Source organism: Streptomyces sp. NPDC002513 (genome assembly GCF_053595355.1).
Genome location: NZ_JBSFXK010000040.1, coordinates 1 through 55236 on the forward strand (window position 1 = coordinate 1; position 55236 = coordinate 55236).

Annotated in this window: 51 protein-coding genes, 3 pseudogenes and 1 riboswitch (1 of these 55 only partly in view); of the genes and pseudogenes, 31 read left to right on the forward strand and 23 right to left on the reverse strand. The window is 71.4% G+C overall.

Features of this window, described 5'->3' with window-relative positions; translation table 11 throughout:
* The first annotated feature begins 236 nt into the window (after positions 1-236).
* From ACWD5Q_RS23890 to ACWD5Q_RS23915, 6 genes are all read left to right on the forward strand, one after another.
* On the forward strand, positions 237-1694 hold the full coding sequence (locus ACWD5Q_RS23890; RefSeq protein ID WP_451429062.1) for an HD-GYP domain-containing protein: 1458 nt from the start codon (positions 237-239) through the stop codon (positions 1692-1694).
* Positions 1691-2935 (forward strand): HD-GYP domain-containing protein, encoded by a 1245-nt coding sequence (locus ACWD5Q_RS23895; RefSeq protein ID WP_451429063.1) that lies wholly within the window; start codon positions 1691-1693, stop codon positions 2933-2935. The genes ACWD5Q_RS23890 and ACWD5Q_RS23895 overlap by 4 nt, the downstream gene beginning before the upstream one ends.
* Positions 2936-3074: 139 nt before the next feature.
* Positions 3075-4055, forward strand: coding sequence for a tetratricopeptide repeat protein (locus ACWD5Q_RS23900; RefSeq protein WP_451429064.1), 981 nt, complete (start codon positions 3075-3077; stop codon positions 4053-4055).
* Between the two features lie 99 nt (positions 4056-4154).
* The gene (gene def, locus ACWD5Q_RS23905; protein WP_451429114.1) at positions 4155-4805 is read left to right on the forward strand and encodes a peptide deformylase; all 651 of its coding nucleotides are present in this window, start codon (positions 4155-4157) and stop codon (positions 4803-4805) included.
* Between the two features lie 272 nt (positions 4806-5077).
* Positions 5078-6163, forward strand: a complete 1086-nt coding sequence (gene cyc1, locus ACWD5Q_RS23910) for an epi-isozizaene synthase (RefSeq protein ID WP_451429065.1) — start codon at positions 5078-5080, stop codon at positions 6161-6163.
* Positions 6160-7533 (forward strand): bifunctional albaflavenone monooxygenase/terpene synthase, encoded by a 1374-nt coding sequence (locus ACWD5Q_RS23915; RefSeq protein ID WP_451429066.1) that lies wholly within the window; start codon positions 6160-6162, stop codon positions 7531-7533. Before cyc1 ends, ACWD5Q_RS23915 begins: the two co-directional genes overlap by 4 nt.
* Before the next feature lie 231 nt (positions 7534-7764).
* Here the strand turns inward: ACWD5Q_RS23915 and ACWD5Q_RS23920 are convergent, their stop codons facing one another.
* The 6 genes from ACWD5Q_RS23920 to ACWD5Q_RS23945 form a co-directional block, all read right to left on the reverse strand.
* Positions 7765-8775: a ribonucleotide-diphosphate reductase subunit beta gene (locus ACWD5Q_RS23920; protein ID WP_451429067.1), complete on the reverse strand. Its 1011-nt coding sequence runs from the start codon at positions 8773-8775 to the stop codon at positions 7765-7767.
* Between the two features lie 56 nt (positions 8776-8831).
* On the reverse strand, positions 8832-11213 hold the full coding sequence (locus tag ACWD5Q_RS23925; protein ID WP_451429068.1) for a ribonucleoside-diphosphate reductase subunit alpha: 2382 nt from the start codon (positions 11211-11213) through the stop codon (positions 8832-8834).
* A 119-nt stretch (positions 11214-11332) separates the two neighbouring features.
* Positions 11333-11456: riboswitch (cobalamin riboswitch) on the reverse strand.
* A 62-nt stretch (positions 11457-11518) separates the two neighbouring features.
* On the reverse strand, positions 11519-12022 hold the full coding sequence (locus ACWD5Q_RS23930; RefSeq protein ID WP_451429069.1) for a GNAT family N-acetyltransferase: 504 nt from the start codon (positions 12020-12022) through the stop codon (positions 11519-11521).
* Between the two features lie 72 nt (positions 12023-12094).
* Positions 12095-13723: a monocarboxylate uptake permease MctP gene (gene mctP / locus ACWD5Q_RS23935; protein ID WP_451429070.1), complete on the reverse strand. Its 1629-nt coding sequence runs from the start codon at positions 13721-13723 to the stop codon at positions 12095-12097.
* The gene (locus tag ACWD5Q_RS23940; protein WP_451429071.1) at positions 13720-13986 is read right to left on the reverse strand and encodes a DUF3311 domain-containing protein; all 267 of its coding nucleotides are present in this window, start codon (positions 13984-13986) and stop codon (positions 13720-13722) included. The genes mctP and ACWD5Q_RS23940 overlap by 4 nt, the downstream gene beginning before the upstream one ends.
* A gap of 125 nt (positions 13987-14111) precedes the next feature.
* Positions 14112-14876 (reverse strand): GntR family transcriptional regulator, encoded by a 765-nt coding sequence (locus tag ACWD5Q_RS23945; protein WP_451429072.1) that lies wholly within the window; start codon positions 14874-14876, stop codon positions 14112-14114.
* 426 nt (positions 14877-15302) lie between these two features.
* Here ACWD5Q_RS23945 and ACWD5Q_RS23950 point away from each other — a divergent pair, with 426 nt between their 5' ends.
* From ACWD5Q_RS23950 to ACWD5Q_RS23965, 4 genes are all read left to right on the forward strand, one after another.
* Positions 15303-16580, forward strand: a complete 1278-nt coding sequence (locus ACWD5Q_RS23950) for an extracellular solute-binding protein (RefSeq protein WP_451429073.1) — start codon at positions 15303-15305, stop codon at positions 16578-16580.
* An 87-nt stretch (positions 16581-16667) separates the two neighbouring features.
* Positions 16668-17654, forward strand: coding sequence for a carbohydrate ABC transporter permease (locus ACWD5Q_RS23955; protein ID WP_451429074.1), 987 nt, complete (start codon positions 16668-16670; stop codon positions 17652-17654).
* Positions 17651-18493, forward strand: coding sequence for a carbohydrate ABC transporter permease (locus tag ACWD5Q_RS23960; RefSeq protein ID WP_451429075.1), 843 nt, complete (start codon positions 17651-17653; stop codon positions 18491-18493). Before ACWD5Q_RS23955 ends, ACWD5Q_RS23960 begins: the two co-directional genes overlap by 4 nt.
* 8 nt (positions 18494-18501) lie before the next feature.
* Positions 18502-20004, forward strand: a complete 1503-nt coding sequence (locus tag ACWD5Q_RS23965; RefSeq protein ID WP_451429076.1) for a glycoside hydrolase family 3 protein — start codon at positions 18502-18504, stop codon at positions 20002-20004.
* A gap of 108 nt (positions 20005-20112) precedes the next feature.
* Here the strand turns inward: ACWD5Q_RS23965 and nagB are convergent, their stop codons facing one another.
* Positions 20113-20898, reverse strand: coding sequence for a glucosamine-6-phosphate deaminase (gene nagB / locus ACWD5Q_RS23970; protein WP_451429077.1), 786 nt, complete (start codon positions 20896-20898; stop codon positions 20113-20115).
* Positions 20899-21080: 182 nt separating this feature from the next.
* Here nagB and ACWD5Q_RS23975 point away from each other — a divergent pair.
* Positions 21081-21188, forward strand: a pseudogene (locus tag ACWD5Q_RS23975) (SIS domain-containing protein); the annotation flags it as partial.
* Between the two features lie 486 nt (positions 21189-21674).
* On the forward strand, positions 21675-23150 hold the full coding sequence (locus tag ACWD5Q_RS23980; protein WP_451429078.1) for a PAS domain-containing sensor histidine kinase: 1476 nt from the start codon (positions 21675-21677) through the stop codon (positions 23148-23150).
* Positions 23151-23337: 187 nt separating this feature from the next.
* Here the strand turns inward: ACWD5Q_RS23980 and ACWD5Q_RS23985 are convergent, their stop codons facing one another.
* Complete coding sequence (locus ACWD5Q_RS23985) at positions 23338-23595, reverse strand: WhiB family transcriptional regulator (RefSeq protein WP_016639615.1); 258 nt, start codon at positions 23593-23595, stop codon at positions 23338-23340.
* 318 nt (positions 23596-23913) lie between these two features.
* Positions 23914-24882 (reverse strand): diacylglycerol/lipid kinase family protein, encoded by a 969-nt coding sequence (locus tag ACWD5Q_RS23990; protein ID WP_451429079.1) that lies wholly within the window; start codon positions 24880-24882, stop codon positions 23914-23916.
* 170 nt (positions 24883-25052) lie between these two features.
* On the opposite strand from ACWD5Q_RS23990, the gene ACWD5Q_RS23995 reads away from it, so the two are divergent.
* Positions 25053-25505 (forward strand): hypothetical protein, encoded by a 453-nt coding sequence (locus ACWD5Q_RS23995; protein ID WP_451429080.1) that lies wholly within the window; start codon positions 25053-25055, stop codon positions 25503-25505.
* A 68-nt stretch (positions 25506-25573) separates the two neighbouring features.
* On the opposite strand, the gene ACWD5Q_RS24000 is transcribed toward ACWD5Q_RS23995, so the two are convergent.
* The 3 genes from ACWD5Q_RS24000 to ACWD5Q_RS24010 form a co-directional block, all read right to left on the reverse strand.
* Entirely contained in the window at positions 25574-26731 is a 1158-nt protein-coding gene (locus tag ACWD5Q_RS24000) for an RNA polymerase sigma factor SigF (protein ID WP_451429115.1), read from the reverse strand.
* A 17-nt stretch (positions 26732-26748) separates the two neighbouring features.
* The gene (locus tag ACWD5Q_RS24005; RefSeq protein ID WP_310766681.1) at positions 26749-27162 is read right to left on the reverse strand and encodes an ATP-binding protein; all 414 of its coding nucleotides are present in this window, start codon (positions 27160-27162) and stop codon (positions 26749-26751) included.
* A gap of 249 nt (positions 27163-27411) precedes the next feature.
* Complete coding sequence (locus tag ACWD5Q_RS24010) at positions 27412-27672, reverse strand: UBP-type zinc finger domain-containing protein (RefSeq protein ID WP_451429081.1); 261 nt, start codon at positions 27670-27672, stop codon at positions 27412-27414.
* 62 nt (positions 27673-27734) lie between these two features.
* Between ACWD5Q_RS24010 and ACWD5Q_RS24015 the strand changes: the two genes are divergently transcribed.
* Positions 27735-29330, forward strand: coding sequence for a Na+/H+ antiporter (locus ACWD5Q_RS24015; protein WP_451429082.1), 1596 nt, complete (start codon positions 27735-27737; stop codon positions 29328-29330).
* Positions 29331-29355: 25 nt separating this feature from the next.
* On the opposite strand, the gene ACWD5Q_RS24020 is transcribed toward ACWD5Q_RS24015, so the two are convergent.
* A complete protein-coding gene (locus ACWD5Q_RS24020; protein WP_451429083.1) occupies positions 29356-30309 on the reverse strand; it encodes a 1-aminocyclopropane-1-carboxylate deaminase/D-cysteine desulfhydrase in 954 nt (317 codons plus the stop codon).
* A gap of 149 nt (positions 30310-30458) precedes the next feature.
* Here ACWD5Q_RS24020 and ACWD5Q_RS24025 point away from each other — a divergent pair, with 149 nt between their 5' ends.
* The 4 genes from ACWD5Q_RS24025 (at position 30459) to ACWD5Q_RS24040 (ending at position 34132) form a co-directional block, all read left to right on the forward strand.
* Positions 30459-31865, forward strand: coding sequence for a family 2B encapsulin nanocompartment shell protein (locus tag ACWD5Q_RS24025; protein ID WP_451429084.1), 1407 nt, complete (start codon positions 30459-30461; stop codon positions 31863-31865).
* A gap of 169 nt (positions 31866-32034) precedes the next feature.
* Positions 32035-33147 (forward strand): family 2 encapsulin nanocompartment cargo protein polyprenyl transferase, encoded by a 1113-nt coding sequence (locus tag ACWD5Q_RS24030; RefSeq protein ID WP_451429085.1) that lies wholly within the window; start codon positions 32035-32037, stop codon positions 33145-33147.
* A 377-nt stretch (positions 33148-33524) separates the two neighbouring features.
* A complete protein-coding gene (locus ACWD5Q_RS24035; RefSeq protein WP_451429086.1) occupies positions 33525-33872 on the forward strand; it encodes a DUF952 domain-containing protein in 348 nt (115 codons plus the stop codon).
* Positions 33869-34132, forward strand: coding sequence for a hypothetical protein (locus ACWD5Q_RS24040; protein ID WP_451429087.1), 264 nt, complete (start codon positions 33869-33871; stop codon positions 34130-34132). The genes ACWD5Q_RS24035 and ACWD5Q_RS24040 overlap by 4 nt, the downstream gene beginning before the upstream one ends.
* Before the next feature lie 46 nt (positions 34133-34178).
* On the opposite strand, the gene ACWD5Q_RS24045 is transcribed toward ACWD5Q_RS24040, so the two are convergent.
* The 3 genes from ACWD5Q_RS24045 to sodN form a co-directional block, all read right to left on the reverse strand.
* Positions 34179-34595 carry a VOC family protein gene (locus ACWD5Q_RS24045; RefSeq protein WP_451429088.1) on the reverse strand — a complete coding sequence of 139 codons (417 nt, stop codon included), beginning with the start codon at positions 34593-34595 and terminating at the stop codon, positions 34179-34181.
* A gap of 48 nt (positions 34596-34643) precedes the next feature.
* On the reverse strand, positions 34644-35054 hold the full coding sequence (locus ACWD5Q_RS24050) for a helix-turn-helix transcriptional regulator (protein WP_451429116.1): 411 nt from the start codon (positions 35052-35054) through the stop codon (positions 34644-34646).
* A gap of 316 nt (positions 35055-35370) precedes the next feature.
* On the reverse strand, positions 35371-35766 hold the full coding sequence (gene sodN / locus ACWD5Q_RS24055; RefSeq protein ID WP_451429089.1) for a superoxide dismutase, Ni: 396 nt from the start codon (positions 35764-35766) through the stop codon (positions 35371-35373).
* A gap of 150 nt (positions 35767-35916) precedes the next feature.
* On the opposite strand from sodN, the gene sodX reads away from it, so the two are divergent.
* On the forward strand, positions 35917-36351 hold the full coding sequence (sodX, locus tag ACWD5Q_RS24060; protein ID WP_451429117.1) for a nickel-type superoxide dismutase maturation protease: 435 nt from the start codon (positions 35917-35919) through the stop codon (positions 36349-36351).
* On the opposite strand, the gene ACWD5Q_RS24065 is transcribed toward sodX, so the two are convergent.
* On the reverse strand, positions 36255-36884 hold the full coding sequence (locus tag ACWD5Q_RS24065; RefSeq protein WP_451429090.1) for a CGNR zinc finger domain-containing protein: 630 nt from the start codon (positions 36882-36884) through the stop codon (positions 36255-36257). The genes sodX and ACWD5Q_RS24065 overlap by 97 nt on opposite strands.
* 100 nt (positions 36885-36984) lie before the next feature.
* Here ACWD5Q_RS24065 and ACWD5Q_RS24070 point away from each other — a divergent pair, with 100 nt between their 5' ends.
* Positions 36985-37779: a class I SAM-dependent methyltransferase gene (locus ACWD5Q_RS24070; protein ID WP_451429091.1), complete on the forward strand. Its 795-nt coding sequence runs from the start codon at positions 36985-36987 to the stop codon at positions 37777-37779.
* Between the two features lie 88 nt (positions 37780-37867).
* Here ACWD5Q_RS24070 and ACWD5Q_RS24075 read toward each other — a convergent pair whose 3' ends face one another.
* The 3 genes from ACWD5Q_RS24075 to ACWD5Q_RS24085 are packed head-to-tail and all read right to left on the reverse strand — an operon-like array spanning position 37868 to position 40603.
* Positions 37868-38674 carry an amino acid ABC transporter ATP-binding protein gene (locus tag ACWD5Q_RS24075; protein WP_451429092.1) on the reverse strand — a complete coding sequence of 269 codons (807 nt, stop codon included), beginning with the start codon at positions 38672-38674 and terminating at the stop codon, positions 37868-37870.
* On the reverse strand, positions 38671-39609 hold the full coding sequence (locus tag ACWD5Q_RS24080) for an amino acid ABC transporter permease (RefSeq protein ID WP_451429093.1): 939 nt from the start codon (positions 39607-39609) through the stop codon (positions 38671-38673). The genes ACWD5Q_RS24075 and ACWD5Q_RS24080 overlap by 4 nt, the downstream gene beginning before the upstream one ends.
* A gap of 34 nt (positions 39610-39643) precedes the next feature.
* Positions 39644-40603 (reverse strand): ABC transporter substrate-binding protein, encoded by a 960-nt coding sequence (locus ACWD5Q_RS24085; protein ID WP_451429094.1) that lies wholly within the window; start codon positions 40601-40603, stop codon positions 39644-39646.
* Between the two features lie 537 nt (positions 40604-41140).
* On the opposite strand from ACWD5Q_RS24085, the gene ACWD5Q_RS24090 reads away from it, so the two are divergent.
* From ACWD5Q_RS24090 to ACWD5Q_RS24105, 4 genes are all read left to right on the forward strand, one after another.
* Positions 41141-42364, forward strand: coding sequence for an NAD(P)-dependent malic enzyme (locus tag ACWD5Q_RS24090; RefSeq protein WP_451429095.1), 1224 nt, complete (start codon positions 41141-41143; stop codon positions 42362-42364).
* A 253-nt stretch (positions 42365-42617) separates the two neighbouring features.
* Entirely contained in the window at positions 42618-43583 is a 966-nt protein-coding gene (locus ACWD5Q_RS24095; RefSeq protein ID WP_451429096.1) for a zinc-binding dehydrogenase, read from the forward strand.
* 151 nt (positions 43584-43734) lie between these two features.
* Positions 43735-43944 carry a helix-turn-helix domain-containing protein gene (locus ACWD5Q_RS24100; RefSeq protein ID WP_392617388.1) on the forward strand — a complete coding sequence of 70 codons (210 nt, stop codon included), beginning with the start codon at positions 43735-43737 and terminating at the stop codon, positions 43942-43944.
* Positions 43944-44507 carry a Clp protease N-terminal domain-containing protein gene (locus tag ACWD5Q_RS24105; RefSeq protein WP_451429097.1) on the forward strand — a complete coding sequence of 188 codons (564 nt, stop codon included), beginning with the start codon at positions 43944-43946 and terminating at the stop codon, positions 44505-44507. The genes ACWD5Q_RS24100 and ACWD5Q_RS24105 overlap by 1 nt, the downstream gene beginning before the upstream one ends.
* Positions 44508-44543: 36 nt before the next feature.
* Here ACWD5Q_RS24105 and ACWD5Q_RS24110 read toward each other — a convergent pair whose 3' ends face one another.
* Complete coding sequence (locus tag ACWD5Q_RS24110) at positions 44544-45575, reverse strand: helix-turn-helix transcriptional regulator (protein WP_451429098.1); 1032 nt, start codon at positions 45573-45575, stop codon at positions 44544-44546.
* 1 nt (position 45576) lies between these two features.
* Positions 45577-46536 (reverse strand): DUF4097 family beta strand repeat-containing protein, encoded by a 960-nt coding sequence (locus ACWD5Q_RS24115; RefSeq protein ID WP_451429099.1) that lies wholly within the window; start codon positions 46534-46536, stop codon positions 45577-45579.
* 329 nt (positions 46537-46865) lie between these two features.
* Between ACWD5Q_RS24115 and ACWD5Q_RS24120 the strand changes: the two are divergent.
* Together ACWD5Q_RS24120 and ACWD5Q_RS24125 are read left to right on the forward strand one after the other, a co-directional pair.
* A pseudogene (locus ACWD5Q_RS24120) lies at positions 46866-47366 on the forward strand (RNA-guided endonuclease InsQ/TnpB family protein); the annotation flags it as partial.
* A 32-nt stretch (positions 47367-47398) separates the two neighbouring features.
* Positions 47399-47716 (forward strand): annotated as a pseudogene (locus tag ACWD5Q_RS24125) (epoxide hydrolase); the annotation flags it as partial.
* 157 nt (positions 47717-47873) lie between these two features.
* Here the strand turns inward: ACWD5Q_RS24125 and ACWD5Q_RS24130 are convergent.
* Entirely contained in the window at positions 47874-48062 is a 189-nt protein-coding gene (locus tag ACWD5Q_RS24130; protein ID WP_451429100.1) for a DUF6104 family protein, read from the reverse strand.
* Between the two features lie 143 nt (positions 48063-48205).
* On the opposite strand from ACWD5Q_RS24130, the gene ACWD5Q_RS24135 reads away from it, so the two are divergent.
* The 5 genes from ACWD5Q_RS24135 to ACWD5Q_RS24155 all read left to right on the forward strand — a co-directional run.
* Positions 48206-48634, forward strand: a complete 429-nt coding sequence (locus ACWD5Q_RS24135; RefSeq protein WP_451429101.1) for a CU044_2847 family protein — start codon at positions 48206-48208, stop codon at positions 48632-48634.
* Positions 48627-50609, forward strand: a complete 1983-nt coding sequence (locus ACWD5Q_RS24140) for a VMAP-C domain-containing protein (protein ID WP_451429102.1) — start codon at positions 48627-48629, stop codon at positions 50607-50609. The genes ACWD5Q_RS24135 and ACWD5Q_RS24140 overlap by 8 nt, the downstream gene beginning before the upstream one ends.
* A gap of 157 nt (positions 50610-50766) precedes the next feature.
* Positions 50767-51804: an AAA family ATPase gene (locus ACWD5Q_RS24145; protein ID WP_451429103.1), complete on the forward strand. Its 1038-nt coding sequence runs from the start codon at positions 50767-50769 to the stop codon at positions 51802-51804.
* A 6-nt stretch (positions 51805-51810) separates the two neighbouring features.
* Positions 51811-55065 (forward strand): SAV_2336 N-terminal domain-related protein, encoded by a 3255-nt coding sequence (locus ACWD5Q_RS24150; RefSeq protein WP_451429104.1) that lies wholly within the window; start codon positions 51811-51813, stop codon positions 55063-55065.
* Positions 55062-55236: the 5' portion of a hypothetical protein gene (locus tag ACWD5Q_RS24155; protein WP_451429105.1), read on the forward strand. It continues 23 nt past the right edge of the window; the window shows 175 of its 198 coding nt (coding positions 1-175); the start codon lies at positions 55062-55064; the stop codon falls past the right edge of the window. The genes ACWD5Q_RS24150 and ACWD5Q_RS24155 overlap by 4 nt, the downstream gene beginning before the upstream one ends.

A 55236-nucleotide genomic window follows, 5' to 3' on the forward strand; every position in this document is an offset into this window, starting at 1 on the left:
ACCCCACCGCGCCCCCCCCCCTACCCGCACGAGGGTTCAGAACCCTCGTGCGAGACGGCGGTCAATCCTTGAGGGCTCGTCATTCGAACGTGCTAATCCGTGGGTCACAGGCCCACGGATTCCCCTCAAAGCCACCCCCCGGGGTCGCCCTCCCCTCTAGGCTCCCGAGCCTGAACGGGGCATGGCCGCACCCGCCCGGTCCGGGACAACGGTGCGGGTTCGGGGGGAGGTACGTCATGGGGCCGGTCCGGCCGTCGGCAGCCGTCTACGTCGGCTGCGCCGTCCTCGGCGCCCTGGTGTGCGTGGCCCCGCTGCCGGATCTCCCCGTCCCCTGGCGGGCGGTCGCGCTGCTCGCCGCGCTCCACGCCGGCTGCGAGCGGCTGCCCCTGCCCCGGGCCCTCGACCGCACCCGAGCCGGGCGGACCACGCCCCCCGGCGGCCACCGGGCCCCGGAGGGCATGGGCACCTTCTACCCCGTGCTGCTCGCCGGGGCCTTTCTGCTGCCGCCCGCGGCCGCCGCGTTCGTGCCGCTGCCCGGTGCCCTGCTCGCCGGTGTCACCGGGCGGCCGTCCTGGCTGCGCCGCGGCTGGCGGGCGGCACGGCTCGCCCTCGCCGTGTGGGCCGCGTCCCGCGTCCACTGGTCTCTCGGCGGGCACACCGCGGTCGCCGGCCCCCACTTCTCCCACGCCCTCCTGACCGCCGGGGCCGCGGTCGTGGTGTTCTGCCTGGCGCTCACCGTGCTCGACGGCGGAATCCTGGCGCTGGGCGTGGGGGCACCTCCCGCGCCCTCACCGCGGCGGGGGAGGGCAGCGGCGCGCACCGCCTGGCGCGGGCTGTTCCTGCGCTCCCTCGCGCCCGTCGCCGTGCACGGGCTCGCCGGACTGATGATGGCTGTCTTGTGGCGCAGCCCCTACGGGCCGGTGACGGCGCTGCTCGTGCTGCTGCCCATGTACGTCTCCTGCTGGGTCTTCGCCCAGTACCACCGGGAGCGGGCCGCCCACCACGCGACGATCCGCGCGCTCGTCCAGGCCGTCGGCCTCAAGGACGGCTACACCCGCGGCCACAGCGAACGGGTCGGACAGGCGTCCATGATGATCGCCCGCGAGCTGGGCCTGGACGACCACCGCGTGGAGGTGCTGCGGTTCGCCGGGATCCTGCACGACGTGGGCAAACTCGGCGTGCCCACCCGGCTGTTGCGCAAGGAGGGGCCGCTCACACCCGAGGAGCGCCGGATCATCGAACTGCACCCCGAGTACGGCCACGAGATCGTCCGCGGCATCGGGTTCCTCGGCGAGGCACGGTCCGCGATCCTCCACCACCACGAGCGGCTCGACGGCACCGGATACCCCTACGGGCTGAGGGACCGGCAGATCCCGGAGCCCGCGCGGGTGGTCGCGGTCGCCGACGCCTTCGACGCGATGACGTCGACCCGCTCCTACCGGCGCGCCCGGCCCGTCGCGGCCGCGCTGGAGGAACTGCGGCGGTGCGCGGGCACGCAGTTCGACCCGGCGATGGTGCACGCGCTGATCCGCGCGCTGGAGCGAGCAGGACGCCCCGGTTCGGACGACGCCGGGAACGGCGGCGGCTGGTACCCGGCGGTGACCGCCGACGAGCGGCACGGGAACGTACCACCACCGCCCCGGCCCGTGGCCGGTCAGCCGGCCGGGCGCGGGCACGGCGGGGGCGGCGCATGACCGCCGGCCGCCTCCCCCTCGTCCTCGCCCACACGACCGCCGCGCTGCTCGCCGCCGGCTGTCTCGGCCTGACCCTCTGGCACGGCCTGGAGGAACCCGGCGTCGCCCTCGCCTTCGGGGTGCTCGCCGCCGTGGGGGAGCTGTCCCGGTGGAGCGGCAGCGGCGAGCGGGAGCCCGCACCCCTCGGCGCGGCCGGGGCGCTCTCCTACGCCCTGCTCGGGCAGATCGCCGGGCGGCCCAGCCACCACGGGGTGCCGCAGGTCGTCACCGTGGTCCTCACGGCCGCCCTCGCCGGCTGTGTCCCGCACGTGGCCCGGGGCCGCGGCTCCACCGCCGACCATCTCACCCGCCGCCTGCTGACCGTGGGCTTCGCCGCCCTCTGCTTCCAGCCGGTCTTCCGCCACGGCGGCCCGCACGGCTGGGGCGGGCCCGCCTACACCCTGCTCGTCGTCGCCCTGCTGGTGCTCACCACCCTCTGCGACGCCGTGCTCGCCGCCGCCCTGGCGCACGCCCGGACCCGCCGGCCGTTCGGTCCGCTGCTGCGCGACGACCTGCGCGCCCGGCTCGGCATCGGCTCCGCCGTCTGCGCGACCGGTGCCGTGATGTCGCCGGCCGTCGCCGTGGTGGGCCTGTGGGCGCTGCCCGTCCTCTCGCTGCCGCTGCTGCTCACCCAGCTCTCCGGCCGGCGCTACGCGGCCGTGCGCACCACCTGCCGGCAGACCGTCGCCTCCCTGGCGCGCGCCACCGAGATCGCCGGGTACACACCCCCCGGGCACGCCCGCCGGGTCGCCGCGCTCAGCCGGGCCGTCGGCCGTGAGCTGGGCCTGAGCGAGCCCGAACTGACCGTGCTGGAGTACGCGGCGCTCATGCACGACATCGGGCAGCTCAGCCTCGTCGACCCCGTGCCGGCGGGCGCCACCGCCGTGCTGCCCGCCGAGGAGCAGCGGCGCATCGCGCTCCTCGGCGGCGCCGTCGTCCGGCAGACCGGGGTGGACGCCGAGGTCGCGGTCGTCGTGGAGCGGCAGGCCGACCCCTACCGGGACCAGCCGGTCGGCGCCAGGATCGTCCGGGCCGTGAACGCCTACGAGGAGATGGCGCGGGCACAAGCGGGGCCGGGGGGACCCCTCAGCGCGCTGGAGCGGCTGCGCCTCGCCTGCGCCCGCGACTACGAGCCCGAGGTCGTCCAGTCACTCGCGAGGGTGTTGCGCAGAGACGGTCTGACCTTGCCGACAGCGGGGTAACCCATGGGTAATGAGCGCCCGTCCGGCGGTACGTGGTTGGATGCGAGGAGAGGGTGTTCGGGGGCACAGCTCGCGCGTGACCCCGCGGACGGCAGGGAACCGGCAGGCGGGAATCGCAAGGGACTGGCAGGCGGGAATCGTGAGGATCTTCGGGAAGGGACGGCACCGGCCCTCCGCCTCCTGGCGGCAGGCCACCGACCGCGCGTTCACGCTGATCGGCGACGGCCGGTACGAGGACGCGGGTGCGCTGCTGACCCGCGCCGCGGACCTGGAGCCGTGGCTGTCGGAGTCCTGGTTCAACCTCGCCCTGCTGCACAAGTTCCGCCACGACTGGGAGCAGGCCCGCGCGGCCGGGCTGCGTGCCGTGGCCCTGCTCGACCGGGAGACCGGGGCGCCGGACTGGTGGAACGTGGGCATCGCGGCCACCGCCCTGCAGGACTGGCCGCTGGCCCGCCGCGCCTGGCAGGCGTACGGGCTGCGGGTGCCCGGCGGGGCCACCGTCTCCACCGAGCCCGACGGGATGGAGCTGGGCAGCGCCGCCGTACGGCTGTCGCCGGAGGGCGAGGCCGAGGTCGTGTGGGGGCGCCGGCTGGATCCCGCGCGCATCGAGGTGCTCTCCATCCCGCTGCCGTCCTCCGGGCGCCGCTGGGGCGAGGTCGTGCTGCACGACGGAGTGCCCCACGGGGAGCGCACCACGGCCGCCGGGCACGCCTATCCGGTCTTCGACGAGATCGAGCTGTGGGCGCCCTCGCCGGTGCCCACCTGGGTCGTGCTGCTGGAGGCCGCGACCGAGGACGACCGGGACGCGCTGGAGCAACTGGCCGCCGACGCCGGTTTCGCCGCCGAGGATTGGTCCTCGTCCGTGCGGCTGCTGTGCCGCGCGTGCTCCGAGTCCCGGATGCCGTCCGACGAGGGCGACGGCGAGCACCTCGATCCGCACGACCACAGCGAGCCGGGGCATCCGGGGCCGCTGGGGCACCGTACGCACGGGCAGCTGTGGGTGCCCGAGCGTGAGTGCGGCATCGCGGCGCCGGACTCGCTGGTGCGGGGGCTGCTCGACGGCTGGGTGGCGGACAGCCCGGACTCCCGGGACTGGCGGGACCTCGAAGAGGTCTGCTGACCGGCGGCCCGGCCCGGGAATCCCGGGGAAGCACCCGGGCGCGCCCCGTAGTCTGTACGGGCAGGATTTCTCATGGTTGCAGGAAGGCGTACGTCGGTCATGGCGCAGCAGGACACCGATCAGCAGCACGCGGGCGTGCTCCCCGTGGACGACGAGGGCTTCGTCAACGACACCGAGAACGCCGAGGAGCGCGAGACGGCCTGGCGCGAGCGCGGCACCTCGCGGCCGATCACGGTCGTCGGGAACCCGGTGCTGCACAAGGAGTGCAAGGACGTCACCGAGTTCGGCGCGGAGCTGGACCGGTTGGTCGCGGACATGTTCGCCAGCCAGCGCACGGCCGAGGGCGTGGGCCTGGCCGCCAACCAGATCGGCGTCGACCTGAAGGTGTTCGTCTACGACTGCCAGGACGACGAGGGCGTACGGCACGTGGGCGTCGTCTGCAACCCCCGGCTCGTCGACCTGCCCGCCGACCGGCGCCGCCTCGACGACAGCAACGAGGGCTGTCTGTCCGTCCCGGGCGCCTACGCGCCGCTCGCCCGGCCCGACTACGCGGAGGTCACCGGGCAGGACGAGAAGGGCAACTCGATCAAGGTGCGCGGTACGGGCTACTTCGCCCGGTGTCTGCAGCACGAGACGGACCACCTGTACGGCTACCTGTACATCGACCGGCTGTCCAAGCGCGAGCGCAAGGACGCCCTGCGGCAGATGGCCGAGAACGAGCCCCGCTACCCCGTGGTGCCCAACGACTGAGACCGTGGCTGAACGACGCCTGGCCGGGAGCACCGCTCCCGGCCAGGCGTCGTTCATGCGCGCGTTGCACATGCGAGCCCGGGTACGTCTGCACGGACTTGTATCGAGTCACACAAGGGATGTTCTCGGCACGGTCGGAGACGGGTGAGTCACATCCGTTCCCAGACCGGTCGATTGTGGTGCTGAATGGAATGCGCGGCGATACGCAACGGCGCGCGCCCGGCACGGCGCAAGGGGCGTGACGCCAACCGGCTGCCGAGAGGGGTTTGTTCGTGCCACCTTTCCCACACAGCACTTCACCGACGACGACCGCGGTCGCGGTTCCACCGGCGCTCCGTCTGCCGGTCATCGAGACCGCGTTTCCCCGTCGACTGCACCCGTATTGGCCCCGTCTGCAGGAGAAGACACGTTCCTGGCTGCTGGAAAAGCGGCTCATGCCGGCGGACAAGGTCGAGGAACACGCCGACGGGCTGTGCTACACCGACCTCATGGCGGGCTACTACCTCGGAGCCCCCGACGAGGTCCTGCAGGCGATAGCGGACTACAGCGCGTGGTTCTTCGTCTGGGACGACCGCCACGACCGTGACATCGTCCACCGCCGGCCGGCCGCCTGGCGGAAGCTGAAGTTCCAGCTCCATGCGGCCCTGGACTCACCCGGGCACCATCTGCGTCAGCCCGACCCGCTGGTGGCGGGGCTCGCGGACAGCGTGGGGCGCCTGTATTCGTTCCTGGGTGAGCGGTGGAACGCGCGCTTCGCCCGGCACTTCCACGCGGTGATCGAGGCGTACGACCGGGAGTTCCGCAACCGCGCCCGCGGGAGAGTCCCGACCGTCGAGGCCTACCTGGAACTGCGGCGGCTCACCTTCGCGCACTGGATCTGGACCGATCTGCTCGAGCCCAGCGCGGGCTGCGAACTGCCGGACGCCGTGCGGAAACACCCCGCGTACCGGCGGGCGGCACTGCTCAGCCAGGAATTCGCCGCCTGGTACAACGATCTGTGCTCGCTCCCCAAGGAAATCGCGGGAGACGAGGTCCACAATCTGGGGATCAGTCTCGTCCAGCACGAGGGAATGACACTCGAAGAAGCCGTCGGGGACATGCGGCGGCGGATCGATGAATGCATATCCGGTTTCCTCGCCGCCGAAAAGGAGGCACTGCGGTTCGCCGCATCCCTCGCGGGCGGCACCGCGCAGGGAAAGGAACTGGGCGATGCCGTGAAGGCGAACGTCGCAAACATGCGGAACTGGTTCAGCGCCGTCTACTGGTTCCACCATGAGTCCGGCCGCTACAGAGTCGAGAGCTGGGACGACCGCTCGACACCCCCGTACGTCGACAACGAAGCGGCAGGTGGGAAATGACCCTGGAACCGGTCGGTGCGAAGGCGCCCGAGGCGGCGGCACCCCCGCGCGTCCCCCCGCTCGCCGCGGGCGGCCTCCCCCTCCTCGGCCACGGCTGGACCCTCTTCCGTGACCCGCTCGGCTTTCTGGGCCGGCTGCGCGACGACGGCGGCGTCGTCCGGCTGAGGCTCGGGCCCAAGACGGTGTACGCGCTCACCACCCCCGCGCTCGCCGGGGCCCTCGCGCTCAGCACCGACTTCCGGATCGGCGGCCCGCTGTGGGAGTCCCTGGAGGACCTGCTCGGCAGGGAGGGCGTCGCCACCAGCAACGGTCCGCTGCACCAGCGCCAGCGACGCGCCATCCAGCCCGCCTTCCGGCAGGAGGCCATCCCCGGCTACGGGCCGGTCATGGCCCAGGAGGCGCGGGCGCTCGTGGAGCGCTGGCGGTCCGGCGCGACCATCGACGTCACGACGGAGTCGTTCCGGGTGGCCGTGCGCGTCGTCGCGCGCTGTCTGATGGGGGGCACGTACATGGACGAGCGGGCCGAGCGCATCTGCACCGCGCTCGCCACGCTCTTCAGCGGCATGTACCAGCGCATGGTGATACCGCTCGGACCGCTGTACCGCCTGCCGGTTCCGGCCAATCGCGCTTTCAACCGGGCATTGGCCGATCTGCATCTCGTCGTCGACGAGATCGTCGCCGCCCGCCGGGCATCCGGTCAAAAGCCGAACGATTTGCTGATGGCTTTGCTGGAGGCGAAGGACCAGAGCGGTGAGCCCATAGGGGAACAGGAGATCCACGACCAGGTCGTCGACATCGTCACGGCCGGCAGCGAAACAGTGGGATCCATGGTCATGTCGCTTCTCCAGGTGCTCACGGATCACCCGGAACAGGCGGACGGGATCCGCGACGAAGTGAATACCGTGACGGGAGGCCGGCCGGTCGCATTCGAGGACATCCGGAATCTGACGTACACCGCCCATGTCATCGTCGAGACCATGCGGGTGCGCCCCGCCGTGTGGATTCTGACGCGGCGGGCCACGACCGACACCCAGCTCGGCGGGTACCGCATCCCGGCCGGGGCGGACGTCGTGTACAGCCCCTACGCGATCCAGCACGACCCACGCTCCTACGAGCGGCCCGAGCGGTTCGACCCCCACCGCTGGCTCCCGGAACGCGCCAAGGACGTCCCGAAGTACGCGATGACCCCCTTCGGGGTCGGCAACCGGAAGTGCCCGGGAGACCACTTCTCGATGGCCGAACTCACGTTGATCATGGCGGAGGTGGCGTCCGCCTACCGCTTCGAGGAGGTGCCCGGGTCCGACCCGAGGCCCCGCATCGGCATCACGCTCCGCCCGCGCCGGCTGCTGCTGAGAGCGCTGCCGAGGTAGGCCTCCGGGCGCACGTCCAGGCGCCCTCGGGGCCTCTGGACGTGCGCCGGCAGGCGGTCGGCGCCGCGCCCAGCCGCTGTCAGGAGCATCGGCAGTGAACGATACTTACCGCATGAACGCATTCACGGGATACGCGACCGTCCTGCTCCTCTTCGCTCTCCTGGCCGGCCCGGCGCTCGGGGGCTTTCTCCGCGAGCGCCGGATCGACCGCCAGATGAGGGCGGCGCAGGCTCAGAAGTCCTCGTCCAGGTCGACGGTGCCCTCCACCGCCACCTGGTACGCCGACGGACGCCGCTCGAAGAAGTTGGTCAGCTCCTGAACACCCTGGAGCTCCATGAAGGAGAAGGGGTTCTCCGAGCCGTACACCGGGGCGAAACCGAGGCGCGTGAGGCGCTGGTCGGCGACACACTCCAGGTACTGGCGCATCGAGTCGGTGTTCATGCCGGGCAAGCCGTCACCGCACAGGTCCCGCGCGAACTGCAGCTCGGCCGCGACGGCCTCCCGCAGCATGTCGGTGACCTGCTGCTGCAACGCGTCGTCGAACAGGTCCGGCTCCTCCTTGCGGACGGTGTCGACCACGTCGAAGGCGAAGGACATGTGCATCGTCTCGTCCCGGAACACCCAGTTGGTGCCGGTGGCCAGGCCGTGCAGCAGACCCCGGCTGCGCAACCAGTAGACATAGGCGAAGGCGCCGTAGAAGAACAGTCCCTCGATGCATGCGGCGAAGCAGATCAGATTGAGCAGGAAGCGGCGGCGGTCGGCCTTGGTCTCCAGCCGGTCCAGCTTCTCCACCGAGTCCATCCAGGTGAAGCAGAACTCGGCCTTCTCCCGGATGGACGGGATGTTCTCCACGGCCGCGAAGGCGGCGGCGCGGTCCTTCGGGTCGGGGAGATAGGTGTCCAGCAGTGTCAGATAGAACTGGACGTGGACGGCCTCCTCGAACAGCTGGCGCGACAGGTACAGGCGCGCCTCAGGGGAGTTGATGTGCTTGTACAGCGTCAGCACCAGGTTGTTCGCGACGATCGAGTCACCCGTCGCGAAGAAGGCCACCAGACGGCCGATGAGGTGCTGCTCGGCCGGCGTCAGCTTCGCGAGGTCGGCGACGTCCGAGTGGAGGTCGACCTCCTCCACGGTCCAGGTGTTCTTGATGGCGTCCCGGTAGCGCTCGTAGAAGTCCGGGTAGCGCATCGGGCGCAGGGTCAGTTCGAAGCCCGGGTCGAGCAGGTTGACGTGACGGGTCATTTCTGTCGGCGCGAAGCGCCGTCCTCCAGGGGTGGTGGTCGGGTGGCGGGCGGGCATTACTGGCATGCCTCGCAGGACTCGGGGTTCTCCAGGGAGCAGGCGACGGCGTCGGGGTCGGCCGCCTGCCGGACGGGGACGGCCGGCTGCGCCTGCGCCGCGCGGGCGATCCGGGTCGCCGGGCGGGAGCGCAGGTAGTACGTCGTCTTCAGGCCCGACTTCCAGGCGTACGCGTACATCGAGGAGAGCTTGCCGATGGTCGGCGTCTCCATGAACAGGTTCAGGGACTGGGCCTGGTCCAGGAAGGGGGTGCGGGCGGCGGCCATGTCGATCAGGCCGCGCTGCGGGATCTCCCATGCCGTGCGGTACAGCGCCCGGACGTCCTCGGGGATCCACGCGAAGCCCTGCACCGAGCCGTTCGCGTCGCGCAGCGCCTCACGGGTGCGGGCGTCCCAGACGCCCAGCTCCTTGAGGTCCTGCACCAGATACGAGTTCACCTGGAGGAACTCACCGGACAGCGTCTCGCGCTTGAACAGGTTGGACACCTGCGGCTCGATGCACTCGTACGCTCCGGCGATCGAGGCGATCGTCGCGGTCGGCGCGATCGCGAGGAGCAGGGAGTTGCGCAGACCGACCGCGGCGATGCGCTCGCGCAGGGCCGCCCAGCGCTCCGGCCAGGTCAGCTCGGTGTCGTAGTGGTCGGGATGCAGCACGCCCCGGGCGGTGCGGGTCCGGTCCCAGGCCGGCAGTCGGCCGCTGCGCTCGGCGAGGTCGGCGGACGCCTCGTACGCGGCGAGCATGATGCGCTCGGCGATCCGCGTGGACAGGGCCTTGGCCTCCGGTGAGTCGAAGGGCAGGCGCAGCTGGAAGAAGACGTCCTGCAGACCCATCGCGCCGAGTCCGACCGGGCGCCACTTGGCGTTGGACCGGCCGGCCTGCTCCGTCGGGTAGAAGTTGATGTCGACGACGCGGTCCAGGAAGGTGACGGCGGTGCGGACCGTCTCGTCCAGCCGCTCCCAGTCGATGTCCCCGTCGGCGACGAACGCACCGACGTTGACCGATCCCAGGTTGCAGACCGCCGTCTCCCCGTCGTCGGTGACCTCCAGGATCTCCGTGCAGAGGTTGGAGGAGTGGATGACGTGGCCCGGTTCGGCCGTCTGGTTGGCGGTGCGGTTGGCGGCGTCCTTGAAGGTCATCCAGCCGTTGCCGGTCTGCGCGAGGGTGCGCATCATGCGGCCGTACAGGTCGCGGGCGGCGATGGTCTTCCTGGCGAGGCCGTCCGCCTCGGCCTTGCGGTAGGCGGCGTCGAACTCCTCGCCCCACAGGTCGACCAGCTCCGGCACGTCCGAGGGGGAGAACAGCGACCACTGCTCGTCGGCGCCCACGCGGCGCATGAACTCGTCGGGGATCCAGTGCGCGAGGTTGAGGTTGTGGGTACGCCGGGCGTCCTCGCCGGTGTTGTCGCGCAGTTCCAGGAACTCCTCGATGTCGGAGTGCCAGGTCTCCAGGTAGACGGCGGCCGCGCCCTTGCGCCGGCCGCCCTGGTTCACGGCGGCGACGGAGGCGTCCAGGGTCTTCAGGAACGGGACGATGCCGTTGGAGTGCCCGTTCGTGCCGCGGATCAGCGAACCGCGGGAGCGGACGCGGGAGTAGGCGATGCCGATGCCGCCGGCGTGCTTGGACAGGCGGGCGACCTGGTGGTAGCGGTCGTAGAGGGAGTCCAGCTCGTCCTTCGGGGAGTCGAGGAGGTAGCAGGACGACATCTGGGGGTGCCGGGTGCCGGAGTTGAAGAGGGTGGGGGAGGAGGGGAGGTAGTCGAGGCGGCTCATGAGCCCGTAGAGCGCCGCGACGTCGTCCACCGAGCGGGGCGAGTCGTCCTCGGCGAGGCCGGCGGCGACGCGCAGCAGGAAGTGCTGGGGCGTCTCGACGACCTTGCGGGTGATCGGGTGCCGCAGGAGGTAGCGGCTGTGCAGGGTGCGCAGCCCGAAGTAGCCGAAGCGGTCGTCGGCGCCGGTGTCGACGAGGGTGTCCAGCCGGGCGGCGTGCAGGCGCACGAAGGCGGCGGTCCGGTCGGCGATGAGGCCTTCTCGGTGTCCGACGGCGACGGACTCGGTGAACGACGTGACGCCCTGGGCGGCGGCCTCGGCGCGGATGGTGAGGGTCAGCAGCCGGGCGGCCAGCCGGGAGTAGACGGGGTCCTCGGAGATGAGGCCGGCGGCCGCCTCCGTGGCCAGCTCGCGCAGTTCCGCGGCGTCCGCGCGCGCCGACCGGCCGCGTGCGGCGGCGGCGGCGACCCGGCCGGGGTCGGCGTCGGGGAGGTCGGCGGTCAGCTCGGTCAGGGTCCGCAGCAGCGCGGCACCGGGACCGTCGGTCCCGTCGGTCACCGGGGGCGGCACCGGAGCCGGTGTCGCTGAAACCGGGTCGGCTGGCGCGATGGTCACGTGGGGCTCTCCCTCGCTCGGCACGGGGCCTGGGGAGGGCAGGGGCAGCTCACGAGCGCGCGCGGGCTCGCGTCCACCGGCCCATTCCACGAGGCCCGGACGTCAGCGCCCGAGCCGGTCGGCCGGGCGCGCTGTCGGCAGGTCCTCGGACTGAACAGGCGTGCGTATGCACGCGAGTACACCGTTGCGGGACAGTTCCGGATTCGCACCGGATTCCCCTGCGGCGACAGCGAGCATGAGCATACATCTTGTGCCGGGTCGCGAGGTCACCCCCAGATGTTGTGCCGTGTCGGCTCCGGAGCGTGTCAGAGGGTCAACGCATAGGTGAGCAGCGCGAGGTCGAGATGCGGGAGTGGACTCCAGTCTCGCTCCGGTGTGCGCAGGAAGCCGAGGCGCGCGTAGATGCGGTGGGCGGTGTGCATGGTGGGCTGGGTGGACAGCACCACGCGCCGACAGCCGGGGACCGTACGGGCACGGTCGACGCAGACACGCACCAGGGCCTCGCCGACGCCGCGTCCGCGGGCCGCGTGATCGACGGCCAGCATCCGTATCTCGGCCTCGCCGGGACCGGCGATGTCGGCCATGGGCCCGCCCGCCGGTACGAAGGTGACCCCGCCGAGAACCCGGTCGTCCTCCACGGCGGCCAGCACCTCGGCGGCGCCGGCCCGCTTGGCCACGTCTCTCAGCTCGCCGAGGTAGGCGTCGTTCTCGCCGAAGTCGAGCAGCCCGTCCTGGAGGTAGGCCCGGGCGGTGAGCTCGCCGAGGGCCGCGTATTCCACGGGCAGTGCCTGCCGGATGGTGATGTCCATGAGGGCGAGTGTGCCGGACGGGTACGACAACGGGCCGCCGGATTTCTCCGACGGCCCGTCACCCACGGGTCCCTAATGGGCCGTGCCGGCCGTGGCCGGGGGCAGTTCCGCCCGGACGCCGGGGTCGCCCGCGTCCGCCGTGTAGTCGTCCGGCCTGGTCTCGTCGACGCCCTCGGGGGCCTTCAGGGCCTTCAGGACGAAGGTCAGGACCACCGTGACGAGGACGTTCAACACGAACGCCGTCAGACCGATGTAGCCGATCTCGCCGATGCCCGGGATCTCCTTCGCCGAGCCCCCGAAGTGCGCTTGCGTCGGGGACGCGACACCGTACGCCGCGAGCGTGCCGTAGACCATGCCGACCGCCCAGCCCGCGAGCAGCGCCCAGCGGTGGAACCAGCGGGTGAACAGTCCGCCGACCAGGGCCGGGAAGGTCTGCAGGATCCAGATGCCGCCCAGCAACTGGAAGTTGATGGCGACCGTCTTGTCCATCGTCAGCACGAAGACCAGGGCGCCCACCTTCACCAGCAGCGACACGATCTTGGAGACCCGGGTCTCCTCCTTCGCCGTGGCGTCCGGCTTGATGAAGTCCTTGTAGATGTTGCGGGTGAACAGGTTGGCGGCCGCGATGGACATGATCGCCGCCGGGACCAGCGCCCCGATGCCGATCGCCGCGAACGCCACACCCGCGAACCAGTCCGGGAACATGTTCTCGAACAGCTGCGGAATCGCGAGCTGCCCGTTCTGCACCTTCACGCCCGCCGCGATCGCCATGAAGCCCAGCAGCGCCAGCAGACCCAGCATCAGCGAGTACAGCGGCAGGATCGTGGTGTTGCGGCGGATCACCTCACGGCTGCGCGAGGACAGCGTCGCCGTGATCGAGTGCGGGTACATGAACAGCGCGAGCGCGGAGCCCAGGGCGAGCGTCGCATAGGTCCACTGGCCCGCCTCCGGCGGCGCGAGCGCCCCGCGCGGCTTCCCCGTCAGCGGACTGGTCTGCGCGAACGCATGGCCGGCCTTGGCGAAGATGTCGTCGAAGCCGCCCAGCTTGATCGGGATGTAGATGATCGCCACCGCGATGACGATGTAGATCAGCCCGTCCTTGACGAACGCGATCAGCGCGGGGGCCCGCAGACCCGACGAGTACGTGTACGCGGCCAGCACGGCGAAGGCGATCAGCAGCGGGAGGTCCTTGACGAACCAGTTGGTGTTCTCACCGCCGCCCACGCCCATCACGTCCAGCACGGCCTGGATGCCCACCAGTTGGAGCGCGATGTACGGCATCGTCGCCAGGATGCCGGTGACGGCCACCGCCAGCGACAGCCCCTTGGAGCCGAAGCGGCCGCGCACGAAGTCGGAGGTCGTCACGTAGCCGTGCCGGTGCGACACCGACCACAGCCGGGGCAGGAAGGTGAAGATCAGCGGGTAGACGAGGATCGTGTACGGCACCGCGAAGAAGCCCGCCGCGCCGGCCGCGTAGACCGCCGCCGGCACGGCCACGAAGGTGTACGCCGTGTACAGGTCCCCGCCGAGCAGGAACCAGGTGATCCAGGTGCCGAACGACCGTCCGCCGAGGCCCCATTCGTCGAGGCTGTGCTCGTTCTCGGCCTTGCGCCAGCGCGCCGCCAGGAAGCCCAGCACGGTGACGGCCAGGAAGAAGAAGATGAAGACGCCGAGCGCGACGCCGTTCACTCCGTCCTTCATCGGGACGCACCTCCCCCGTGGCCGGCACGGGCGCGCTGGTCACGCCGCCACAGTTGGTGGGCGGTCACGGTCAGCCCCGTGGAGATCAGCACCCACAGCATCTGGTACCAGTAGAAGAAGGGGATGCCGATGAACGTGGGATCGGTCTTGGCGTAGGAGCCGACCCACAGCATCGCGACAAAGGGTGCTCCTAGGCAGAGGGCGATGACGACGCGCAAGGGTGTCACCCTCGCCGCGCTCGTCCCGTCCGGCTGGTCTGACATCTGGTGGCTCCGTCCCCTCACTGTTCACCTGTGGAATGCGCAGGCAATCTAGGTGACGGTGCCCGAAGGCGGAAGACCTCGTCCGTATATCGGCCCTCGCCGGCGGGACAAGTCCGGCGATCGGCTCAGTCCTGCGGTCGCTTGAGCCTCGCCACGAACTTGTACCGGTCCCCGCGGTAGACCGACCGCACCCACTCCACCGGCTTGCCCTGCCGGTCCAGCGAGTGCCGGGAGAGCATCAGCATCGGCAGGCCGACGTCCGTGCCGAGCAGGCCCGCCTCGCGGGGCGTGGCCAGCGAGGTCTCGATGGTCTCCTCGGCCTCCGCGAGATGGACGTCGTAGACCTCCGCGAGCGCCGTGTAGAGGGAGGTGTACTTGACCAGCGAGCGGCGCAGCGCCGGAAAGCGCTTGGCGGACAGGTGCGTCGTCTCGATCGCCATGGGCTCGCCGCTCGCCAGCCGCAGCCGCTCGATGCGCAGCACCCGGCCGCCGGCCGCGATGTCGAGCAGCCCGGCGAGGGTGTCGTCGGCGGTGATGTAGCCGATGTCCAGCAGGTGCGAGGTGGGTTCGAGGCCCTGGGCGCGCATGTCCTCCGTGTACGAGGTGAGCTGCAGCGCCTGGGAGACCTTCGGCTTGGCGACGAACGTGCCCTTGCCCTGGATGCGTTCGAGCCGGCCCTCGACGACCAGTTCCTGCAGGGCCTGGCGCACCGTCGTGCGCGAGGTGTCGAACTCCGCGGCCAGCGTGCGCTCGGGCGGTACCGGAGTCCCGGGCGGCAGTGTCTCCGTGATGCCCAGCAGATGCTTCTTCAGACGGTAGTACTTAGGCACGCGCGCGGTGCGGACGGTCGCCCCGCCCTCGCTTTCCGCACTGCTGACGTCGGTGCTCATGGTCTGCCTTCCCGGCTCCGGATGCCGAAGCGACCGACACGCCGTCGGTCGCGGCTCAATCGTGGCACGGCTCGCTGCGGGGGGTGCCCCCACAAGCTCCGCGTTCCCCGGCGCGCGTCCGGGGATCCCCTCTGTATACCGTCGGCCACCCCTCTGGTCTAGTCCACCGACGTCGAAGTGGTCCAGTCGGGCGAGCCCTCACTGGCCTGCCCTTTTCGCTGGGTTCCTACTTAAAGGTTCTTGCATATGTAGGTCCCATAACGGACGCCGGGACCGCGCCGAACACCCTTGACACGCCTATTGGTCTGGGCCAAGCTCCCCGTACTGGTCTACACCATTGGTCCAGGTCCCGGCCCCACGGGCGGTAGTCGTCATCGGTCGCCGCGGGGACAAGGGGGGTTGGTGGCATCCCTGAGGAGGGTGGGCGTGAAGCGCAAGCTGATAGCCGCGATCGGAATCGCGGGCATGATGGTCTCCATCGCGGCATGCGGGGACGGCGGCAGCAAGTCGTCCGGGGGGTCGGACGCCAAGGAACTCACCGTCTGGCTGACGGTCGACGCGCAGAACAACTGGCCCGCGCTGGTGAAGGCCGCGGACGACGCCGTGACCAAGAAGCACCCCGGTCTGAAGATCAAGCACGAGTACTACGCCTGGCCGGACAAGAACACCAAGCTCGACGCGGTCCTCGCCACCGACAAGGTGCCCGATGTGGTCGAGATGGGCAACAGCGAGATGCTCGGCTACATGGTCAAGGGCGCCTTCGCGCAGGTGGACCCGGCCAAGTTCGACAACTCCGGCCAGTGGCTGGACGGCCTCAAGACCTCCGTCACCTACGAGGGCAAGACCTACGGCGTCCCGTACTACGCCGGCGGCCGTGTCGCCAACTGGCGCAAGGACATCGCGGCTTCGGTGGGCATCAAGACGCCCCCGAGGACGTACCAGGAGCTGACCGCCGACCTGGACAAGATCCAGAAGAAGGAGGGCGGCACCTTCAACGCCTGGTACCAGCCGACGCGCGACTGGTACGCGGCCATGTCCTTCGTCTACGACGCGGGCGGCTCCATCGCCAAGGAGGAGGGCGGCCAGTGGAAGGCCGACCTCTCCTCGCCCGAGTCCGTCAAGGGCCTCACCGAGTTCAAGAACGTCGTCGACACGTACATGCACGGCGACAAGACCAAGGACGAGTCCGACCGGTACATCGTCTACGGCCAGGGCAAGTCCGCCATGATCTTCGCCGCCGCCTGGGAGGGCGCGACCGCGGCGGACCCGAAGAACGACAAGACCGGCAAGCTCAAGGACAACCTCGAGAACTTCGTGATGCCCGGCCCGTCCGGCAAGAACATCCCGGTGTTCCTGGGCGGTTCGGACCTCGCGATCCCGGTCAAGTCCAAGGCGCAGGATCTGGCCGGCGAGTGGATCAACGCGTTCACCGGCACGCAGGGCCAGAAGGGCCTGATGGCCAAGGGCAACCTGCCCAACAACAAGACGGACCTCGCCACGCTGAAGAACGACCCGGCGACGGCGGTCCCCGCCACCGCGGCCGAGTCCAACTGGTTCGTCCCGATGGCACCGGGCTGGGGCCAGGTCGAGAAGGCGCAGATCCTGCAGACCATGCTGCAGGACATCGGCACCGGCAAGAAGTCGGTCGAGGCCGCCGCGAAGGACGCGGACGCCGCGATCGACAAGGTCATCAACACCAAGTGACCTGAGCGCGGGGCCCCGTGGCCCGGAGCAGTCCGGGGCCGGGGCCCCGCGTCCCGTTCGACCTGAGGGACCGCCAAGGAGTGCGCGATGAGTGCCGCAGACACGACCACCCCTGCCAAGGTGCCGCCGCCGCGGCCGGCACCGCCACCCGTCGTCCCGGACCGGCCGCGCGGACAGCGCACGTCGAGGGGGACCGCGGTCCCCTGGCTGCTGCTCGCGCCCTGTCTGCTGATCCTCGCCCTGGTGATGGGCTATCCGCTGGTCCGCCTGGTCACCCTCTCCTTCCAGAAGTTCGGCCAGTCCCAGCTATGGGGCTTCCAGCCGCCCGGGTCCGTCGGATTCGCCAACTTCACCAAGGTGCTGGGCGACGGCGAGTTCTGGGCCGTCGTGCTGCGCACGATCGTCTTCGCGGCCGGCTGCGTCGTCTTCACGATGGTCGCCGGCATGCTGATCGCCCTGCTGCTGCAACGGGTCTCCGGCTGGGTGAAGACACTGGTCAACATCGTGCTGGTGGCCAGCTGGGGCATGCCCGTCATCGTGGCCACCACCGTCTTCAAATGGCTCTTCGACTCGGACTACGGCGTCTTCAACGCGTTGCTGAGCAGACTGCCCGGGGTCGAGATGATCGGCCACAACTGGTTCGCGTCGGGACCGCAGGGCCTGGCCGTGATCATGCTCCTGGTGGTGTGGGGCGCGGTGCCCTTCGTCGTCATCACGCTGAGCGCCGGCCTCACCCAGGTCCCCCAGGAGCTTCAGGAGGCGGCCCGGCTGGACGGCGCGGGCGCCTGGGGGGTCTTCCGCCATGTCACCCTGCCCCTCCTCAAGCCGGTCGTCGTGATGCTCACGACCCTGTCGGTGATCTGGGACATGGGTGTCTTCCCGCAGGTCTTCGTGATGCGCGGCGGCCATCCGGAGGCCGAGTTCCAGCTCCTCACCACCTACTCGTACGACCGCGCGTTCGTCGTCAACGACTATGCACAGGGTTCGGCCATCGCCCTGCTGACCGTGCTGCTGCTGCTCGGCGTGGTCGCCGTGTACATGCGCCAGATGCTGAAGATCGGAGAGGTCGAATGAGCACCCTCGTGTCTTCCGCCCGCCGGAGGTCGAGGCTCGGCTGGAACCTGCTCGGCCTGCTCGTCTTCGTCACCGCGGGCTTCCCCGTCTACTGGATGGTCAACACGGCGGTCAAGCCGGCCAAGGACGCCATCGACTCCGATCCGAGCCTGCTGCCGACGGGTTTCACCCTGGCCAACTTCCGCCGGGCGCTGGACATCGCGGACTTCTGGGGGCCGGTCGGCCGCAGCCTGGTCGTGTCCCTGTCGGTGGTGGCGATCGGCATCGTCGTCGGGATGCTGGCCGCGCTCGCCATCTCCCGCTTCGCCTTCCGCGGCCGGAAGGCCGTGATCGTGGGCATCCTGGCGGTCCAGATGGTCCCGCTGGTCGCCATGATCATCCCGGTCTTCCTGCTGCTCAACGACCTTGATCAGTACGACAGGCTGACGGGTCTCATCGTCACGTACCTGACCTTCATCCTGCCGTTCACCGTGTGGACGCTGCGCGGGTTCATCGTCAACATCCCCGGCGAACTGGAGGAAGCCGCGATGGTGGACGGCTGCTCCCGCACGGGCGCCTTCCTGCGCGTGGTCTTCCCGCTGCTCGCCCCCGGCCTGGTCGCCACCTCGGTCTACGGCTTCATCCAGGCCTGGAACGAGTATCTGTACGCCCTGATGCTGATGAGCCAGCAGCACCAGACCGCGACCGTCTGGCTCGGGAACTTCACCACCCAGCACGGCACCGAGTACGCCCCGATGATGGCCGGGGCCACGATGATGGCGGTGCCGATCGTCGTGCTCTTCCTCCTCGTCCAGCGCAAAATGGCCGCGGGCCTCACCGCGGGCGCCGTGAAGGGATGACACCCCCGATGACGACATTCGCCAGCGGTACCGACACCCTCACCCGCGACGCGCTGACCGTCCTCCAGCCCGGCTTCACCGGCACCTGTGCCCCCGACTGGCTGCTGCGCCGCCTCGGCGAGGGACTGGCGTCCGTGGGACTGTTCGGCCGGAACATCGCCTCCCCGCGGCAGCTCGCCGCCCTGACCGCCCAGTTGCGCGCAGAGCGCGACGACGTGCTGGTGGCGACCGACGAGGAGGGGGGAGACGTCACCCGCCTGGAGGCGCGGTCGGGATCCTCCTTCCCGGGCAACCACGCGCTGGGCGCGGTGGACGACGTGGAGCTGACCCGCTCGGTGGCACACGAGCTGGGCCGCCGGCTCGCGGAGTGCGGGGTCAACCTCAACTGGGCGCCCTCCGCCGACGTGAACTCCAACCCCGCGAACCCGGTGATCGGCGTGCGGTCCTTCGGCGCCGACACCGACCTGGTGGCCCGCCACACCGCCGCCTATGTCACCGGACTGCAGTCCGCGGGCGTCGCCGCCTGCACCAAGCACTTCCCCGGGCACGGCGACACCGCGGTCGACTCCCACCTCGCGCTGCCGCGCATCGACGCGTCGGCACAGGTGCTCCAGGAGCGCGAACTCGCCCCGTTCCGGGCGGCGATCGCGGCCGGCACGCGCGCGATGATGAGCGCGCACATCCTGGTCCCGGCCCTGGACCCGGACCGCCCGGCCACGCTGTCCCGGCGCGTCCTGACCGGTCTGCTGCGCGGCGAACTCGGCTACGACGGCCTGATCGTCACCGACGGCATGGAGATGCGGGCGATCGCCGGGACGTACGGCATCGAGCGCGGCAGCGTCCTCGCCATCGCGGCCGGTGCGGACGCCATCTGTGTGGGCGGCGGCCTCGCGGACGACGAGACGGTACGACGTCTGCGGGACGCCCTGGTCACGGCGGTGCGCTCGGGCGAGCTGGCCGAGGAGCGGCTGGGCGAGGCGGCCGAACGGGTCCGGGCGCTGGCCCGGTGGACGGCGGCGGCGGGAGCCGAGGGCGCCGCCGCGCGGCCGGCCCCCGGCGGCGCGGTGGACGACGTCGGTCTGCTCGCGGCCCGGCGCGCGCTGACCGTCACCGGGGCGGAGGGCTTCACCCCGCTCACCGAGCCGCCGTACGTCGCCGCCCTCACCCCCCTTGCGAACATCGCGGTGGGCGACGACACCCCGTGGGGCGTGGCCGCGGAACTGGTCCGCATGCTCCCGGGCACCCAGATGGGCAGCTTCACGGGGGAGACGGCGGCACGGGCCGTGCTGGAGGCCGCCGGGGCACGGCGGATCGTGGCGGTGGTCCGCGACGAGCACCGTCACCCGTGGATGGCGCGGGCCCTGGACACGATCCTCGCGCAGCGCCCCGACACCGTCGTGGTCGAGATGGGCGTTCCGGGGGCCGCCCCCCGCGGCGCCCTGCACATCGCCACGCACGGGGCGGCACGGGTCTGCGGACGGGCCGCGGCGGAGGTCATCGCCGGCGCATGACCCCGCGGCGGGGGCATCCCGCCGGGTGACAGCGGGTCGGGGCGTGGCCGCCGCCCCGACCCCCGGCGGGACGGCGCCGGGCCCGGCCGGCTCCTTCCCGTGCCGTGGTCAGATGCCCTGCCAGTCGGGCTTGTGGGCGTAGGTGTGCCGGAAGTAGTCGGCGAGCTTCAGCTTGGACGCGGCGGCCTCGTCCGCGACCACCGTCGCGTGCGGGTGGAGCTGGAGCGCGGAGGCCGGGCAGACCGCGGCGAGGGGCCCCTCGACGGTCGCGGCGACCGCGTCCGCCTTGCCCTCGCCGGTCGCGAGGAGCACCAGGTGCCGTGCCTCCAGGATGGTTCCGATGCCCTGGGTGATGACGTGATGCGGCACCTGGTCGATGTCGCCGTCGAAGAAGCGGGCGTTGTCGATCCGGGTCCGCTCGGTCAGCGTCTTGATCCGTGTGCGCGAGGCGAGCGAGGAGCACGGCTCGTTGAACCCGATGTGCCCGTCGGTGCCGATACCGAGCAGTTGGAGGTCCACCCCGCCGGCCTCGGCAAGGGCCGCGTCGTACGCCGCGCACGCCGCCCGGATGTCGTCGGCCGTGCCGTCGGGTCCCATGAACGCCCGCATGTCGATCCCGAGCGGCTGGAGCACCTCGCGGGCGAGTACCGAACGGTAGGACTCCGGGTGGTCGGCCGGCAGGCCCACGTACTCGTCGAGCTGGGCGATCCGCGCCCGCGACACATCGGCGGCACCGGAGCGCACCTTGGCCGCCAGGGCCTCGTAGACGGGCAGCGGCGTCGATCCGGTGGCCACGCCGAGCAGGGCGTCGGGCGTGCGCCCGAGCAGTTGTGCCATGGCCTCGGCGATGAGCTCGCCGCCCGCCTTCGCGTCCGGGACGATGACAACTTCCACGCTGGGCCTGCCGATCTGAAGAGGGGCTCGCGCGGGTGGACCCGAGGGCACTCACGCGAAACACATGTGGTATAGACCAATCTAGCAGAATCGGTCCTTCAGGGGAGGGGGCCGCCGCCCCGGATTCCCCTGCTCTTCCCGTGCGGGCCGTTCCCCGGATGCGCGGCACCGGGGGCGGGGCGATCCTGGAGATCATCCCGCTCCAGCTCCTGGCCTACGAGGTGACCCTCGCCCGCGGCCAGGACCCGGACGCCCCGCGCGCCCTGGCGAAGGTGACCGAGACGCGCTGACGGCCGTACGCGGAAAAATCCGGCCCCCGCGCGGGCCGAAGGCCGCTACCCTGCGGTGGAGACGCCGGTGGGTGTCCGATAAAGAGACAACAACAAACACCCCCCGACGCATGGACACACGCGCCCGGACCCAGCACCATGGTCCCTGGCATGTGGTCTAGTCCACAAGCGCAGGTACAGCACGTACAGTGTTCTCGCCGCACACGAGCGAGGACTGCTCGCACGAACCTCCGTCTTCCCCGCACAGGAAGACGGACCGAGGAACCGGCGCTCTCTGCCCTGACTGCTCCGGGTCCTCGACCTTCGGCCGACCGGGACCGCACACCCCGCGGCCGTTGCTGCTCCGGGCTGCGGTGCCGGGAGGGTTGAGGGTCCCTCCCCGGCGCCGCGGCCCGCGGGTGTTCTCGGACCCCGGGCGCCGTGCGGTGGCGCTGCCGCGCCGGCCGATTTCCGGCGTTGTCGCAGCTCCCGGGTACCCTCGCAAACGTGCCCTCCATGAACGAACTGGTCCGCCAGCACACCGCCCTCAGCGACTCCGACCTGGAGTGGCTCCATCTGCTGGTGTCGGAGTGGCAGCTGCTGTCCGACCTCTCCTTCGCCGACCTGGTCCTGTGGGTGCCGACGCGGGACGGCACCCGCTATGTCTCGGTGGCGCAGATGCGTCCCAACACCGGCCCCACCTCCTACCAGGACGACATGGTCGGCCACCTCGTCCCACGCGGGCGCCGCCCCATGCTGGACGCCGCCCTGGACGAGGGCCGGATCGTGCGCGAGGGCGACCCCGAGTGGCGCGAGGAGGTCCCGGTCCGGGTCGAGTCCATCCCCGTGCGGCGCGAGGGGCGTGTCCTCGGCGTCATCGCGCGCAACACCAACCTGCTGACCGTGCGCACCCCGAGCCGCCTGGAGCTCACCTACCTCCAGAGCGCCTCCGACCTGGCGCAGATGATCGCGGCCGGCGCCTTCCCGTTCCCCGACCAGCAGGTCGACATGGACGCCTCGCCGCGCGTCGGTGACGGGCTGATCCGCCTCGACGCGGACGGCATCGTGCAGTACGCGTCGCCGAACGCCCTGTCGGCCTACCACCGCCTGGGACTGGCCTCCGACCTGGTCGGCCAGCACCTCGGCCGGATCACCGCCGAACTCGCCCCCACCCGGGGCCCCGTGGACGAGGCGCTCGCCAAGGTCGCCAGCGGCTGGGCACCGCGCGAGTTCGAGATCGAGGCGAGCGACGGGGTGATCCAGTTCCGCGCGATCCCCCTCAAGCCCAAGGGCACCCGCATCGGTTCGCTCGTGCTGCTCCGGGACGTCACCGAACTGCGACGGCGCGAGCGCGAGTTGATAACCAAGGACGCGACCATCCGGGAGATCCACCACCGGGTGAAGAACAACCTCCAGACGGTCGCAGCGCTGCTCCGCCTCCAGGCCCGCCGCATCGAGTCCGAGCGGGGACGGGAGGCGCTGGAGGAGGCGGTACGGCGGGTCGGCTCCATCGCCATCGTGCATGAGACGCTGTCTCAGAACCTGGACGAGCGGGTGGAGTTCGACGAGATCGCCGACCGGGTGCTGGCCATGGTCGCCGAGATCTCGCCCGGCACGGTCACCGGTCGGCGCAGCGGCCGGTTCGGCATCCTGGACGCCGAGGTCGCGACCCCGCTCTCCATGGTGCTGACCGAGGTTCTGCAGAACGCCCTGGAACACGGCTTCCGCCAGGGCGACAGCGGCACCGTCGAGGTCGCGGCGGTCCGCGGCGGTACGGCCAAGGAGGCCCGGCTCCTGGTCACCGTCCAGGACGACGGGGTCGGCCTGCCCGAGGGCTTCGACCCGCACACGGCGGGCAACCTCGGTCTGCAGATCGTCCGGACGCTGGTGGAGGGCGAGTTGGGCGGCGTGTTCGACATGGTCCCGGCCCCCGGGCGGGGGACGCGGGTGATCCTGGACATCCCGGTCCGCGCCCGCGCCTGATGCGGGCGGCGCCCGCCCGGACCGTCGTCGGCACAGCAATGAGCCCCGGACCACATGTGGTCCGGGGCTAAAGCTCAGTTGCCAGCTATTGCTGCGCACCGGGGGTACTGCGCGCTGCGGCTCGGGGGCGGGAGATGCGTACTCGCTGTACGCGCCGCCAAGCTCAGGCTCGTGCGGGGTGGGTGTGTCAGGCGGAGGCCTGACGGGCCCGGTTGCGGGCGGCACGGCGCTTCATGGCGCGGCGCTCGTCCTCGCTGAGACCACCCCAGACGCCGGAGTCCTGACCGGACTCGAGCGCCCACTGCAGACACTGCTCCATAACCGGGCAGCGACGGCAGACGGCCTTGGCTTCCTCGATCTGCAGCAGCGCGGGACCGGTGTTGCCGATGGGGAAGAAGAGCTCGGGGTCTTCCTCGCGGCAAACGGCGTTGTGACGCCAGTCCATGGCTGCTACCTCTCTTGATCTTACGTGCAGATTGCTTGTGAATGTGAACGCTTTCACGAATCCCTCAACAAGTGAAGGGCCGATCGTCAGACTCACTGACGTGGTCCTGTGGATTGAGGAGGGGTTCGGGCTCTCTATGGGGGCCGATGGTGCGAGCCGTCCCGAGCGCCACGTAGAGACTCGCAAACCTCAGCGGCGGATACAACCCCTTCCGGAAAGTTTTTTTTGATTCCTTGGTGTCGACTAGGTCACAGCCGTACTTCCAAGGGGTGGACCCTGGGCTAAACGTTCGAGTGAAAGGACTTTGGGGCCTTCTGCTCACACAATCACACGCAGTGCACGGCGTACGCCTGTGAACGTCACACTGGTGCGCAGTCCGAGGTGGTCCCCGTCCATCTGCAAGGGCAGCGGCACCTTCGAATGCAAGGTGAAGCCACTCAGATCGTGCAGGGAAAGAACATGCTTGCCGCGGGGGCCACGCTCGGGGGACGAAGTGAGCAACTGGGTTGTATACCGGGCAACCGAGGCCGCCGACATACGGCTGAGGCCGAGTATGTCGAGTCCGGTATCGAACGAGGCCTTAGGGGACGCGTACACCGGACGATTGCCGAGAAACGTCCACGGCGCCGTGTTGCAGATTATGGACAGGACGAGCCCCTCGATCGGCTCCTCGCCGGGCCGCTCCAGGGTGATCGTTCCGTGCCGGCGATGAGGTTCGTCCAGAAACTGGCGCAGCACCTGGCGCAGATACAGCGCATGGGTGGAGCGCCTGCCCCGCTCCCGCTGCTGTTCGACCCGGCCCACCACGCCCGCGTCGAAGCCGAGTCCGGCGTTGAAGGTGAACCAGCGGGAGGGCACCGCCTCGTCCTCGGTGCCCGGGGTGCCCTCGGCCAGACCGAGGCCGACCGTGCGCTCGCGGCCCTCGCGCAGGGCGTCGAGGATCGCGCCGGTGGCCTCCACGGCGTCGTTGGGAAGACCGAGGGCGCGGGCGAAGACATTGGTCGAGCCGCCGGGCACGACGCCGAGCCGGGGGAGCCGGCCGGGGTCGGGGCCGTGGTGCAGCAGACCGTTGACGACCTCGTTGACCGTGCCGTCGCCGCCGAGGGCCACGACCAGTTCGATGTCCTGGCTCTCCGCGGCCTGCCGGCCGAGGTCTCGGGCGTGCCCCCGGTACTCGGTGGTGATCGCCTCGAGCTTCATCTCGCTCGCCAGCGCGTGGATCAGGACGTCACGGGTGCGCGCGCTGGTGGTGGTTGCCGCCGGATTGACCACGAGAAGTGCACGCATGGGTTGCAGGTTACCTACTCGGCGGTACTCGTCCCAGGTCGAGGTAGGGATCGGGTAAGAGGAGGGGGAGTGGCCTTGAGCACACCGGGCGGTGGCCCCGGGAGCGATGACCGTGTCCGTCCCGTGCCCGTCCCGCCGGCCGGGCACGGTGCGAGGGCTACCCTTCTGGGGTGAGCGCTGAGCAGAACCCGACCTCCCCGGCTCCCGACGCCGGGCCCCGTCCCGTGCGCCTGACCGTCGCGGCGGCACTGGCCGCCCTGGAGGGTCTCGCCCTGGTCGTGGGGGGTGCGTGGATGCTCGTCCTGGGCCTCACGGGCTCGCCGGACGACCGCCGGCAGGCCGTCACCGGCGGCGTCACCCTGATCGTGCTCGCGCTGCTGCCGCTGCTGGCCGCGCGCGGTCTGCTGCTGCGGCGGAGCTGGAGCCGGGGGCCCGCGGTCATCACGCAGATCATGGCGCTGCCGGTGGCGTACAGCCTGCTCCAGGCCGACAGTGTCGCGATCCCGGTCGGTATCGCGCTCGCGGTCGTCGCGGTGGCGGCCCTGGTGCTGCTCGTGAACCCGGCGACCACCCGGGCACTGGGCATCCGGGGGCCCGGGAGCGTACAGGACCAGAAGGAGTAGCCGACGGCTCGCGGCACGGGCCGTCGGCGTACGCACTTCAAGGGCGACCGGGATCCGGTCGCCCTTCGTCACTCCTCGACCAGCAGCTTCTCCCGCAGCTGGGCCAGGGTCCGGGCCAGCAGCCGCGAGACGTGCATCTGGGAGATGCCGACCTCCTGCGCGATCTGCGACTGCGTCATGTTGCCGAAGAAGCGGAGAAGCAGGATCCGTTTCTCTCGCGGCGGAAGGTCCTCGAGCAGCGGCTTCAGCGACTCGCGGTACTCCACGCCCTCCAGTGCCTCGTCCTCCGCGCCGAGCGTGTCCGCGACCGCCGGGGACTCGTCATCCGTGTCGGGGACGTCCAGGGACAGCGTCGAGTACGCGTTGGCGGACTCCAGGCCCTCCAGGACCTCCTCCTCCGAGATGGCCAGTTTCTCGGCCAGCTCGTGGACCGTCGGGGAGCGGCCGTGCAGCTGGGACAGCTCCGCCGTGGCCGTCGTCAGGGCCAGCCGGAGCTCCTGCAGGCGCCGCGGCACTCGTACCGCCCAGCCCTTGTCGCGGAAGTGGCGCTTGATCTCGCCGACGACCGTCGGGGTCGCGTAGGTCGAGAACTCGACGCCGCGGTCCGGGTCGAAGCGGTCCACCGACTTGATCAGACCGATGGTGGCGACCTGGGTCAGGTCGTCCAGCGGCTCGCCGCGGTTGCGGAAGCGGCGCGCGAGGTGCTCGACGAGCGGCAGGTGCATACGGACCAGCTTGTTGCGCAGCTCCGCGTACTCCGGGCTGCCCTCCTTCAGCGTGCGCAGCTCGACGAACAGGGACCGCGCCCCGCTGCGGTCCTGCGGGTCGTGCCGCGCGCCGCCCGGCACGCTCTGCTCGGCGTCTCGCTCGTGCTCGCTCATCGTCCCGCCCGTCACCCTTCCCCGCGCTCTCGGCTCCTCCCCCACTCTCGACTGTGCTCGAGCGGGGGGACCCCCATGAGCCGGGGAGGCCCCACTCCCTTCGGAGGGCGTGCTCCGCGGGGCACCGTCCGGATCCCGTCGACCGCCGCTCCGCTCGGAGAGCGCCTCCTCGGCCACGGCCGCCCCCGCCTGCGCGGGTGCCGCGACCGCCGAAGCGTCGCTCTCCGGATGCGGACGGGCCTGCTCCGGGATGCCGTCCACGCCGCCCGCCGTCCGCCGCGGCCCGTTCGGGCCGCCGGCGGTCCCGGCGGAGAGTTCTCGTGTGCCGCGCTCTTCGTCCCGCACCGGCCCGTCCCCGTTCGTCACGCCGGCCCGGGTCCCGCGCCGCGCTGTTTGTAGAGGCTGATGGACACGGTCTTGTCGTCGGCGACCGCGGAGGAGACCTTGCCGGCCAGGGCCGACAGGACGGTCCAGGCGAAGGTGTCGCGTGACGGAGCATGGCCGTCCGTGGTCGGGGCGGAGACCGTGACCTCGAGCGAGTCGTCGATGAGCCGGAAGACGCAGCTGAGCACCGAGCCGGGCACGGCCTGCTGCAGCAGGATCGCGCAGGCCTCGTCGACCGCGATGCGCAGGTCCTCGATCTCGTCGAGGGTGAAGTCCAAACGGGCCGCGAGACCGGCGGTGGCCGTGCGCAGCACCGACAGGTAGGCACCCGCTGCCGGCAGCCGGACTTCCACGAAGTCCTGGGTCGCGGGCTCGCCTGCGATCTGGGACACCCTCACCTCCAAGGTGGTACAAGCTCTTTCGGGGCCGAGGGTCGCCCCCCGGGGTAACGCCCTACGTGGTGTACCGGTGACGCTATCGCGCCACCGGCTCTTCTGTCCCGCGACCCCGGCCCCTTGCTGTCACTCATAGTAAACCTATGGATACGTACAGTGGCTAGGGGTTTGCGGGCCCAATTGGGAAGAGCGTGCGCCGGTTTGACGTACCCAGACGTCAGACCGGCGAACCGCCGGGATCCAGGGTCACACGAGTACATGGTCCACGAAGCACCAGCGCCAGTCCTCACCCGGCTCGAAGGTGCGCATCACGGGGTGGCCGGTCTCCTTGTGGTGCGCCGTCGCATGCCGTAGAGGCGAGGAGTCGCAGCAGCCCACGTGCCCGCACTCCAGACACAGCCGCAGTTGCACCGGGTGGGTGCCGGCGGCGAGGCACTCCAGGCAGGTCTCGCTCTGGGGCTCCGGTTCGGGGTGCGGCAGCGCGCCGACATGCGTGCACTGTTTCATGATGGCCAGGTTACGACGGGTCCGCGGGAAGCCGCGCGAAGGAAGAGGGGCGGGCGCAGGACATGAACGTGGTGCCGCTGCTGTTGTTGGTCGCGGGCAGTGCGGCGGTGGCGGGGTGCGCGCGACGCACTCCGGTCCCCGCGCCGCTGCTGCTCGTCGCGGTGGGACTCGCGGTCTCGTCCGTGCCCGGTGTGCCGCAGTACACGCTCGACCCCGACATCGTCCTGCCGCTGGTGCTGCCGCCGCTGCTGGTCACGGCGGCCTCCGAGAGCTCGTACCTGGACCTGCGGGCGCAGCTTCGGCCGGTGGCGCTGCTGTCCGTCGGGTACGTGCTCTTCGCGACGCTCGCGGTGGGCTGGGCCGCGTATCTGATCGTGCCGGATCTGCCGCTGACCGCGGCGCTGGTCCTGGGCGCGGTGATCGCGCCGCCGGACGCCGTCGCGGCCACCGCGGTCGCCCGGCGGGTGGGGCTGCCCTCGCGGATCACCACCATCCTGCAGGGCGAGTCGCTGGTCAACGACGCGACCGCGATCACCGCCTACAAGGTGGCGCTCGCGGCGGCGGTCGGGGAGGGCGCCACCTGGTCGGAGGGGGTGCGCGAGTTCGCCGTCGCGGCGGTCGGCGGCATCGTGGTCGGCCTGCTGCTGATGGTCCCGATCCACTGGCTGCGCACGCATCTGAAGGAGGCGCTGCTCCAGAACACGCTGTCGCTGCTGATCCCGTTCGTCGCCTACGGCGCCGCGGAGTGGGTGCACGCCTCCGGGGTGCTGGCCGTGGTCGTCGTCGCCCTCTACCTCGGCTACCACAACTGGCAGGTCGACTTCGCGACCCGGCTGCAGGAGGAGGCGGTGTGGAAGATGGTCGCGTTCATCCTGGAGTCCGCGGTGTTCGCGCTCATCGGACTGCAGCTCCCGGTCGTCCTGCGGGGCCTCGGCCAGTACGAGGGCACGCACGCCGCCTGGTACGCGGTGGCCGTCTTCGCCGTGGTCGTCGTCTCGCGATTCCTGTGGGTGTATCCGGCGACGTTCCTGCCACGCACCCTGTTCTCGCGCATCCGGGAGCGCGAGGAGAACCCGACCTGGAAGGCGCCGTTCATCATCGGCTGGGCCGGGATGCGGGGCGTGGTCTCCCTCGCGGTCGCCTTCTCGATTCCCCGGACCGTACACGGCGGCGGCCCCTTCCCGGACCGCAACCTGATCCTCTTCCTGACCTTCACCACGGTGATCGGCACCCTGGTGGTGCAGGGGCTGACCCTGCCCCCGCTGATCCGCCTGCTCAGACTGCCGGGGCGCGACCCCCAGGCGGAGACCCTCGCCGAGGCGAACGCCCAGGCGCAGGCGTCGCGGGCCGCCGAGCAGCACCTCGACGAACTCCTGGCGGACAAGCGCAACGCCCTGCCACCGCCGCTGGCCGACCGTCTGCGCGCGGTCCTGGAGCGCCGGCGCAACGCCGTGTGGGAGCGCCTCGGCTCCGTGAACCCGGTCACCGGCGAAACGGCCGACGACACCTACAGCCGGTTGTCCCGGGAGATGATCGGCGCCGAACGGGAGGTCTTCGTCCGGCTCCGCAACCACCGCTACATCGACGACGAGATGCTCCGCACCCTGCTGAGACGCCTGGACCTGGAGGAGGCGGCGGCCTACCGCGAAACCGCGTGACCCGCGCCGGGGCGAACGGTGCTCGTCACCAGGAGGAGGGGAACGGCGTTCCGGTGATCACCGCGGCCAGGGTCGTTCCCCGAGGGAACGCGTCCTCCCCGGTCAGGGCGACAAGTCCGTACAGCAGCTTGGCGACATAGAGACGTTCCACCGGGAAGGCGTGGCGCGACTCGAAGTCCCGGGCGAAGGACTCGAGTTCGTCGGTCGTGCGGGCGTAACCGCCGAAGTGGAAGCGGGTGTCCACCGACCAGGTGCCGCGGCGGCCCCCGAAGGCCCGGGTCTGCAGGGCGGCCGTCTCGCCGGCCAGGAAGTCGCCCTTGAGGACCGCGACCCCGAGGGCCCGCTGGCCGGGGGCCAGCCCCGCCGCCAGTCCCGCCAGCGTGCCCCCCGTACCGCAGGCCACGGCGACCACGTCCGCCCGGCCGCGGAGTTCCTCACCGAGCGCGCGGCAGCCGCGCACGGCGAGGGCGTTGCTGCCGCCCTCGGGCACCACGTACGCGTCCTCGGCGTCCGCCGCGCGCAGGACACCGGCCAGGACCTTTGGCTCCGACACCCGCCGGTACGTCGACCTGTCGACGAAGTGCAGCCGCATCCCGTCGGCCGCGCACCGGGCGAGGGAGGGGTTGAGCGGGCGGTCGGCCAGCTCCTGGCCGCGGACCACGCCGACGGTGTCCAGCCCGAGCAGCCGGCCCGCCGCGGCCGTGGCCCGCAGATGGTTGGAGTACGCGCCGCCGAAGGTGAGCAGGGTGCGGCCGGCCGCGGTGCGCAGGTTCGGGGCGAGCTTGCGCCACTTGTTGCCGATCAGCTCCGGGTGGATCAGGTCGTCCCGCTTGAGCAGCAGCCGGACCCCGTGACGTGCGAAGCGCTCGTCCGCGACCTCCCGCAACGGCGACGGCAGGCGCGGGCGCAGCACGCCCGCGTCGGGCGCCTGGCGCCGGAGCGGCACATCGGAGCTGGTCACCTGGCCATTGTCGGACATCGGTGCCGGGGCCGGCCGCTCGACGGGGTGCCCCAGTGTGCCCGGACGGACGTTGATCCATTCCCGCTCTTTCGGGTAATGGCATCGGCACTCTCCGTGCTGAGACGCTTTTCCCGCAGATCGATGCGTGATCGGGAGGGGCAATATCCATGTCGGTAGGCGAAGAGGTCCGTGCGGAGCAGAACAGGCCGCAGCAGAGTCTGGGCACCGCGGCCGCTCGGAACCTGGCCACCACCACCAAGTCCGCACCCCAGATGCAGGAGATCAGCTCGCGCTGGCTGCTGCGCATGCTGCCGTGGGTGGGCGTGCAGGGCGGGACGTACCGGGTGAACCGCCGTCTGACCTACTCCGTGGGCGACGGCCGGGTGACGTTCGTGAAGACCGGCGACCAGGTCACGGTGATTCCCGCGGAGCTGGGTGAACTGCCGGCCCTGCGCACCTACGAGGACCAGGAGGTGCTCGGCGAACTCGCCCAGCGGTGCCAGCAGCGCAGGTTCGCGCCCGGGGACGTGCTCGCCGAGTTCGGCAGCCAGGCCGACGAGGTGTTCCTGCTGGCGCACGGCAAGGTGGAGAAGGTCGGCACCGGTCCCTACGGGGACGACGCGGTGCTCGGCGTCCTCGCCGACGGTGCCTACTTCGGTGACCAGGCACTGCTCGACCCGGACGCCATCTGGGAGTACACGGCCCGCGCCGTCACCGCCTGCACGGTGCTCGCGCTGCCCCGCCGGGAGGTCGAACTGGTCGCGGAGCGCGCCGAGTCCCTGCGCGACCACCTGCGGGAACAGCGCTCGGCCCCCGAGCGGTCCACCAACAAGTACGGCGAGAAAGCGATCGACCTCGCCGCGGGCCACAGCGGCGAGCCGGACATTCCCCACACCTTCGTCGACTACGAGGCCGCGCCCCGCGAGTACGAACTGAGCATCGCCCAGACCGTCCTGCGCATCCACACGCGCGTGGCCGACCTCTACAACCAGCCGATGAACCAGACCGAGCACCAGTTGCGGCTCACGGTCGAGGCGCTCAAGGAGCGCCAGGAGCACGAACTGATCAACAACCCGGAGTTCGGACTCCTCAGCAACTGCGAGTACGACCAGCGGCTGCAGCCCCATGACGGGGTGCCGAGCCCCGACGACATGGACGAACTGCTCAGCAGGAGGCGCGGCACCAAGCTGTTCCTCGCCCACCCGCGCGCGATCGCCGCCTTCGGCCGGGAACTGAACCGGCGCGGACTCAATCCGGAGACCATCGACATCGGCGGCAACCGCGTCCCCACGTGGCGCGGCGTCCCGATGTTCCCGTGCAACAAGATCCCCGTCACCGAGGCCCGTACGACCTCGATCATCGCCATGCGCACCGGCGAGGAGGAGCAGGGGGTCGTCGGACTCAGGCAGACCGGCATCCCCGACGAGATCGAGCCGAGCCTCTCGGTGCGCTTCATGGGCATCAACGAGCAGGCGATCATCAGCTATCTGGTGACGGCCTACTACTCGGCGGCCGTCCTGGTGCCCGACGCCCTGGGGGTCCTGGAGAACGTCGAGATCGGCCGCTGGAGGTGACGCCTTTCGCTGCTCGCCCGCTACCGGCGCGTCTCCGCGGCCCGGTCGTCGCCGACAAGCGGCACGCCGTGTTCTCGCGCGCCGGGGCGGGTACACCTTCCGGGTGCATGCCCGGTGGCGGAGGCCTCTCCGTCCGCAGACTCCTTAAGGCGGTTCCATGGGTGACTTCATGACGGAGCCGAAACGGGGCCCCGCGCACCAGCGGCGGAGCGCGCCGCTCCCGGCGGGGCGGCACGCGCCGCTCCCGGGCCCGGAGCGACCCTTCGACGGCCACGAGGCCGTGGCGATCCTGGAGCGCACCCGCGCCTCGGTCGACCCGGAGCTGCGCCGGGCCGTGGAGTCGCTGCCGGGTTCGATACGGCGGATCGCGCTCTACCACTTCGGCTGGCAGCACGCGGACGGCACCCCGGCCGCCGGCAACGCGGGCAAGGCGATACGGCCCGCGCTCGTGCTGACCGCGGCACAGGCGCTCGGCGGACGGCGGTCCACCGCCCTCCGGGCCGCCGCGGCCGTCGAACTCGTCCACAACTTCACGCTGCTGCACGACGACGTGATGGACCGGGACACCACCCGCAGACACCGTCCCACCGCCTGGACCGTGTTCGGCGACGCCGACGCGATCCTCGCGGGGGACGCCCTGCAGGCGCTGGCCCAGCGGCTGCTCGCCGAGGATCCGCACCCGGCGTCGGGGGCGGCCGCCGCCCGGCTCGCGGACTGTGTCGTCGAACTGTGCGCCGGGCAGCAGGCGGACACGGCCATGGAGCGGCGCGGCCCCCATGAGGTGACCCTCGAGGAGGTGCTCACCATGGCAGAGGCCAAGACGGGCGCGCTGCTCGGCTGCGCCTGCGCGCTCGGGGCGCTGTACGCGGGAGCCGACGAGGCGGACGTCGAGGCGCTGGACGCGTTCGGCCGCGAGGCCGGGCTGGCCTTCCAGCTCATCGACGACGTGATCGGGATCTGGGGGGACCCGAGCCGCACCGGCAAGCCGGCCGGGGCGGATCTCATGGCCCGCAAGAAGTCGCTGCCCGTGGTGGCCGCGCTCGCCTCCGGCACCCCGGCGGCCTCGGAGCTGGCCGAGCTGTACCAAAAACCCTACGAGGAAGGGGAGTTGGAGCGCACCGTGCTGGCCGTCGAGCAGGCGGGCGGCCGTGACTGGGCGCAGGCGCAGGCGGCCGACCGGATGGGGCGGGCGATGCAGGAGCTGTCCCGGGCGGTGCCCGGCCCGGAGGCGGCGGGCGGACTGCTGGCCCTGGCCGAGTTCGTGACCCGGCGCAGCACCTGATCACCGTGAGACCCCGGAGCCCCGGCCCGTGCGGCCCCTGACCCCGTACGGCGACCGGTGGCTCAGGCCCCGGGGAGGGCCCCGCGCGTCCCCACGGTGCGCAGGGCCCGCCTCCTGCCTCGGACCGCGCCCACGGGGCGGGTCCCCGGCACGGGAGGCGTCGCGTCCCGGGCCCGCCCTACGCTGAGGTCATGGGCCGCGAGGAGCAGGTCTGTCCGGTGTGCGGGCAGCCCGTCGCCACCGTCGTACGGCGCCACAAGACGCTGGGCGCCTTCGTTCCCGTGTGGCGCCCCGGCCCCTGCCGCAATCCGCGGTGTCCGGCCTCCGTGGCACGGGAGACCGGCGCGATGTCGGAGCCGGGGCCTAGGGTGGGCGCCATGCCCGAACCTCTGCTGCATCTCACCGAGCGCTCCCTGTGGGAGGCGGCCCGCGCCACCGGCGCCTACGAGATGTCGACGCGCGGTGTCACCCTCCAGGAGGAGGGCTTCATCCACTGCTCGCTGCGGCACCAGGTCCCCCGTGTGGCGCGCTGGGTGTACGGCGATGACGAGGGGCTCGACGAACTGGTCCTGCTCGTCATCGACCCGGAGCGCCTGACGGCTCCGGTGCGCTACGAGGCCGTGCAGCCCGGCGGCGAGGAGTTCCCGCACATCTACGGGCCGATACCCGTGTCCGCCGTGGTGGACGTGGAGGTCTGGGACCGCGGGGCGGCGGCGCAGGAGTGACCGCGGCGGGGGGAGGACGCGGGGTGTGGTGGTGGGCGGTGCTCGTGGTGGTGGGCGGGGGGCTCACGCTGTGGCTGCAGGACCAGAACGAGCCGGAGCCCCCGGCCCGCTGGGAGCGCGCGCCGGCGCCCCGGCTGTCCGCCGAGGTGCACGACACCGTGTGTCCGAGCGAGGGCTCCTTCGAGGAGCCGGTGATCGTCGTCTGCCTCCGCTCGGACGCGACCGCCCGGCTGGAGCCGGACCGCGCGCTGGGCCGGTGAGAGGGGGGGCCGCGTCGCAGAGGCGGCCTGCGCAAGGCGGGCCGCGTCAGGAGCGCGGGCGTTCCGTGAAGCGCAGCAGGTTGCCCGCCGGGTCGCGGAAGGCGCAGTCCCGTACACCGTAGGGCTGGTCCATCGGCTCCTGGAGGACCTCCGCACCGGATGCCTCGACGCGGGAGAAGAGGGCGTCGCAGTCCTCGGTGGAGAAGATGACCCCGCGCAGGACACCCTTGGCGAGCAGCTCTGCCATCGCCTGGCGGTCGGCGGGGGAGAAGTCCGGGTTCGCCGCCGGAGGCTCCAGGACGATCTCCACGTCCGGCTGGAGCGGCGAACCGACCGTCACCCAGCGCATCCCCTCGAAACCGACGTCGTTGCGCACCTCCAGGCCCAGGACGTCACGGTAGAAGGCGAGCGCCTTGTCATGGTCGTCCACGGAGATGAAGCACTGGGAGAGTTTCAGATCCATGGCACCACGCTAGGCCTGCCGCCGGACTCCCGCCCGCTCTTCGCCGCACTACAGCTGACGGATGCCCCGCACTACAGCTGTGTGCGCGGATCGGTCCGGGTGTCCCCGGGGGCGGCCCCGGCGCGGCCGCGTCAGGCTCTTCGCCACGCACGGCGGTATCGCCGCCCCCTGCTCGTGCGACCGCGCCCGGTACGCGCTCGGGGTCTCGCCCACCAGCTCCGTGAAACGCGAGCTGAACGATCCGAGGGAGGTGCACCCCACGGCGAGGCAGACCTCCGTCACCGTCAGGTCGCCGCGCCGCAGCAGCGCCTTGGCCCGCTCGATACGCCGGGTCATGAGATAGCCGTACGGGGTCTCCCCGTACGCCGCCCGGAAACTGCGCTGGAAGTGCCCCGGCGACATCAGCGCGGTGCGCGCCAGCGCGGGAACGTCCAGCGGCTGCGCGTACTCACGCTCCATCCGGTCCCGCGCCCGCCGCAACCGGGTCAGGTCGTCCACATCCACGCCGTCAGCATGCCACGGACCACCGACAACGGGACCTGCTCCGACGGGACCTGCCGTGATGCGCCGGCTGCGGACCTCCGCGGGGCGTTCGGCACCGGCGAGTTCTCGCCGGGCGCATGCTGCGGCCGAAAGGTGCTGCCCACCTGCGGCCCAGTCCAAAAAGACCGCACCCGGACCGTCAGGGACGCCGTGCTCGGCGGCCTGCGGACCGGGTGCGGACAGGGAGGCGCTGCAACCAACGTAAGCGCAGGTCACAAGGCATGATGCGAGATCAGGCCTTCTTGGTCTCCCAGAAGATCTTGTCGATCTGCGCGATGTGGTCCAGCGCCTTCTGGCCCGTCGCCGGGTCCGTCGACGCCTTGGCGGCCGAGAGGGCCTTCAGGGTGTCGTTCACCAGCTGGTGCAGCTCCGGGTACTTCTCGAAGTGCGGGGCCTTGAAGTAGTCGCTCCACAGCACCGAGACGTGGTGCTTGGCGAGCTCGGCGCGCTGCTCCTTGATGACGGTGGCGCGAGCCTGGAAGTGCGGGTCGTCGTTGGCGGCCATCTTCTCCTGCACGGCCTTGACCGACTCCGCCTCGATGCGGGCCTGAGCCGGGTCGTAGACACCACAGGGCAGGTCGCAGTGGGCGCTGACCTTGATCTTGGGGGCAAACAGGCGGGAGAGCATAAAGCCGTCCTTCCTCGTGATCGTCTTCTCAGGTGGGACATTACTCCGTAGGGGACGGGTTTTCGCGAGTGCCCCCATGGGCTTAGGACAAAAGTCCAGGGAGAGACTGGGACTGGGATGGTGGAGGATCGGACCGGGGAGGTGCCGGTGATGCCGGAGCTGTCGCAGGAGATCGAGCGCACGAGGGCTCTGCTGCCGTTCGGGGCGGCGGAGGTGGGGGGGCCGTCCATGGTGCCGACGCTGCACCATGGGGACCGGCTGCTGGTCCAGTACGGGGCCAGGGTCCGGCCGGGCGACGTCATCGTCCTGCGGCACCCCTTCCAGCAGGACCTGCTCGTCGTCAAGCGGGCCGTGGAACAGCGCGAGGGCGGCTGGTGGGTGCTCGGCGACAATCCGTTCGCGGGCGGGGACAGCACCGACTACGGCACCGTTCCCGAGGAACTGGTCCTCGGGAGGGTGCGGCTGCGCTACCGGCCGCTCAAGGAGGGTCAGCGCTCGCCGCTCGCGGTGCTGCGCTGGGTGCTCACGGCGGCCCGGCCCGTGCTCTGCGACCGGTCGGCCTCCAGGCGCTTGCGGGCGCGGTAGGCGGCCACGTTCGCGCGGGTGGCGCAGCGGTCCGAGCAGTACCGCCGGGAGCGGTTGGTCGAGGTGTCGAGGTAGGCGTTGCGGCACGGCGCCGCCTCGCACAGGCCCAGGCGGTCCACGCCGTACTCCGTGAGGTGGAAGGCGAGGCCCATCGCGGCGATCGCCGCGAAGCCCGCGGTCGCGTTCGACGGGTGGTCCGCCAGGTGCATGTGCCACAGCGGGCGGCCGTCCTCGTCCCGGTGGTCGTGCCCGGAGATCTGCGGGCTCACCGGGAACTCCAGGAGCAGGGAGTTCAGCAGGTCCACCGCGAGTGTCTCGTCGCCCTGGTCCGCCGCCTCGAAGACCGCCCGCAGCCGGGCCCGGACCGAGCGGAACCGGGTCACGTCGGCGTCGGTCGCGCGGCGGGCCGCCGACCGGTTGACCCCGAAGAGGTCGCGGACGGCCTCCACCGAGGTGAGCGAGTCCTTGCCCCGGGCCGGTTCCTCGCTGTTCACGAGACGGACGGCGTAGTCCGAGTAATAGGCCAGTTCCACTTGTAGTCCTTACGAGGGGGATCTATCGTCGTGCGTGCGGTCACGTAACAGATGATCGTCGTTCCAGGGTATTACGCGGTCCAGTGAAGAAGGGGCTTCCATGGCCACTACGACCGGATCCACGACCGGATCCACGACCGGATCCACGGCGGGCGCCGACTGGCAGACCTGGCAGGAGAGCTGGGACCGGCAGCAGGAGTGGTACATGCCCGACCGTGAGGACCGCTTCCGGGTCATGCTCGACATGGTCGAGGCGTTCGCCGGACCTGCCCCGCGCGTCCTCGACCTCGCCTGCGGCACCGGCAGCATCACCGCCCGGCTGCTCGACCGTTTCCCGGGCGCCACCAGCGTCGGCGTCGACCTCGACCCCGCCCTGCTCACCATCGCCCGCGGCACCTTCGCGGGCGACGGCCGCGTCATCCTCGTCGAGGCCGACCTCAAGGACCCGGACTGGACCGCGCGGCTGCCGTACGACACGTACGACGCCGTACTCACCGCCACGGCCCTCCACTGGCTGCGCACCGATTCCCTGGAGGCGCTCTACGGTCAGCTCGCGCAACTCGTCCGCCACGGCGGTGTCTTCATGAACGCCGACCACATGATCGACGACACCACGCCCAGGATCAACGTGGCCGAGGCCGCCCACAGCCGCACCCGCAGGGAACAGGCCATGCGCGAGGGCGCCCTGGACTGGGCCGAATGGTGGGCCCTGGCCGCCAAGGACCCGGTCCTCGCCGCGCCGACCGCCCGCCGCTTCGAGATCTACGGTGCCCGCGCGGACGGCGAGATGCCCTCCGCCGCCCGGCACGCGCGCGTGCTGCGGGAGAAGGGCTTCGGCGAGGCCCGACCGGTGTGGTGCTCCCCTTCGGACACGCTGCTGCTCGCGCTCAAGTAGGCCGCCGGGGACGGCACGCACGCGGAAGGGGCGGTACGGGGAATCCGTACCGCCCCTTCGTCGGCGCAGGGCCGTACGCCCTGCCCCTCTAGAGCACCTTGGACAGGAACGACCGCGTCCGCTCGTGCTGGGGGTTCGTCAGGACGTCCCGCGGGTTGCCCGACTCGACCACCACGCCGCCGTCCATGAAGACGAGCGAGTCGCCCACCTCGCGGGCGAAGCCCATCTCGTGGGTGACGACGACCATCGTCATACCGGACTCCGCGAGGTCACGCATCACATCGAGGACGTCGCCGACCAGCTCGGGGTCGAGGGCGGAGGTCGGCTCGTCGAACAGCATCAGCTTCGGGTCCATCGCGAGGGCGCGGGCGATGGCCACGCGCTGCTGCTGACCGCCGGAGAGCTGCGAGGGGTAGTGCCCCGCCCGGTCCGCCAGGCCCACGCGCTCCAGCAACTGCATCGCACGCTCCCGGGCCTGGCCCTTGCTCACGCCCTTGACCTGGACCGGCGCCTCGATGACGTTCTCCAGTGCGGTCATGTGCGGGAACAGGTTGAAGCGCTGGAAGACCATGCCGATGTCCCGGCGCTTCATCGCGACCTCGCGGTCGCGCAGCTCGTAGAGCTTGTCCCCCTGCTGCCGGTAGCCGACCAGCTCGCCGTCCACGTACAGCCGGCCCGAGTTGATCTTCTCCAGGTGGTTGATGCACCGCAGGAACGTCGACTTGCCCGAACCGGAGGGGCCGATGAGGCAGAACACCTCGCCGGACCTCACCTCCAGGTCGATGCCCTTGAGGACCTCCACCGCGCCGAAGGACTTGTGGACCCCCTCGGCCTTGACCATCGGGACGGTCGTGTCCTTCGCGGGAGTGACGTTCTTCGTGAGTTTCTCGGTCATGCCGCGCCTCCCTTCGGACGGCCGATGGAGAACATGTTGGCCTTGACCTTCTGCCACGGGGTCGGCGGCAGCTGACGGCTGGAGCCGCGCGCGTAGTACCGCTCGACGTAGTACTGCCCCACGCTGAGCACCGACGTCATGATCAGGTACCAGGCGGCGGCGAGGAAGTACATCTCCACCGGGGCGCCGGAGTTCTGGCCGATGTCCTGGGCGTAGCGGAAGAGTTCGGGGAACTGGACGGCCGCGACGAGCGAGGTCGTCTTCAGCATGTTGATCACTTCATTGCCGGTCGGCGGCACGATCACCCGCATCGCCTGCGGAATGACGATCCGGCGCAGCGTCTTGCCGTGGCTCATGCCCAGCGCGTGCGCCGCCTCCGTCTGCCCCTCGTCCACGGCGAGCAGGCCGGCCCGGCAGATCTCCGCCATGTACGCCGCCTCGTTCAGACCCAGGCCGAGCAGCGCCGTCAGCAGCGGCGTCATGAAGTTCGACCAGTAGTCCTTGTAGAACGGCATCAGGTTGATGTACTCGAAGACCAGGCCCAGGTTGAACCAGAGGAAGAGCTGGACCAGGACCGGGGTGCCGCGGAAGAACCAGATGTAGAACCAGGCGACGGACGAGGTCACCGGGTTCTTCGACAGCCGCATCACCGCGAGTACGATGCCGCCGACGATGCCGATCAGCATGGACAGGACCGTCAGCATGAGGGTCTTGCCCACACCCGTCAGGATGCGGTGGTCGAAGAAGTAGTCCGGCACGGCATGCCAGTTGATCTTGCCCTGGCCGAACGCGTAGATGATCGCGACGAGAAGCGCGATCGCGACGAGGGCGGAGACATACCGTCCGTAGTGCCTGACCGGAACGGCCTTGATGGCCTCCGCGCCGGCCGGGGGAGTGCCCTGGGGCCCTGCCGTCTTGTCGATGTCAACAGTCACGGGTCTTGCCTTTCAGCGGCCGCGGGGGCAGCGGTCACTTGCCGCCGTTGATGACGGACTCCTTCTCGGCGCCGTCCTCGGCGCCCCACTTCGTGAGGATCTTCTGGTACTCGCCGTTCTTGATGATCGCGTTCATCGCGGCCTGCAGGGCGTCGCGCAGCTGGGTGTTCTCCTTGGCGACCGCGATGCCGTACGGGGCGGCCTCGACCTGGGCGCCCACGAGCTGGAAGTCCTTGCCGCCGCCCGAGGTCTTCACCGCGTACGCGGCCACCGGGAAGTCGGAGGACGCGGCGTCGGCACCGCCGGAACGCAGCCGGGTCTGGGCCTGCTGGTCGTCGTCGAAGGCCTCGATGGTGATCTTCTTGCCGGCCGGGCACTTCTTGTTCTCGCTCTTGGCGAGGTCCTCCGACACGGTGCCCCGCTCCATGACGAGCTTCTTGCCGCACAGGTCCGCCCAGGTCGAGATTCCGCCGGTGTCGCCCTTGCGCGTGTAGATCGAGACGCCCGCGTTCAGGTAGTCGACGAAGTCGACGCCCTCGCCGACCTTCTTGCCGGTGTCGGGGTCGACACCGTCCTGGCGGCTCTTGTTGTCGGTCATCGCGGACATCGCGATGTCATAGCGCTTGGAGCGGAGGCCCGTGAGCAGGGCGTCGAACGTGCCGTTCTCGAACTGGAACGTCACACCGAGCTGCTTGCCCATGGCGTCCGCGAGGTCGGGGTCCAGACCGGCCGTCTTGCCCGAGCCGTCCTTGAACTCCACCGGCGCGTACGCGATGTCCGAGCCGACCTTGATGACGCCTGCCTGGCGGATCGACGCGGGGAGCTTGTCGGCCAGCGGGGCGGACGACGCCGAGGAGCTACCCGTGTTGGTGCCCTTGCCCTTCGTCTGGTCACCGCAGCCGGTGAGCAGCAGGGTGCCCGCGACCGCGATGGCGCCGACCGCGGCTATCCGGGAGCGCGTGGCGGTCGAGCGACGGGTGGAGCTTGCGGTCATGGTGGGTTCCTCCGGCGGGATGAGGGATGCCGATGGGGCGACGAGAAGAGACACCCTTGGGTGTCGTGACCTCGCTGGTTGAGGCATCTTGCCATTGGGCCGCTCATATTCAGGGGCATCGCTATGTCAAAATCGGATAACGGGTGACCCCCGAACCGGGCCCGGACCGCCGATCACAGCCGTGCTTTTGCGGGAATCGCTCCCTCCGGCCGGAAGATCTCCGGCAGATCTCACGATGCGGACGATTGCGTCCCACGCGGCCGTGGCCGTGAGGAGACAAGTCGGAGACTTGTCCATATTTCCGGCCATGAGTCATCTCACCGGCGTGTGACCTTAGCTTTATGGACTCGTCCGGGACACCATCCGTCAGGTAAGAAGGTTCATTACACCCCTCATCAGGGGCTCAGGGCGCGTGTGCGGCGCGCCCGTCGCGTGTGCACCCGTACGCATCAGTCAGCTGGGTCATACGCGGTGCCCGCCCACCCCTTACCAGGAGTGGTCACCCTCAAACAATGCATACCTAAGGGGTACGACACAGTGGCAGCGGAGATCGTCAATCCTCGCAGCGACAACAGTGCGGATCAGGACGGCGGGGCCGAGCCCCTCGATTCCATCGATCCGGCGTTCGCGCTGCACCGCGGTGGCAAGATGGCCGTGCAGGCCACCGTGCCGATCCGCGACAAGGACGACCTGTCCCTTGCGTACACGCCCGGCGTCGCCCGGGTGTGCACCGCCATCGCGGAGCAGCCGGAGCTGGTCAACGACTACACATGGAAGTCGTCGGTCGTCGCCGTCGTGACGGACGGCACGGCCGTGCTCGGACTCGGTGACATCGGTCCCGAGGCGTCCCTCCCGGTCATGGAGGGCAAGGCGATCCTGTTCAAGCAGTTCGGCGGGGTGGACGCGGTCCCGATCGCCCTGGACTGCACGGACGTGGACGAGATCGTGGAGACCGTGGCCCGGCTCGCCCCCTCCTTCGGCGGCGTGAACCTGGAGGACATCTCGGCACCGCGGTGCTTCGAGATCGAGCGCCGGCTCCAGGAGCGGGTGGACATCCCGGTCTTCCACGACGACCAGCACGGCACGGCCGTGGTGACGCTGGCCGCCCTGCGGAACGCCACGCGGCTGACCGGGAAGGGGCTCGGAGATCTGCGGGCCGTCATCTCGGGTGCGGGGGCGGCGGGTGTCGCCATCGCGAAGATGCTGGTCGAGGCGGGTATCGGCGATGTGGCGGTCGCGGACCGCAAGGGCGTCGTGTCGTCCGACCGGGACGACCTGACGCCGGTCAAGCGGGAACTGGCCGGGTTCACGAACAAAGCGGGTCTCACGGGGTCGCTGGAGCACGCCCTCAAGGGCGCCGACGTCTTCATCGGCGTCTCCGGCGGTACGGTGCCGGAGGAGGCCGTCGCCTCGATGGCGGAGGGTGCCTTCGTCTTCGCCATGGCCAACCCGGACCCGGAGGTCCACCCGGACATCGCGCACAAGTACGCGTCCGTGGTGGCGACCGGGCGGTCCGACTTCCCGAACCAGATCAACAACGTGCTGGCGTTCCCCGGCATCTTCGCGGGCGCGCTGCAGGTGCGGGCGTCCCGGATCACCGAGGGCATGAAGCTCGCGGCGGCCGAGGCGCTGGCGTCGGTCGTCGGTGACGACCTGGCGGCCGACTACGTGATCCCGTCGCCCTTCGACGAGCGGGTGGCCCCGGCGGTGACGGCGGCGGTGGCCGCTGCCGCGCGGGCCGAGGGCGTCGCGCGACGCTGACGCCGTGCCGGGCGGGCGGGCGGGATCGTGTGATGCGCCCGCCCGCCCGTTCGTGTTCCGGCGGGATCGTGTGATGCGCCTGCCCGTCCGTGTTCCGGTGGCGTGTGATCCGTCCCGTGCGGCATCGCCGTCGCCCTCGGCGGCGGAGCGCGGGAGATGCGACCGCCGGGCCACGGGGTGCGCCTCCCGGCGGGACACGCGTCACAGCCGGCCCTGGTTCCGTACGCCCGGCGCCGGCCCTATCGTCAAGGTCATGTTCGCTGCCTACGCCGCCCGCATCGACCGCGACCACCCGCTTACCGGCCTGGAGTTGGGAGAGCGCCCGGCCCCCGAGCCGAGGCCAGGCTGGACGGCGGTGAACGTCAGGGCCGCCTCCCTCAACCACCACGACCTGTGGTCACTCAGGGGTGTGGGTCTCTCCGAGGACAAGCTCCCCATGATCCTCGGCTGTGACGCGGCGGGCGTCGACGAGGACGGCAACGAGGTCGTTCTGCACTCCGTCATCGGCCAGACCGGTCACGGCGTGGGCCCCGACGAACCCCGCTCGATCCTCACCGAGCGTTACCAGGGCACTTTCGCCGAGCAGGTCTGTGTCCCCACCTGGAACCTCCTGCCCAAGCCGAAGCAGCTCTCCTTCGAGGAGGCCGCCTGCCTCCCGACCGCCTGGCTGACGGCCTACCGCATGCTCTTCACCAACGCCGGTGTACGCCCCGGGGACTCCGTCCTCGTCCAGGGCGCCGGCGGTGGCGTCGCGACGGCCGCGATCGTGCTGGGCAGGGCGGCCGGGCTGCGGGTCTTCGCGACCAGCCGGGACGAGGCCAAGCGCAAGCGGGCGCTGGAGCTGGGCGCGGTGGAGGCGCTGGAGTCCGGGGCGCGGCTGCCGCAGCGGGTGGACGCCGTCATCGAGACCGTCGGTGCCGCCACCTGGTCCCACTCGGTGAAGTCGCTGCGGCCCGGCGGCACGCTCGTCATCTCGGGCGCCACCAGTGGGGACCGGCCCTCCCACGCGGAACTCACCCGCATCTTCTTCCTGGAGCTGAAGGTGGTGGGCTCCACCATGGGCACCAAGGACGAACTGGAGGATCTGCTCTCCTTCTGCGCGGCCACCGGAGTACGCCCCGTCATCGACGAGGTGCTTCCCCTCGACCGTGCCCGTGAGGGCTTCGAACGCCTGGAGGCGGGCGACCAGTTCGGCAAGATCGTGCTGACTACGAACTGACTCTCTCTCGCGTCCCCCGGCCATGGCGGGACCGCGAGCCCGACTGTGCCCACGGTGGGCCCGGAACCTTCCGGGCCCGCCGGTCGTGTCTCCGCACCCGGAATGTCAACCGGGGTTGACAATGACCTGAGTGTCAACCTACATTGACATCATGACCGAGGCAACGGATCTCGCCGAGCGCGCGGGCGACCACGACCCAAGGGTCGGGCTGCGGGCCGTCGCCGCGCTGCGGAGGCTGCTGGAGCAGTTGGAGGCGGTGCAGGTGCGCAGTGCGCGCAACCAGGGCTGGTCGTGGCAGGAGATCGCCGCGGAGCTCGGAGTCAGCAGGCAGGCCGTGCACAAGAAGTACGGGAGGCAGTGATGTTCGAGCGGTTCACCAAGGACGCCCGCGCGGTGGTCGCAGGCGCCGTCGGGCACTGCGAACGCACGGGTGAGGAACGCGTCGACGAGGGGCATCTGCTGCTCGCCCTCCTTGACCGCGAGGGCGGTCGCGCCGCGTTCGCCCTGGCCTCGCTCGGGCTTGCGGGGCGGCGTGACGCGGTCGCGCGGGACCTTGCCGAGGCCCGCCGTCGCGGTGGCCTCTCCCGCGCCGACGCGGACGCCCTCGCCGGGCTCGGTATCGATCTCACGGAGATCGTCACCCGTGTCGAGGAGGCCCACGGGGAGGGCGCCCTGGCCGCGAGCCGACGGGGCGGGGTGCGACGCATGGGACGGCGTCCCTTCACCCCCGGCGCCCGGGACCTCCTCACCCGGTCCCTGCGCACCGCCCTCGCCCACGGGGACCGGCACATCGGCGACGAGCATCTGCTCCTCGCCCTCACCGCCCGCCCCGGGGTCCCGTCGGAGGTGCTCGCCGACCACGGAGTCACGTATACGGCGGTGGAGCGGGTGCTGTGGGGCGAGGGAGAGGCGAAGGCCGGCTGAGCCCGGCTGCGGCGCCAGGCCCGGGGGGTGCCGACGTCAGCTGCTGCGGGCCCGCAGCGTGGCGCCGATCCGGGCCGCCGCCGTCGACAAGTGGCGTCGGGCGTCGCGGAGTTGTTCCTCCGTCACCCCGTGGTCGCGGGCCGCGTCGCGGATGTCGTCGCGGAAGCGGTCCAGCAACCGGTCGAGGGCCCGGCTGGGGTCGCCCGGGAACTCCTCGTGCGCCCAGGAGGGCTCGTAGGCACCGGGGAAGTCCTCGGGGGTCGTCGTGTACTCCGGTTCCTCCGCCGCCCCCGTGCGGCCGAAGCCGAAGTCCTTTCCGAATCCCTTGCCGAAGTCCTTCCCGAACTCGCCGAAGTCCTTGGCCAGTTCGGTCAGGCCCTCCCGCACACCCGTCGGCCAGTCGCCCCGCGCGAAGTGGTCCTGCACCCGCTGCTGGACCCGCCGCGCCATGCGCTGGAGTTCCTCCTGGGCCTGGGCGCGCGCCTGCTCCTGGGCGTCCTTGGCCTGGCGGCGGGCCTGCTGGGCCTCCTCGCGGGCCCGTCGGCTCTCGTCCTTGGCGCGCCGGGCCTGCTCCTTCCACTCCTGCTTGACGCGGTGCATCTCCTCCTTGGCGGCGCGCCACGCCTCCTTCTCGGCCTGGTCGCCCGGTTCCCCGGAGGACTCCGTGCGCTCCTTGCCCCGGCGGGCCTCGGAGACCGCGGCCCGCATCTCACGGCGCAGATCGCCCGCCGCGCCCCGGACGTCCGCCCGGATCTCGGCGGCCAGCTCCGCGACCGACTCGCGGATCTCCAGTTCTAGGTCGGCCAACTCCGCGCTGCGGTCGGCGAGTTCGGCGCGACCCGCGTCCGTGATCGCGTACACCTTGCGGCCGCCCTCGGTGGTGTGCGTGACCAGGCCCTCGGCCTCCAGCTTGGCCAGCCGGGGGTAGACGGTGCCGGCGGACGGTGCGTACAGCCCCTGGAAGCGCTCCTCCAGCAGCCGTATCACCTCGTATCCGTGGCGGGGTGCCTCGTCGAGCAGCTTCAGCAGGTAGAGCCGCAGTCGTCCATGGGCGAAGACGGGAGCCATGTCAGAGCCCCTTCTGCTCGGTCGGGCCGCCGGTGGTGTCGCCGGAGGAACGGTCGGACGGGACGTGGCCGGACTCGCCGGGGCCATAGGCGGAGTCCGCCTTCTCCTGCGGTGACGGGTCCTGCGGGCCCGGCGCGTCCCATGGCTCTCCCTCCGCGATCGGGCGGCGCAGGATGGCGATGGAGCCGGAGACCGTCGTCGCCTTCAGCCGGCCGTGGCCCCCGCCGAGGCGGCCCGTGATCTTCTTGGCGCCCCACTGGCCGGTCACCCGCAGGTCGTCGAAGGCGTTGGACACGGCGCCGCTCGCCGTGTTCGCCTCGACCTCCGCGTCCGCCGGGTGGGGCAGGCGGATCGCTATCTCACCCGAGACGTTCGTCAGCCGGGCGTCCGTGGGGCCGCCCGTGGGATCGAGGTCCAGGATGATCGAGCCGCTCACGGAGTCGGCCTTCACCAGCGGGGAGGCGCCCTCGATGACGGTGAGGTCACCGGAGACCGAGTTGAGCCGCAGCTCGCCGGTGACGCCCTGGGCCTCCACATTGCCCGAGACCGTGGTGACGTGGAGCGGACCGGTGAGGCCGACCAGGGTCGACTCGCCGGTGACGCCCTTCACGTCGACACCGCCGTCGATTCCCGAGACCACGGCGTTGGACCCGATCACGCCGACCTCCACGCGGGTGGACGCGGGGACGGCCAGAGAGACCACCGCGCTGCGGCGCCAGCCCTTGCGGTCGAGCCACTTGAGGAAGCCCTTCCAGGGAAGGTCGTCGTACGCCACCGTCAGGGTGCCGTCCTTTTGGGTCACCGTGAGCGGAGGGCCCTCGATCGCCGAGACCTCCAGGCGTGCGGAACTCTCGTCCGTGCCCACCACGTTGACCGTTCCGTTGACGGTGCGCACGTGGAGTGCCGTCACGGGGGCGTCGAAGGTGAGCTTCCTCGGCTCTGCGACGGACCACTCGGACATGGGGTGACCTCCTCGGCCGGTGCGGGACGACGTACTAGACGGACGGCGCCGCGGGCGTGGCGACGGCACGAGGGTGAGGCCACCCAACGCGCCATATCGCGTCTTCGTATTCACGATATATCGTGGATGCGCAAAGTCAAGGTGTCCGCTGTGGGCAACCGCGGCGCCGGCGCTCACCGGCCGGGGCGGCTCGGTCCGCACGGACCCCGGCTTGCGCACGGCCGGGACCAGCGCGTCCAACACTTCGGCGAGTTGAGGCACGAGCCGGAACCGGGCGGCGTGGTACTGGATCGCCGAACAACTCATGGAAATGGCCCGGCTCGCCAGGACTCCGCGCGAAAGCCAAGCGCCGGGCCCTGGACTGGCAGCACCGGACGACCACCGACATCGCCCGCACCTACGGCACCGTCGTGGTCGAAGCACTCACCATCACGAACATGCTCAAGTCCGCCAGGGGAACGGTCGAAGAGCCAGGGAAGAACGTCGCCCGGAAGTCCGGGCTGAACCGCTCCATCAGCCAGGAGGCATGGGGCCGCACGGTCACCATGCTGACGTACAAGACCGCCCGGCTCGGCGGCACCCTGGTCAAGGTCCCCGCCCCCGGCACCTCCAGGCGCTGCTCAGCGTGCGGCTTCAGCACGCCCGGCAGTCGGGAATCCCAGGCCGTGTTCGTGTGCAGGAACCCGGACTGCGGCTGGTCGGGCAACGCTGACCACAACGCAGCCCGGAACGTCTTGCACCTGTACCGGATGGGCCTCGCGCTCATCCCGGCTGCCGGGAGGGCAGTCGTCAGGCGCGCCAAGCGCGTCAAGCCCGCTGCCGCAAGGTAAGCAGGAATCTCCCGGCCTCAGCCAGGAGAGCACTTCAATGGGTCAACAACTCCATCGCCACGTCGATGCGTTACTACGCGAACGCCAACCGCTACCCCTGGGCCCCCGCCCACGACCGCATCCCGGTCGTGCAGGCCCCGGTCGGCCTCACCTTCGTCACATACGAGAACCCGCCCGGCATCCACACCGCCACCGAGCGCGTCCGGGCGTTCAAGACCGGCCCGCAGGCCGATTGGTTCAACCACGTCAACGTCAACGCCCACGACCACGGCGGTCACTTCATCCCCTGGGAGAACCCCGACGCCTGGGTGAGCGACCTGCGCCGCACCTATCACGGCCGCAGGCCATGAACGACCCTGCGGACTCGTCCGGTGACGGGCCGGACGAACGTTGCCTGGCGGGGGCGTGCGCGTCGGCCGACCGGCCCGCACCGCCTGCCACTCGTCAGATCGCCACGCCCCACAGAGCGTGATCATCCACGGCCGAGATCCATTTTCGCGAGGGACCTCAGTCGTCGTCCTCGTCGTCCTCGTCGTCCAGTCGTGCCAGCCACGTCGCCAGCCGCTCCACCGGCACCTCGAAATCGGGGTTGAGATCCACGAAGGCACGCAACTGGTCGGCGAGCCACTCGAAGGTGATCTCCTCCTCGCCGCGTCGCTTCTCCAGCTCTTCGATGCCACGGTCGGTGAAGTACATGCGTTCAGAATATGCGCCACTTGGCCGGTTAGCGGTCTCGCTCGGGAACCGCCCGGGCGGCTAGCCTCGTCGCAGTTCAAGAGCCCGGAAGCCCATGGTGTGTCGGTGGCCGGGCGAGCGGAGCCGCACAGGGCGGGGGAGCCATGGACGAGACGCTGCGGGAGATCACACTGCCCGGGGGCCAGACGGTGCTGGCGCGGGTGACTCCCGCGCCGGGCGCGGCGCATCCCGGCGGGTACGGCTCGGACGACCTCGACATCGGGGTGGGACACCGTGCGGCGGCCAAGCTGGAGCAACTGGGAGAGCTGATCCAGGGGGTCGGGCAGTCGGTCCTGGACGCGGCGCGGTCCGCGCGGCCGGACGAGGCGACCATCACCTTCGGCGTCGAGATCGTCACCAAGCCCGGCAAGGCGATCGCCGTGCTCGCCGACGGCGAGGCCAAGGCGTCCCTGGAGGTCAGCCTGGTGTGGAAGCTCGACGAGCGCCGCGCCCGGGCCACCTCGGACGCCACGGCCGGCGTCACCGCAGAGCCCGCCCCGGCCGTCACCGCCGAATCCCCCGCGGATGTCTGAGCGGCGCGATGCCCGCCTCGAGCACCTGATCGAGAACGCCACGGTCCACTTCCACTCCGCGCGCCCGGCGGACGAGACCATGTGGGGCAGTGGCTTTCTCGTCGCCCCGGGCTGGGTGCTGACCTGTGCCCATGTGCTGCTCGGTCGGATCGGGGACGGCGGCGAGGAGGAGTTCCGGGTGCGGGGCCCCGGCCTGCTCGACGGCCGTCCCGTTCCCGCCCGGCTCGAGGAGTGCCTCTACCGGGGATCCCTGGGCGGGCGGGAGCGGACCAATCTGCCCGTGGACCAGGACATGGCCCTCGTACGCCTGCTCGACCGCTCCGTGGAGCACGAGTGCGTCTGGCTGAGCGACCGCTCCGACCACCCGCTCGGCGACCACCGGATCGTGTACGGCTACCGGCCCCTCGCCGACGGCGCGGCCCAGGCGTGGAACGGCGAGGCCACGGTGAACGCCCACGACGGCCCGTACGGGCTGCGGCTCGGGCCGAGCAACGAGTTCCCGGACGGAGTCTCCGGCGGCCCGGTGCTGCACCCGGCCACCGGAGCCGTCGTGGCCGTCATCAAGTGCCGCCGCGGCGACCGGGACGGCGGGCTGTCCATCGCGGTCTCGGTGATGCGGCGGTTCGCGGCGTACCACCAGGTGATCGCCGCGCACGACGCATGGCACGAGGGGCGCCGCAGGACGGAGCACAACTGGGTCGCCCGGCAGGCGAAGCTGCCCGGGACCCCGAGCGAGGCCGATTCCGACCAGTGGACCCCCGCGGACCGCCGCACGGCGCTCGCGCTGCTGGCGGCGGTCGAGCCGGCCGACGCGCCGCACACCATCACCCAGCTCGTGCGCAAGGCGCGCGGCGACGACCCGGCCGGCCGCCCGCACCTGCCCGTCTCCTGGCGGGACGGGCACGGGCAGCTCTACGAGGGGGACCGGCCGCAGGAGGCGTTCGTCCATCTGCGCTACCTCCGCCTGGTCCAGCTGTTCCTGGAGGCCCGCGACCCCAAGGACCCGGCCGCCGTCGAAGCGCTCGGCGACTGGATACGGGAGCGGCTCACCGAGGTCAGGCCGGCGGTGCGCACCAGCGTGGCGGACGCCGTGTTGCCGCCCGGGCTGCTCCCGTCCGGGCAGCGCACCGTGGAGCCGTACCCGGGACCGGGCGAGCGCGGTGTGGTGCTGCTGGAACTGGAGCCGCTCGACGACGACCACAGCCGCTTCTACTGGACGCTGCGCATCGACGACGGGGGCGAGAACAGCGATATACCCCGGTACGGGGTGACCACCGGCCCCGGCGTCGCCCGGGACGATCTGCGCACGGCGCTCGACAAGCCGCTCGCCAAGGCCTTCGAGGCGGTGGACCGCCCGGAGCAGCCGGCGCCGCTCGAGGTCGCCCTGGACCTCTCGCACTTCGACACCCCCGTCCACACCTGGCAGATCTACGACTCCGCGCCGCTGTGGGACCGAACGCGCCAGCAGCTCCTCGGCGTACGCCGTCCCGTGGTCATTCGCGACATCGAGCGCCGGGGAGTTCCGGCCGAATCCTGGGACACCCGCTGGGCGGAGATGCTCGCCGGCGGACGGCTGACCGCGCGGAACACCGTCTTCGACGCCGGCCCCCCGCACGCCCGCCAGTTCGCGGAGATGTCCCCCGGACAGATCCCCGTGCAGTGCCGGCGGGCCGGATCGGGGGCCGGCCGGACGGCGATGCGCCTGGCCCTGGACGCCGGACACGGAGTGGCGCTGTGGCACTCCGGGGACCACCCGGGACACCGGTGCGGACCCCGCTGCGACGACCTGCACCGCTCGGCCGTCGGCTTTCTGGCCGAGGTGGCCGATCCGGCTGAACTACCGGACCGCCTCCGCCGTATCAGAGAGCACGTCAGTACCGGGAACGGATATCGCTGGGCCGGTGAGGTCGCCGTCCTCTACGACGACCCGCGCCGTCCCCTGCCCGCGGAAGAGGGGGTGTTCGACGCCCCATGACTCCCCGTGGACACCCGGCGACACCTGTGCACGGCTGGCCGGAAATCGACTGCCTACTCTGTGTGAACGGGTACGTTTTCAGGGGCCCGTTGTGGGCGCCGCCTGCCCTCGTCGGCCGTGACGCGCCGTGCCATCGATCGTCGACGAGGAGCGAACCATGAGCGAGTGGCTGGTCTACCGGGGCAAGGGCGAGCCCGCGCCGGCACGCGTCGACTCCCTGCCGCCGCCCCCGCACTGGCGCCGGTTCGACGGTGAGCCCCTCGACGGCGTGTACACCGTCCCCGCGATCGACAGCGCCTCCTCCCGGCGGCTCGGCCGCCGCCCCCCGCTGCCCGTGCAGGACCCACGAGCCGTGGAACTCATCAACGCCGCCCTCTACTTGAGGCGTCCGCTGCTGGTCACGGGGGAGCCCGGCTCCGGCAAGAGCACCCTGGCCCACGCGCTGGCCCATGAACTGGGGCTCGGCCGTGTGCTGCAGTGGCCCGTCGTCAGCCGCACCGAACTGACCTCGGGGCTGTACGCCTACGACGCGATCGGCCGCCTCCAGGACGCCCAACTGGACCGGGCGGGAGCCGAGGAGACACAGGAGTCGCCCGGGGCGCGCCGCGATCTCTCGATCGGCCGCTACATCCGGCTGGGTCCGCTGGGCACCGCCCTGCTCCCGATGAAACGCCCCCGGGTCCTGCTCATCGACGAGCTGGACAAGAGCGACATCGACCTGCCGAACGACCTGCTCAACGTCGTCGAGGAGGGGGAGTTCGGCATCCCCCAGCTCGAGCGCATCGCCGACCGTCCCGGCCAGGGCACCGTGCAGGTCCTCACCGACGACGGGCTGCGGGCGCCCGTCACCGGCGGCCGGATCCGCTGCCACGCGTTTCCCGTGATCGTGATGACGAGCAACGGCGAACGCGACTTCCCCGCCCCGCTGTTGCGCCGGTGCATCCATCTGCACCTCGACCCGCCACGCGGCGACCGGCTCGCCGCCATGGTGCAGGCCCACTTCGGCGACGACGCCGACCGGGACCACTCCGATCTCGTGGAGCTGTTCGCCACGGACGGGGCGGGCGGGCACCGGCCGGCCGACCAGTTGCTCAACGCCATCTTCCTCACCCAGCGGGTGGCTCCGCCGGGCAGCCCGCGCCGTACGGAACTGGCGCGGCTGCTGATGGGTTCACTCGACTCCGGACAGCGGTGACCCGCCATGACCGTCGCCGCCTCCCTGGAGCTGCTCGCGCGCCGGCTGCGCGAGGCCGGGATCGCTCCGGACGCCGAGGAACTCGCGGACGCGCTCTGGCTCGCCCGCCACGTCCCCGGCGGCACGGCGGCCACCGCAGCCACCGGCGAGGACACCGCCGGGGCGGTCTCCGGCACCGGGCCCGGCAGCCGCCGTAGCGCCGTGCCGCCCGAGACGTCCCTGGCCGTGCCCGCCCGGAAGCAGGCCGCGGACCGCCGGACGCCGGCGGTCGGCGGCATCGCGACCGAGGGCCCCGCGGACGGCGGGGGCACGGTCGTCTCCACCCAGGTGCCCGCCGCCTCCGTGCTGCCCGAACCGCTCGGCTTGCAACGGGCGTTACGGCCGCTCAACCGCTACCGGCCGCCGGGCGGGCCCTCGTGGTCGGGGCTGGACGAGGAGGCGACCGCGCAGCGGGCGGCCGACACCGGTGTGGTCGTCCCGGTGCCGGCCCCGGGGCAGCGCCGTGAGGCACGCCTCCAGCTCGTCATGGACGTCTCCTCGTCCACCGTGGTGTGGCAGAACACCTTCGCGGAGCTGCGCCAGGTCTGCGAACGCGCCGGCGCCTTCCGGGAGATCCGGACGCACTACCTCCATGAGGGAGTGAACGGGGTACGGGTGGCGTCCTCACCGGACCCGTCGTCCCCCGGCGCCGGCCCCGGTCTGCTGCGCGACCCGAGCGGACACCGGCTGACCCTGGTCCTCAGCGACTGCGCGGGCCCGCTGTGGCGCAACGGCAGCATGCAGCGGCTGCTGCACGACTGGGCCACCTGCGCCCCGGTCGCCGTCCTGCAGCCGCTGCCCCAGCGGATGTGGCGCGGCACCCATCTGCCCGCCTACTCCGGGGAACTGCGCCGCCTCGAAGGACTGACCGGCGGCCTGGAGTTCCGGTCGGAACGCGCCGGCCCCCCGCCACGGCGCGCCCTGCCGGTGCCCGTGCTCGCCCTGCGCCCCTCCTCCCTCGCCCACTGGGTCCGCCTCGTGTCCGACGCGACCGCCCAGCGGCAGGTCGCCTCCGCGGCCTGGGTGCGCGCCGACCACCCGGCGACCGCCGCACGGCCGCTCGCCCAGCGGGAGATCACCTCACGCGAGCGGGTCCGCGGCTTCAGGCGTACCGCCTCGCAGGACGCACGGCACCTCGCCGAGTACCTGGCCACCGTGCCCCTCGCCCTGCCGGTGATGCAGCTCGTGCAGCGGGCGATGCTGCCCGGCAGCGGCCCCGAGGCGATGGCGGAGGTCCTCCTCGGCGGGCTGATCAGACGCAGTGACGCCGACGCGCACGGCGGCTACGAGTTCATCGGGAGCGTGCGCGAGGAACTGCTGCGCCATCTGCCCGGCAGCGAAGCCCAACTGGTCCTCAAGCACAGCTCGCAGTACGTCGAGCGGCACTACGGCCGCGCGTCCCGCAACTTCCCGGCGCTGGCCGCCGCCTACCTCTCCGGCGCGACGACCCCACCCCCCGTCGCCGAGGACGGCGGCGACGACCGTCTGCTGCGCGCCTTCGCCCGGGTCTCCTCGCAGGTCCTCGCCCGCTACGGGAAGGTCCCCGCGGCCGTGTCCGGCCTGGGCCCGGCGCAGCTCGCCTCGCGCGCGCACGAACTGCTCGACCGCTACGCCGCCCAGGGCACCGCCCGCGACCTGGACGAGGGCATCGCCCTGCTGCGCCGGGCCCTGGAGGCCGAGCGCCGGCAGACGGAACAGCGCGCACTGCACAGCCGGCTGGCCGGCGCCCTGCTGGAGCGCTGGCGGGCGGCGGGGACCCCCGACAACCTGCGGGAGGCGTACGAGGTCCTGCCCGGGCAGCGCAAGAGCGACCCGGCGGAACTCGTCATGGAGGCGGAGATCCTGCTGCACCTCGCGGCCGATCTGGAGACCGCGGGCGCCGCCGCCGCGACCCTGCCCGCCGGGCTCGGCCACGATCTCGGCGAGCCCGACGCGTCCCCGGGCCGACTGGCCCTGCTCGCCTGCCTCCAGGCCCGGCAGCGCCTGGAGGAGATCCCGCCCGACGCGGAGCAGCGGACGGCGCGCGCCATGGAACTGCGGGCCACCGCCGCGTTCCAGGCGGCATCGCTGGTCGCCCGGACCGGCTCCGCCGTCCTCGGCCCGGACGAGGGGACGCCGCAGGACTGGGCCGCCCAGCAGTTCGAACAGGCGGCGGGCCTCGCGACCCGGTACCGGCAGCACTGCGGCACGTCGTCGTCCCGTCTCCTGGAGGCCCGGGCGCTGCTCGCCCTGGCCCGGCACGACTCGGGACGCGACGCGCGGCCCTGGGAGCCCGGCCCCGAGCGGCGCGCCCTCGCCCACCGGTCCGCCGAACTGGCCGAGGTGGGCTTCCGGGAGGCGTTACCGCTGCGCGCGGCCGAGGGCGCCGACGCCCGGGAGCTGACCCGGATCTGTCTGGACACGGCCGGTGCCCTGGACCTCACCCGGGACGCGGAGCACGATCCCCCCACCCGCCGCAGGATCACCGCCGTGCTCCAGCAGGCGCTGGACTACGCGGGCGACGTCACGGAACTGCGGGCCGAGTGCTTGGACCGGCTGGGCGAGGCCTGCCTGGCGACCTACGGACTGACCCGCGCCACGGACGATCTGGAGGCGGCCGTCCGGTCCTGGTGGCAGGCGACCGGGGAACTGCCCCGGGACGATCCCGCCCGGCCCGGGCTGCTGCTCCGGCTGGGCCTCGCCCTGGGCGCCGCCGACGCGTGGACGGACGCGGTGCGGGTTCTGCGGACGGCCGTCGACGAATCCTCCGAGCAGGACCCCGAACTGCCGCGCCGCCGGGTGGAACTGGGCGAGGCGCTGCTGCACCGGAACCAGCGCCAGGGCGGGCTGTCCGACCTGCACGAGGCCGACTGGATAGTGGGCACCGCCGCGCGGGAGACCGACGACGACCTGCTCGCCGCACGGGCCTGGCGGCTGCGCGCCGTGGCCGCGGGGCGGCTCGCCGCGCACACGGCGCAGCGGTCGGACTGGGAGGCGGTCGCCGACCATCTGCTGCGCGCCGCCGACCTGTACCGGGACCTGGACCTCGCGGGCCCTCAGGCCCGTGTGCGCGTCGAACGCGGCGAGGCCCTCGGCCGGGCCTCGGCCCCGGCCCGCGCCGCCGAGGAGTACCGCACGGCGCTTCGGCTGTACGAGCGGGCCGGGCTGGGCGACGGGGACGAGGCGGAGCGCGCCCGGGCCGCCCTGAGCGCCCTGGAGCCGGGCGGCGGGGGCGACGTATGAGAGGACCGGACGGCTCCGCGGGCATACCCCTGCCCGTTTTCGAGCGCCCCGGCCCGGACGGCACCCGCCATCCCGTGCTCGCCGCGGTCCTCGCCGAACTGCACGCCCGGGAGGCGGAGGACGAACCCCCGGCCGCCTACTACGGCGACTCGCCCGACCCCTCGCCGCGCC

What these genes read in the sequence shown, in the direction of transcription:
- ACWD5Q_RS24135 (WP_451429101.1), top strand. Translation starts at nt 48,206, where the DNA reads ATGGACGAGACGCTGCGGGAGATCACACTGCCCGGGGGCCAGACGGTG.
- ACWD5Q_RS23945 (WP_451429072.1), bottom strand. Translation starts at nt 14,876, where the DNA reads ATGAGCACCGACGTCAGCAGTGCGGAAAGCGAGGGCGGGGCGACCGTC.
- ACWD5Q_RS23890 (WP_451429062.1), top strand. Translation starts at nt 237, where the DNA reads ATGGGGCCGGTCCGGCCGTCGGCAGCCGTCTACGTCGGCTGCGCCGTC.
- ACWD5Q_RS23895 (WP_451429063.1), top strand. Translation starts at nt 1,691, where the DNA reads ATGACCGCCGGCCGCCTCCCCCTCGTCCTCGCCCACACGACCGCCGCG.
- ACWD5Q_RS24075 (WP_451429092.1), bottom strand. Translation starts at nt 38,674, where the DNA reads ATGACCGAGAAACTCACGAAGAACGTCACTCCCGCGAAGGACACGACC.
- ACWD5Q_RS23955 (WP_451429074.1), top strand. Translation starts at nt 16,668, where the DNA reads ATGAGTGCCGCAGACACGACCACCCCTGCCAAGGTGCCGCCGCCGCGG.
- ACWD5Q_RS23965 (WP_451429076.1), top strand. Translation starts at nt 18,502, where the DNA reads ATGACGACATTCGCCAGCGGTACCGACACCCTCACCCGCGACGCGCTG.
- ACWD5Q_RS24130 (WP_451429100.1), bottom strand. Translation starts at nt 48,062, where the DNA reads ATGTACTTCACCGACCGTGGCATCGAAGAGCTGGAGAAGCGACGCGGC.
- ACWD5Q_RS24105 (WP_451429097.1), top strand. Translation starts at nt 43,944, where the DNA reads ATGTTCGAGCGGTTCACCAAGGACGCCCGCGCGGTGGTCGCAGGCGCC.
- ACWD5Q_RS23920 (WP_451429067.1), bottom strand. Translation starts at nt 8,775, where the DNA reads ATGACCCGTCACGTCAACCTGCTCGACCCGGGCTTCGAACTGACCCTG.
- sodN (WP_451429089.1), bottom strand. Translation starts at nt 35,766, where the DNA reads ATGCTCTCCCGCCTGTTTGCCCCCAAGATCAAGGTCAGCGCCCACTGC.
- ACWD5Q_RS24110 (WP_451429098.1), bottom strand. Translation starts at nt 45,575, where the DNA reads ATGGCTCCCGTCTTCGCCCATGGACGACTGCGGCTCTACCTGCTGAAG.
- ACWD5Q_RS24030 (WP_451429085.1), top strand. Translation starts at nt 32,035, where the DNA reads ATGACGGAGCCGAAACGGGGCCCCGCGCACCAGCGGCGGAGCGCGCCG.
- ACWD5Q_RS24115 (WP_451429099.1), bottom strand. Translation starts at nt 46,536, where the DNA reads ATGTCCGAGTGGTCCGTCGCAGAGCCGAGGAAGCTCACCTTCGACGCC.
- ACWD5Q_RS24145 (WP_451429103.1), top strand. Translation starts at nt 50,767, where the DNA reads ATGAGCGAGTGGCTGGTCTACCGGGGCAAGGGCGAGCCCGCGCCGGCA.
- ACWD5Q_RS24025 (WP_451429084.1), top strand. Translation starts at nt 30,459, where the DNA reads ATGTCGGTAGGCGAAGAGGTCCGTGCGGAGCAGAACAGGCCGCAGCAG.
- ACWD5Q_RS24070 (WP_451429091.1), top strand. Translation starts at nt 36,985, where the DNA reads ATGGCCACTACGACCGGATCCACGACCGGATCCACGACCGGATCCACG.
- ACWD5Q_RS23985 (WP_016639615.1), bottom strand. Translation starts at nt 23,595, where the DNA reads ATGGACTGGCGTCACAACGCCGTTTGCCGCGAGGAAGACCCCGAGCTC.
- ACWD5Q_RS24140 (WP_451429102.1), top strand. Translation starts at nt 48,627, where the DNA reads ATGTCTGAGCGGCGCGATGCCCGCCTCGAGCACCTGATCGAGAACGCC.
- ACWD5Q_RS24015 (WP_451429082.1), top strand. Translation starts at nt 27,735, where the DNA reads ATGAACGTGGTGCCGCTGCTGTTGTTGGTCGCGGGCAGTGCGGCGGTG.
- ACWD5Q_RS24010 (WP_451429081.1), bottom strand. Translation starts at nt 27,672, where the DNA reads ATGAAACAGTGCACGCATGTCGGCGCGCTGCCGCACCCCGAACCGGAG.
- ACWD5Q_RS24100 (WP_392617388.1), top strand. Translation starts at nt 43,735, where the DNA reads ATGACCGAGGCAACGGATCTCGCCGAGCGCGCGGGCGACCACGACCCA.
- mctP (WP_451429070.1), bottom strand. Translation starts at nt 13,723, where the DNA reads ATGAAGGACGGAGTGAACGGCGTCGCGCTCGGCGTCTTCATCTTCTTC.
- ACWD5Q_RS23915 (WP_451429066.1), top strand. Translation starts at nt 6,160, where the DNA reads ATGACCCTGGAACCGGTCGGTGCGAAGGCGCCCGAGGCGGCGGCACCC.
- ACWD5Q_RS24045 (WP_451429088.1), bottom strand. Translation starts at nt 34,595, where the DNA reads ATGGATCTGAAACTCTCCCAGTGCTTCATCTCCGTGGACGACCATGAC.
- def (WP_451429114.1), top strand. Translation starts at nt 4,155, where the DNA reads ATGGCGCAGCAGGACACCGATCAGCAGCACGCGGGCGTGCTCCCCGTG.
- ACWD5Q_RS24020 (WP_451429083.1), bottom strand. Translation starts at nt 30,309, where the DNA reads ATGTCCGACAATGGCCAGGTGACCAGCTCCGATGTGCCGCTCCGGCGC.
- ACWD5Q_RS23990 (WP_451429079.1), bottom strand. Translation starts at nt 24,882, where the DNA reads ATGCGTGCACTTCTCGTGGTCAATCCGGCGGCAACCACCACCAGCGCG.
- ACWD5Q_RS23930 (WP_451429069.1), bottom strand. Translation starts at nt 12,022, where the DNA reads ATGGACATCACCATCCGGCAGGCACTGCCCGTGGAATACGCGGCCCTC.
- ACWD5Q_RS23960 (WP_451429075.1), top strand. Translation starts at nt 17,651, where the DNA reads ATGAGCACCCTCGTGTCTTCCGCCCGCCGGAGGTCGAGGCTCGGCTGG.
- ACWD5Q_RS24085 (WP_451429094.1), bottom strand. Translation starts at nt 40,603, where the DNA reads ATGACCGCAAGCTCCACCCGTCGCTCGACCGCCACGCGCTCCCGGATA.
- sodX (WP_451429117.1), top strand. Translation starts at nt 35,917, where the DNA reads ATGCCGGAGCTGTCGCAGGAGATCGAGCGCACGAGGGCTCTGCTGCCG.
- ACWD5Q_RS24035 (WP_451429086.1), top strand. Translation starts at nt 33,525, where the DNA reads ATGCCCGAACCTCTGCTGCATCTCACCGAGCGCTCCCTGTGGGAGGCG.
- ACWD5Q_RS23940 (WP_451429071.1), bottom strand. Translation starts at nt 13,986, where the DNA reads ATGTCAGACCAGCCGGACGGGACGAGCGCGGCGAGGGTGACACCCTTG.
- ACWD5Q_RS24095 (WP_451429096.1), top strand. Translation starts at nt 42,618, where the DNA reads ATGTTCGCTGCCTACGCCGCCCGCATCGACCGCGACCACCCGCTTACC.
- ACWD5Q_RS24150 (WP_451429104.1), top strand. Translation starts at nt 51,811, where the DNA reads ATGACCGTCGCCGCCTCCCTGGAGCTGCTCGCGCGCCGGCTGCGCGAG.
- ACWD5Q_RS24050 (WP_451429116.1), bottom strand. Translation starts at nt 35,054, where the DNA reads ATGGAGCGTGAGTACGCGCAGCCGCTGGACGTTCCCGCGCTGGCGCGC.